This window comes from Paenibacillus sp. FSL H8-0034, assembly GCF_038000305.1.
Lineage (GTDB): Bacteria > Bacillota > Bacilli > Paenibacillales > NBRC-103111 > Paenibacillus_S.
Genome location: NZ_JBBOBS010000001.1, coordinates 172,844 through 230,514 on the forward strand (window position 1 = coordinate 172,844; position 57,671 = coordinate 230,514).

The following is a 57,671-nucleotide window of genomic DNA, read 5'->3' on the forward strand; positions in this document are numbered from 1 at the left end:
CCATTCCAATTAAAAATACGAGCAGCGTAAGTTCGGAAACAAAATAAGAAATCGTCAGTGCAATTAAGGCCACAGCACCGATCCAGAGCAGCAACTTGGCTCCAGATTGCCAATTGGAATGCACCAATATAAATTTCCCTGCAGGTCCCATTACATAACCAGCTGCCTCGATACGCTTGATAGCTCCATCCGTACCCGTTAAGCTTTCGTATAGGGAATCCAGAGGATTCAGGATTTTACCCTTATCAAGATTTTTAACAGCATGTGCATTCAGAAAAACCATACGAATATTGCGATCCTTGACCGCAAGTACAAATCTGTCAGATACCCCTTGAATTCTATCCGCTAATTCAGCTTCTGTCAGGTTTTCAGTCAGTTTCTCACCGTCCCGTTCAGTAAAGGAGTGAAGACGGACGACATCATATTGAATCATTTTCGCCAATCGATTAAAGCCCTTTTGCTGCGTTTTTTGCAGCTCGATGTTAGCCAGCCCGATTTGATATTTCTTCATAAGCTCAGCCATCGTGTCCAGATTTTTGAGATTAGTGTCACTTATATAACCAGGCACGGTCTCTCCATCAACAATGAAACGTGTCACTCCGTACTTTTGCAAATTAGCTAGCAGTACTTCCATCTGCTCCGCATTGAAAGGTCGGCGATTGGACATGCGAACAACGATATGGAAGCCTTGTTCCTTAAGTGTTTGCAATGCAATCGGATCAGGGTCCATCGTGACCAGTCCGGCTTCATCACGACTCATTTCTATAATAAGCCCATTTTGATTTTTGAAGGTCCACGGACGTACTTTGGCATTCAGACTCGTAAATGCTTTGGTAATCAACGCTTCCAGCTTGTCCTGCGATTCTTTTTCAGCAAATAAGATATAGGTGAAATTCTCGTTAGGCGATATCGGACTTTGTGTAAGTGCTGTCGCTTCGTGTGATGAAAACATTTCGATCCGACGACTCAAACGCAATTCATTTAATGTCGCTTCATAAAGTGCCATTGAATGCACACCGCTTTTTTTCAATTCCTTCAGCTGTGTGTTCACAAATTGCCGCGGGTCTGTCTGCAGGTCTGCTATCTCCAGCAAATCCCGATAATCGAATACAAACTCCACCTTACGACCCGAGCCTTCCTCTGTTTGCGACCTTTCAAAAGCAACAGGAATGGAGGCCAGCATCCCGAGGATAACCAGCCACCATAGCCATTTGATGCTTTTCTTATTCCATTGTAAGTAACGCCCGATCAATACATTCACTCCTGCCGTATTATTGGTCAACTCTGCTCATCACGGAGCTAACTAATCCCTGGATGGCTTCAGCGGCTGCTTCTGCGCTTGTACCGCGGACAGCAAAATACACTTTTATTTTCGGTTCTGTTCCTGATGGCCGCAAGCAAAACCACGAATCATCAGCCAATGTATATTTCAGCACATTTTCAACTGGCAATCCATATAGCCCTTGTGAAAAGTCCTCGATTTTAGTGACGGTTTGCCTATTCACTTCCGTAGGCGGTTGATTACGCCAGTTGTTCATAATGCCTTGAATTTGCTCAACGCCATCTTTGCCTTTCAAGGTGCGAGACTCCAGCTTTTCAAGGAAATAGCCATGTCGAACATAAAGCTCCTGAAGAACGTCATACAACGTTTTCCCCTTGCTTTTGTAGTAGGCAGCCGCTTCACAGATCAGCATCGAGGCAATGACTGCATCCTTGTCTCGGGCATAATCACCAGCGAGGTATCCATAGCTTTCTTCATATCCAAACAAAAAGGTCGATTCGCCCGATGCTTCGAACTGTGACATTTTTTCACCAATATATTTAAATCCGGTTAACGTGTTAATGGTTTCGACACCGTAATGCTTAGCTACTGCCGCACCCATTTCACTCGTTACAATCGTCTTGATAACAACACCATTATCGGGAAGCTGTCCACGCTTTTTCAGGCTGCTAAGTAGGTAATCAACCATAATGGCTCCGGATTGATTGCCGGTCAGGACAAAATATTGGCCCTTCTCATCTTTGACAACCGCACCCATCCGATCACAGTCAGGATCCGTACCGATAATAATATCTGCATCTATTTCCTTGGCCTTGCGAATAGCGAGAGTGAATGCTTCTTTTTCCTCTGGATTTGGAGATTTCACTGTGGAAAATTTGGCATCAGGAAGCTCCTGCTCCGCTACAACCACGACTTGACTAAAACCTATGGTTTTTAGGGCTGCTCGAACAGCCAAATTCCCTGCACCGTGCAGCGGCGTAAATACGATTTTAAACTGATTGCTGCTCCGCTTCACGATATCTGAATTAAGACTCACGGCGGTTACAGCCTTGATATATTGCTCATCGATATCTTGACCAATCCACTCCAATAGACCCTTGGCTTCAGCTGTCGTCCGTTTCTCACGTTTCACATCTGCGAAGGATTGTACCTGTTGGATAGCGGCAATGACCTGCTCCGCCTGATCGGGAACGAGCTGACCGCCATCAGAGCCATAAACCTTGTATCCATTATATTCAGGTGGATTATGGCTTGCTGTGATCACAATACCAGCAGAAGCCTGCAAAGCCCTTACAGAGAAGGAGAGCTCCGGAGTGGACCGCAGCGATTCAAATACATAAGCTTTAATCCCGTTACCGGCCAACACTTTGGCAGCCTCCAGTGCGAATTCAGGGGATTGATTGCGGGAGTCGTAGGCGATGACCACGGATGGATTCTCTGCTCCCAAAGCGTTGACAAAGGCCGCCAATCCTTGTGTGGCCCGACCGACTGTATAACGATTTATCCGGTTGGTTCCTGCCCCGATAACACCGCGTAGCCCCCCCGTACCGAATTCAAGATCACGATAGAAGCGGTCCTCGATTTCCTTCGGCTGCTCTTTAATTTGGTTAAGCTCTGCCTTTGTACTCTCATCAATTGCCGGATCTGTTATCCATTGCTCATATAATTCTTGAACTCGATTATGTACCGTCATAAATTCATCTCCTATTCTTTAGCTGCATCCGATAACGCAAACATTAATCCACCTTCAGCTACGATCTTATCGCCTACTTTGGCAACTGCCTTGCCTTTGCCGATAGAGCCTTTTAATCGTGTAATGGTAACCTCAAGCGTCAAAGTATCTCCAGGTACGACCTGTCCGCGAAAGCGAAACTCATCAATTCCCGCAAAAAAACCAAGCTTTCCTTTGTTGGCTTCCAAAGACAGCATGGCAACCGTTCCGACCTGAGCGAGCGCCTCGACGATCAACACGCCCGGCATTACCGGATATGATGGAAAATGCCCCGCAAAAAACGGTTCATTGATCGTTACATTTTTGATCCCCTTGGCACTGACGCCCGCTTCTACCTCTAAAATTCGGTCTACTAGCAAAAACGGATATCGATGGGGGATAATCGCTTGAATTTGTACGGCATCTAACACAGTTTCATTGCTCCTCTCCAAGGTGTGGTATAAAATGTACCGATTTAACTTACACTAACAGCATTCCTTCATGATCTGCAGTATTGAAGGTTGATATAAGGGAGCTTATGTATCGGTTTGCATGCTTTCGAACTTTGCTTACCCTTACATAAGCTCTTTTTAAACGACCCCATCATCATTTACGTTCAAATTCCCGTTTATTCAGTTTGTAAAACTGGAAAATATAAATGATCGATGTCAAAAAGGATACAGCGATGACTAACCATAAATAAAGCTCTGCCAAGGGTAACTCAAAAATAATGAGCATAATAGCGACATAGTATAAAACCGTTGTTAATTTGCCCATAGCGTTAGCCGGAACGGTCTGCTTGCCACGAAAATGGAAAATGGCCGAGCCGATAATCATTCCCGCCTCACGTACAAACATGGCAATAGCTGCTTCTAACGAAATCATTCCAGAGTAAACCAATGACAAAAGTACGGTAATCATCATCGATTTATCCGCGAGCGGATCCAACATGCTGCCCAGTGGTGTGACCAGATTGCGACTGCGTGCTATGTAGCCATCCAACACATCCGTCAAGCCTGCGACCAGCAAGACAAGAAAAGCTGTACGCATATAACCAGCTTCAAAAACCAGTATGTACAGGGGGATTAATAAAAAACGGCATAGTGTTAACAGGTTCGGTAAGTTCCGCACGTATATGATGCCTCCCCCCGCAAGACGTTGATCCTTTCCATTTATTATACCGTTGTTGTAACAAAAATAAAACTCCCTGGCTAGGGAGTCAGAAGTCAAGCTATTCATGTCTCGGCAAATACCAAATCGTACAGGTGGCGCCAAGTATCAAACTCGTATACCTCGTCCATCGGTTGTTTACCAATATATACGTAACCGATGACCAAACCAATGCCAAGAGCGACTATACACAATAAAGGAATGCCGATCCATTGCAAGGCAAGAACAACCCAGCGTCTTCGTTTCTTGCGCACTTTCGCTTTCTTTTTGGGAGCTGGCGCTGGTGCTGGAGCCTTTTCATCATTTGCTTCCGCCATATTTACCAACCTCACTTCAAGGGTTCCTGCTAGCCGTTGCGCAAGTTATTCGCAATGCCCATCATCGTATCCGAAGAAGTAACGGCTCGGGAATTTAATTGGAACGCGCGTTGTACTTGAATCAAGTCTGTCATCTCTTCAGATAGAACCACATTGGATTGTTCCAAAAAGCCCTGTTTGATTGTAATAGGATCAACCATATTATTAGCAGCATCAACAGTTTGAAGCACATCCTGCTGGTTGGCCAGTCCTGTTGGCAACGTAAACAAATTATCTCCTAATTGCTGGAGCAGTTGTGGACGAATGACACGTACAAGCTTAATTTGAGCTACTTCAATAGGTGGCGCTGTTTTATCAGCATCATCGTATGCCATAATTTTGCCGTCCGGTTGAATATTCACACGATGATTGCTCGGAACCTGAACCGGTTGGTCATCTGCGCCCATTACATAATGTCCATCCTTGGTCGTTAACAGCAAAGTGTTAGGGTCCGTACCAGAGGGGGTAAGCTCAAACGAGCCGTCACGGGTCCATGCTGTCTGGGGAATCAAAGTATTGTTGGCGTCCCTCACAAAAGTATTAATTTCATACATACCATTGCCTTCAATCGCTGTGTCCAAAGGGTTTTCCGTAGCCTTCAGGGAGCCCTGCAGCATCGTCATTTGAGCTTGTACGAGTCGAGAGCCCCAGCCTTGGTTATAACCCAAGGGGGAAAGTCTGCCTTCTTTCTCAAAGCCCTTTGGCTGCTGTTTCAAACTGGTAAGAACATCTTGAAAGGAAGCTTCCTTACGTTTGTAGCCAGTCGTATTAACATTGGCAATATTATTAGCCAGCATGTCCAGCTTTTGCTGAAGCCCATGCATGGACACGGATGAATTAATCATGGAGTTGTTCATCTTATTTCCTCCTACCGGCACCGCGTTTCGAACCTGATTGCAGGATTCGATACCGAATATGCTTTCTGTGAAGCCTCGTGATAAAGGGTTGTTGTCACATCCTCATAAGGATGGATTATACGCGGCCTACATCATTCACTGCCTTATCCATACTTCGATCATAAAATTGAACAACCTTCTGATTCGCTTCATACGCACGTGATGCCGCCATCATGTCCACCATGGATTGACTTGCATCCACATTGGAGCGCTCTACAAACCCTTGACGCACTTCTACCTGATCATCCGGATTAATGGCTCTGGCCAAGCCTTCGCTGCCTGCATTAAGTCGGTACATGCCATTTCCTTCACGTACCAGTTGGTTAGGGTCCTCAACGCGGCTGATTAGTAAATTCAATGGTTCATTATTTGCATTTTGCAATAACAAACCATCGGAATTTGTGAACTGTCCCAGCTTCGTAATACGAAAATTGGATACAGGCGTTTGTGTTGCAGGATCCAGCAGCAGGATCGGCTGCCCATCTCCTCCCAATACCCGATAACCATCCGGGGTAATGAGTTGACCTGTCCCATCAACAGACAGCTTTCCATTCAGTGAAAAGCGCTGCTCACCGTTATCATTAAGGATGGTAAAGAAGGCTTGCGGCTGAATCGTCCGCTGTCCGTTCGCATCCACGTATTTACCCGACGCATCAAACGTCGCTCCTGGCAATTGAATGTTCGAAACCAACGCAAAGTCGAATGGGTTATTCGTCTCCTGCATATCCCCCTGTGTGTGCAAGGCGATATTCTCCTCCGCCATCACACCTGTATTCAAACGACCAACAGGTACAGCGCCCGGCTCACCCAGGCCATTATTGACTCGCGAAATCAGCATCTCGGGAAATGAACGATTAATTCCGTACCCTTGCTTAAATCCCGGTGTATTGATGTTTGCAATATTATTAGTCACAATATCATGCTTCCGCTGCTGTGAGATCATGGCAGATGCTGCAGTGTATAGTCCTCTTAACATCGAGGCTCCCCCTTATAGGCTGGCGATTTGGTGTGATGGCAATCCCGATCAAAATTTGCGCTTGACTACTTTATCCAGGTTGTCCAGCATAATGCCCGTCCCTTTGACGACACAATGCATAGGATCCTCGGCTATCAACACAGGAACTTTAAGCTCGTCCGCCAGCAATTGATCAATCCCATGCAGCAGTGCTCCACCCCCAGTAAGGATGACACCACGATCAATAATATCGGCCGACAACTCAGGAGGTGTACGTTCTAACACGCTTTTTGCTGATGCGACAATCGAAGAAACAGGATCCCACAGCGCCTCGTAAATCTCTTCCGAGTTAATGGTAATGGTTAACGGCAGGCCGCTGACCATATCTCTGCCACGTATATCCATCGATTCACGGCGACCGCTTGGATATACAGTTCCGATTCTGATTTTAATATCCTCTGAAGTACGTTCCCCTATAAGGAGTTTGTACTTGGTCTTCACATACTTCATAATCGTCGAGTCAAACATGTCGCCTGCTACTTTCACCGAAGAAGAGGTAACGATATCGCCCATCGATAATACGGCTACATCTGTAGTTCCCCCGCCAATATCCACAACCATGTTGCCGCTGGGTTGAAAAATATCCATGCCTGCTCCAATAGCTGCTGCCTTCGGCTCTTCTTCCAAAAACACCTCGCGAGCTCCACTTCGTTCTGCGGCTTCACGAATCGCCTTTTGCTCTACAGATGTAATATTGGTAGGGGCACAAATGAGGATTCTGGGATGACTGAACCAATTTTTGCCCCCTACTTTATTAATAAAATGCTTCAACATGGTTTCTGTAATTTCAAAATCGGCAATAACGCCGTCCCTAAGCGGGCGAATGGCGATAATATTCCCTGGTGTACGTCCCACCATGCGGAATGCTTCTTCACCGACAGCCAACACCCGCTTTGTATCGCTTTCTATTGCGACGACAGACGGCTCATCCAGCACAACTCCGCGTCCCTTCACATGAATAAGGACGTTCGCTGTCCCTAGATCGATGCCAATATCCTTGCTTAACATTGAAAAGTTCCTCCCTAAACAAAACCGTCCATCCTCGAAAAGAAGCGGTATTCCTATTATAACCGTTATCTCAACTAATTTCGCTATTAAATTGCAAATTCCTCTTTTTTTATATCATTTTTATCGACAAAACCTGCTTCTTTTATTAGACGTGTTTTCGGGAGGTTTTTCGTGGCTTTCAGTTCCCTGATTATTTGGCTGTTACAAGCTTGTCATGCGATTTCGGATTACGGGTTTTGCGATATTTAATCTTGGTGGCTTCTCCTCCCCGCAGGTGACGAATCGATTTGTGATACTCCAGAATGTGTTTTACCTGATTAGCCAGATCGGGATTAATCTCTGGTAAACGCTCTGTCAGGTCTTTATGCACCGTGCTTTTTGAAACACCAAATTCCTTTGCAATGGTGCGAACCGTGTGCTTCGTTTCCACTAGGCAACGTCCGATTTTAATGGTTCGCTCTTTGATGTAATCGTGCACTCCCCTCGCCTCCCTACTCGAGTCAGTTTGGTACATTATATGAGGGGAGCTAGCTTATATTCTCTGTTTCCAAGCGTGACAAGCTTTATATGACCATTATTTTCAAAAAAAGCGCTAAAAATAAAAAAAGAGCGCAATTGCGCTCCAAGAAACACTCATTTATCTGGGATTAATGCTCGCTGAAGAACGGATCGGGATTAACAGCAGGGCCACCCTGGCCTTGACGAACTTCAAAGTGAAGATGCACACCTTGATCTTTTTCCAATTCATTGCGGCCAGCCTTGGCGATGACATCGCCCTTTTTGACTTCAGCATCTTTGGCAACTTTCAACTCGCTCAAGCTTTGGTATACGGTCACAAGACCATTGCTATGCGTAATTTCCACCAGGTTGCCGACGATTGGATTTTTCTCTACTGCCGTTACCTTGCCGCTCATAGCTGCGACTACATCAAACGGCTGATTGTCGGGCTGGGCATAATCGATACCCATGTGTGGAGTGAAGGTATCCCCATACTCGACCATAGCAGCCTGGCGCACTTCGTTAGAAGCTTTGCTGTCAAAGAAAGGAAGTGTCACTTCCAACTCGCCCGCTTCTTTAAAAGGCCTCTGCATCGTTTCTGTGGCTACGTTGACTGGCAGCGTTTCAGGCTTCATGACGTTTTCGGTTACTGTCGATTTGGCTATATCCTGCCCGACCCCGAATTCGTCCTTGAGTACCGATTTGCCGGCGTCTTGATAAACCCACATTAACGTTAAGATAATTGCCGCCGCTGCCATGTAGGTTGCTGGAAATACCCATTTTTTGGACAACAATCTTTTCCACGAAAATGCTGCATTGCCTTGCGCTCCCGTGTTTGATTTAGGAGCTTCTTGCTTGGTCTGTAAATCTCTTTTTTGATCACTCATAGACTATCACCTCGCTAACCATTGTTGCCACGGTTGCGAGTTTTATACGCGAGACTACTATTTTTTTTGCAAATTATTTCCTATTGAGAAGTTTGCAGCTTCGCCCAGTTCGATTCCGGTATAAAAGTATTTGACGATCTCCTCGGCCTTACGTCCCTCAAGGGCCATTCCCTGTGCCCCCCATTGACTCATACCCACTCCATGGCCGTAACCAAAAGTCGTGATCTGCAAGCGGTCTCCTTGCCAGCTCCACTGGAATTGGGATGAATTCAACCCAAGCTTTTCACGTACTTCACGCCCGCTGAAGGCTTTACCTGCAATCCGCAGCTTTTTGATGCGATGTCCTTGAGACAACTCTATAATCTGCAAGCCGCTGCCATTACCTGCAGAAACAGAGAGAGTGCTGCTAATGCCAAGCTTATTTCTTAAAGCAGCAGCTGACAGCTCAATGGTCTCCTTGAAGCGTGGTGAAAGCGTGCGGTCCCACGGGCTTGGCACACTGCGTAAATAGGGAATATACGTATTCCAGTAATCTTCCGAATTTTCCGTATACCCGTTGCTGGTAGAGAAAAAATTGGCTTCGATCGGCTTCCCATCGTAGGTTAAAACAATTCCTTCTGTTTCCCGTATAGCCTGGTCCAGCTTGTCCGAATTGCCTTCATACAAGGATCCCCACCGTGCTTTAAGCTCAAGGTCACTCACATAAACCTGATGATTGATCGTATCGGTTACCAGAGCTTCACCGGGCGGCAGGTTGCCCATGCCCATTTCCTGCTCAACCTGCTTACGAATAATATAGGTGCGAGCAGCCATCGCCTGCGCTTTTAACGCCTCCAGCTCGAATTCTATGGGCATTTCCGCTGCCAATACTCCTCGCACATATGTTTCTAGCGGCAGTGACTCTACCTTTTTCTCCTTTGTGAGATAGACTGGGATATACAGCGACGGCAAACCCTGTCGATAGACGGATGATAGGGATGGGTCCGTCGCGCCAGTCGGAATAGCTGATATGACTGGTGGCAGCGGCACCGACGCACTATTTTTCCAGATGATAGAAGGCGCCGCTACGACTACTGCAACAAAGCTGGACAAACACAGGAGCGCTAGGCGAATTGCTTTCTTTGGGTCCAAGGCTTGTCCCTCCATCTTTTGTCAACTCCAAGATCACTTAGCCTAAAAACTATGCTTAGTCACCTCATTGTATGAATCAAAAAGATAGAATAGAACAGCCTCACACAAAGAGAAGACCCTTTCCACAAACGGGAGAGAGTCTTCTTATCGTAACTGCCTTTCGCTATTAAGCCAAAATCGGACTGACTGAGAAGAGCTGCATCTCTTCTTCTTCCTCTACAGGTACTACTTTATGGGATAAACACTGGATATCGGCTCCCAGCTGCTGCAGCTTGTAGGCGATATTCACGTAGCCCCGGTCAATATGATGGACTCCTGTAACTTCCGTCTCTCCATCTGCGGCAAGCGCAGCAAGAATTAGAGCAGCTCCGGCACGCAGGTCGGTCGCACAAACCTTGGCTCCCTGAAGTCTACTGCCTCCGCTAATCACAGCGGTTCGTCCATCGACCTTGATTTGAGCGTTCATGTTGACCAACTGCTCGACATGCATGAAACGATTTTCAAACACGGTTTCTGTCACAATGGCCGTACCATCAGCCGTTAGCAGCAGAGCCATCATCTGGGACTGCATATCGGTAGGAAATCCAGGATACGGCAATGTTTTCACGTCTACGGCTCGGAGCGGCTTATCGGTGAAGACACGCAATCCATTCTCGTCCTCCTCGATCTGAACTCCCATTTCTTGCAGCTTGGAGATGATCGGACGTAAATGATCGGCAATAGCTCCTTCAATAAACAAATCGCTTCGTGTAATTGCCGCAGCGACCATATATGTACCTGCTTCGATCCGGTCTGGAATTACCGTATGTACAGCGCCTCTAAGCTTATCCACGCCATCAATCCGGATCAATCCGGTACCTGCACCACGTATCGTTGCACCCATCGCATTCAAATAATTAGCCAAATCAACGATCTCCGGCTCCTTGGCAGCATTCTCAATCGTTGTCGTTCCTTCAGCCAAGGTTGCTGCCATCATAATATTTTCGGTAGCCCCTACGCTCGCTACATCCAGATAAATTTTGGCACCTTTCAGTCTTCCCTGTACTCTGGCTTCGATATAACCCTGACCAAGCTCAATTTCCGCGCCCATCGCTTCAAAGCCTTTCAAATGCTGATCGATCGGACGTGTGCCAATCGCGCAGCCGCCAGGCAAAGAAATTCTCGCCTGTCCCATACGGGTTAATAAAGGACCCATGACTAAAAATGAAGCCCTCATTTTACGTACCAATTCATAGGATGCTTCACAAGTACGAATATTTTGAGCATTAATACGTATCGTTTCGTTATGATATTCGACTTCAATTCCGATGCTTTCCAGGACGCTGTTAATCACAATAACGTCATCTAGAGGAGGTGCATCATGGATAACGCTGTCTCCCTCTATACCCAGAATTGAGGCTGCGATAATCGGCAGGACGGCATTTTTAGCCCCATGTATTTTGACTCTGCCTGACAATCGTCGGCCGCCGCGGACAATAATTCTGTTCATCATGGTCCCCCTCTGCGCTGTTTTCTATGCAAGCTTTGTCTAGTTTAGCATTGAACCTGCAGCGTGTAAATTTGATTTATCTATCTGATCTGTAAGATAGGATTCGAAACCAACTAAAAATTTAAGGTCGCTATACTAACCATTGTTGACAAAATCCACCTTGTTTATGCGGAATTCGACTCAAAACATCCCCGGCAGCCAAGTGGACCAATGGAAATAATCGATGATAAATTTGGCAACCTGATAGCCCAATGCAATAGAAAGCAAAATTTGCAGCAGCTTGGCCTGCATGCCTCTGGGTCTTTTCAATATTCGTTCCAACTGCAGCTCTTGCAGCGCCCACCAGGAGAATCCTATACAGAACAAAGCAATAAAGATGTTTAGTAAGCCATTCATACCAAGTGAGGAATTCATTTGTTCCACATAATCCATGTGAAGACTCCTTTATTACAATCTTGATCCATTCATTCGCTTAAGAGCGGTTACCGAGTATTTGCGTCAGCATGGTAATGAATTCAGCACGTGTAGCTTGTTGGTCAGGACGGAAGGAACCATTAGCGTATCCGCCAATCCAGCCTCCAGCTTTCATTTGCCTTAATATGCCGACACCCCAATACTGGTCATCCACATCAGTAAAAGGTACTGCACCTCGCTGATTGCCCGTTATATTCATGCTCCGCGCCATCATAGAGGTCATTTCCATTCGGCTAATCGGTTGGTCAGGAGCAAACGAGCGGTCCGGATAGCCATCGATAATGCCTCGCCCTGCTGCGCGAGCGATCCAATCATATGCCCAGTGTTTAGTTGTAAGATCCGTATAAGCAATGGCTTTGGACTGCGTTAGCTGAAAGGCACGCCCCAATATGGCCGTCGCTTCGGCCCGTGTAATCGTTTGGTCAGGTCGAAATGTGTAATTATCATAGCCATTGACGATCTGCTTGGCGCTCATAGAAAGAATCGCATCCTGTGCCCAATGTCCGCGAATATCTGAAAATCCGCCTGTTAACGGCTTAGCATTTACAATGAATTGGTACAGACTGCGGTCAAATGGCTGGTTCGCATTCAGCTTCACATAATAAGTTCCCGCTGATAAGCGCTGTGCCGCCCTGATTTCAAGTGCTCCATCCGTATTATACACAGGCTTCAAGGCCCCATCAAATAGGGCTAAAAACATCGTCGAGCCATCCGGTACATCCGTGAGCTCGATCTCGGTCATGCTCTCCTCATCCAGCTTGAATTGAAACCAGTCCATATCATCCACTTTATCAATTAAACCATAATAGGCTGTGCCTAAGGAAACCGTTGTTGCCTGATAAGATCGATTGTTCGGCTCATTCGGATCCATTTGCTTGACATCATAGTTAATTTTCAGCGTGTACTCGCCTGCAATAGGAAATGCGTAGTCCTTCACGTTCGTAATCCGGATATAATAATTTCCCGGAAACACTTGGGGGAGTACCAAGGATTCTGAGCCCCCATCCTCGTTCTCGTCCACCGTATAGGCTTTTTCACCTTGCTTTTGTACGAACAGCACCAGATCCATTCTTGCCGTATCCGCGCTGACTTCAATACTCAAGCTGCCTGATTGCTCAACAGGAAATTCAAACCAGTCCTGGTCTTCGTTTTGATGAAAGGTGCCGGTCAGACTCTGACTTTTGGATGGCAGCACATAAGCTTTGAACTGTCGGTCATTATCTTCAAATTGATCACGATAAATTTGAAAAGCAGTTGTAAGCTTGTAAGGAACCTCCTGCTTCCCATTGCGATTAGCGAGCTGAAGCAGCACATAGCTGCGGCCCTTGTTTACTTTCAAATTGACTGGAGTTCCCGGAATCGCCGTCACACTGGTAAATGCGCCGGTAACATCTGTATGCTGTACGGCAACCTGCTGGTCCGCAGCTAAATCAAACGTCAGTTGAGCAGTTCCATCATAAGGAGCATCAAAGTAATACCAATCCGGATCGGAACCATCCGAGAAGGAAGCCGTCAGCATCTTGCTTATGGATATCGATTTAGCCTGATCCTTGCGGTTGTTGGGCTCATACATATCCAGCAGCGGCGCTTCATTGACAGCACGATCCGCACGCAGCAAGCCATAACCTGTGGAAGCGTTCCAGCCAGATGATCCCAGATTATCTGCCGTCTGTCTGAGCAGCTGACGAATTTGGTAAGCTTTCAGCTCAGGGTGCCGACTCCACGCCAGAGCTGCAACAGCTGCTGCCTGGGGCGCAGCCATGGAGGTACCATCCTTATACTCATAAGAACCCCCAAGAGCTGTTGTAAACACATCCCAAGGGGCTACCAGATCAATCTCCATTCCTTTGTTGGAACGGGCATCTGCTACACGGTCTGCTGTCATCCCGCCAACAGCCAATACGGTAGAGTAGGCAGCGGGATACTTGACACTGTTACCTTCATTGCCCGTTGCTGCTACCAGCAGTACATCATGTTCCTCCGCATATTTGACAGTCTCGCTCATGAGGGTGGAATACTTATTTAATCCGAGAGATAACACGACAATCTTGGCGCCATGATCAACTGCGTATCGAATCCCTTCAGCAAGCTTAGCCTCGCCGCCAGAACCATCTGCCTCCAACGCTTTAATCGGCATGATTTGGGTTTTCCACAAAATACCAGTAATTCCCATGTCATTATTTCCTGCTGCAGCAACTACCCCTGCAACATTCGTGCCATGACCATTATCATCCTGCGGTGTTCGTTTACTATTGATCAGATTTACTCCAGGAACAAGGTTAGACACGAGATCAGGATGCTTTAAGTCAACACCTGTATCGACAATAGCAATTGTAATGGTATTGTTTTCCTTAACTGTGTCCCAAGCTTCCTCAGCGTGGATTTGTTTTAAATAGGACTGCTTTACCGCTAATGGATCATCACCGCTAGCAGCAATGGTGACAGCTTGCTCTTCTCCATGAATAATACCCGAGAATGAGGTGAACAGAGCAACTCCGATAATACAATGTAGCAGCTTCACGATGACTTGTTTAAGAAGCATATCCTTGATTCCTTTTCCTTCATTATGGTGTAGCCTTCTTGTATTCGATAGTGAGCTATGATTTACCTGCCTTGATTGAAGAAAAAGGGATAGTAAATAGTGGAGGTTTTATGAACATTACATGCTGGTAATTACCCAAGAGACTCATTCAGCAAACAGGTGGACTCGAATTATCTTTACAGCCGTTAATGCTCTTTCCAAGTGGTGACTAATGTCGCTGCTTTTATGGAGATGAAGGCTCTGAAATGAACAGCCGATTGGTCCATATACAAGCAGTAAGAAAACCCTCTCTCAAGGCCTTTCAAAGATGAGCGACCGCAGTTCAGAGGTACGTTTTCTTGAAACATAAGAATCCCTCAGCTCCGCTGAAAACGGATCAATTTTTATGTAATAAAAATAGCCCGGCAAGCGCGCAAATTGCGCAGCTATCGGGCTTGTATTCCTAACCAGACAGGATCAGCCAATGAACAGCAAATCCTGAGTTAGCGTAAATATTTGTTCAATCCAGTTCAGCACCCATTGCGGCACAGCACCCATGACAATACTTGCTGCTACGCACAACCACAGCGTAATACCGAGCGGCCATGTAATGAATACCTCACGTGATTCCATATCACTACGCATGAACATTTGACGGATCAATCCAAAGTAATAGTAATAAGAGACGACACTCGTCCCGATCATCACCGCGGCCAGCCAATAATTGTGTGTTTGCAGGGTTCCAAGTAAAATGTACAGCTTACCGAAGAACCCACCCGATATCGGCAGTCCCGCCAAGCTAAGCACGAGAAACACAGTACCCACTGCAGTTGCTGGTGCCCGATAGTACAACCCGGCAAGACCACTCGTTGTCTCATCACCTGTAGAATGCTCGATAATCATCACAACAGCAAAGATTCCGATGTTCATAAAGAGGTAGGCAATCAAGTAAAAGGCGAACTCCGAAAAGTTGGAGAAATGGACATCAGAGAAATAGATTGCCAGCGGTACCAACAGGTAACCGGAATTGGCAATACCTGAATATGCCAGTAGTCGCTTCATATTGGTTTGACGAAGCGCTGTAAAATTACCCATGACCATCGCAAGCGCAGCAACCACCATCAACGATAGCAGCACATCTCCATGAATCGGCAGTTGACTCAAAGGCCCTACTGCAAATACCACATACAAGATGCGGAAGGTGATGGCAAAAGCTGCAGCCTTCGACACGACAGCCAGAAAAGCCGTAACTGGCGTAGCTGCCCCTTGATACACATCAGGAGCCCACATATGAAAAGGTGCCGCGGCGATTTTGAATCCAAAACCTGCCAGCAGCAGGAAAAATGAAACATAGATCAAGGGCAGCATATCCGTCGCATTTTGACCGATTGCACTGCTAATTTCGGCAATATTGGTCGATCCCGACATTCCATATAAAAAGGACATGCCGTATAAAATAATAGCCGAGGAAATTCCGCCAAGCACCATATATTTAAAAGCGCCCTCATTGGCTCGTAGATCTTTTTTGCGCATCGCAACCAAGATGTAAGAAGTAATGCTCAACAGCTCAAGACCTACGAATAGTGTAATCAAGTCCCCTGAGGAGGCCATGATCATACCACCTAATGTTGCCGGAAGCAGCAAATAGAAAAACTCGCCGATATGCGGGATTTCGCGTTCTTTGATCAGGCCGATACTCATAAAGGTAACAAAGCCCGCTCCTGTAAGCAGAATCAGCTTGATGATATTGGCAAAATCATCAATTCTATAGCTAAGACCAAGCAGTTGCTTCGGTTCCGCAGGCTGAAGGAAGCTAATAACAAAGCCTATAGAAATGAGAATACTCGCTAAGGATAACCAGCCAAGCATGGTTCGATTAATTCGCTTAGGCAGCACCAGATCCAGCAACGATAATACCACCGCAGCAATAACCAGAGTCAACTCCGGTGTCATATATCCAAGATCGCTCCATTGGAGATGTAGTTGTTCCACCGGTCTAGCCCCCTGTCTTTGCTATTGTATGGATAAATTGATCGAAGCCATTAACGGTTTGATGCAGAGGTTCACTGAGCACGGCTGGATAAATGCCCAGTACGACGATAAAAGCAACCAGTGTGATCATCGGGATTGCCTCCACTAACCGCGCATCGCGAATACCTTCGGGCAATACCTTGGTTGGGCCGTAGGTAATACCCAGAACCCCTCGTAAGATGTAAACAGCCGTAAAAATAACACCCAGCGTTCCAACCACGGTAAGGATCTTCGCAGTTTGAAATAAACCGACAAACACAAGAAATTCACTAATAAAACCAGATAATCCAGGCAGACCGAGTGAAGCCATACCGGACACTAACAGAATCCCCGATATAAAAGGCACCGTTCTTGCCAAGCCGCCAAGCTCATCCAGCATCGTTGTTTTCGTTCGCTCATAGATAGCTCCCACAAGCAGAAACATAAGCGCCGAGATCAAGCCATGGGACACCAGTTGAAAAACTGCGCCTTCCATCCCAATCGTATTAAACGCAGCGATACCGAGCAGCACAATACCCATATGGCTTATACTCGAGTAGGCCAGCACCAGCTTGAAATCCTTTTGTACAAAAGCCAGAATAGCCCCATACAAAATGTTAACGACGCCGAGCACAGCCAACACTGTCGCCCATGCCGTCGCCTGCTCTGGAAAGAGCAGAATCCCGAAACGGATTAGACCAAACGCCCCCATCTTCAGCAAAATACCGGAGTGGATCATGACAATCGATGGCGGTGCCTCTGTATGTACCTTGAGCATCCAGGTATGAAAAGGGAAAATCGGCAGCTTAATGCCGAACGCAACCAACAGCATAATGAACAAGGTCCATTTCATGCCAGCGCCCATATAGAATGGATTACCCTCCATACCCGCCTGGTTTACAAAAGAGTCTGCGGACTCAAACAGATGATTCGTGATGACGCTAATATCCCCGCTGTAATATAAGGAAGTTCCTGTCTCATTCGAGATCTGTCCAAAGCCCGCCGTGCTGACAAGAATCAGGAAAGCAATCAGCATGATGGCTGAGCCAACCCCATTGTAGATCAGAAATTTATTAGCCGCTCTTTCGCGATCCATGTATCCCCATATCCCAATAAGAAAGAACATCGGAATAATCGTAATTTCAAAAAACACGAAGAACAAGAACAAATCCTGAGCCATAAACACACCGAACATTCCGGTCTCCAGCAGCAAAAATAAAATATAATACGACTTCCAGCGTTTTTTGATATACACCGAAGCAAGTGCCGCCATCGAGGCGACCAGTGCCGTCAAAAAGACAAGTGGCAAGGAAAAACCATCAACCGCCATCACATATTTAAATTCAAAGAAAAATGAAGTGATCCCGTTTAATACCTCGTGATTTAGCGGTATTTGAATCCAGCTTAATTCCTCTTTGAATTGCATACCCGCCACTTGTTGATTAAAAGCCGCGTACAACCACGCGGACAACCCCAGTGGGATAAGTGTCGTGATGATCGCAATGGTTTTGATCCAAAACCCTTGATTTTTGGGCACAAATAGAAGTATTAGAACACCAATCAGTGGTGAAAAAGCAATGAGCGATAAGAGGTGCAAGCTATCCGGCATTGATAAACCTCCTTCCGGCTATAGCCAGGATCAAAATAAGCAGACCCAACAGCGTTGCAAGCCCGTAGGTTTGTACATGTCCGTTTTGTAGACGCGAGCCTACCCTGCCTACGCCGACCACCGAGAAGCTTACCAATCGAACAATACCATCTACCACATACACATCAAATAGGTGGAGCAGACTGCCAAGGCTTTTGAGCGGCTCTACGAATACAGCATGGTAAATTTCGTCGATATAATACTTACGCTGCAGTAAACGAACGAGCCACGGCGCGCGGCTGGATATGGCATCGCTTGGAATCGAACGCTTGATATAGACCAAATAACCAAGTCCGATACCGAGTAAACCGACCAGCGTGGACAGCACCATCACGACGATATTGGCGTGTTCCGCCTCTGCATGTCCGCTTAGCCAGGTACCCAGCCATGGACTGAACGGTGTAAACACAAATCCGGCAACTACAGCCAGTACGGCCAAAACAATCAATGGCAGCGTCATACTCGTTGGAGACTCATGCAGCTTGACTTGATGCCGCGGCTTGCCCATGAATACAAGGAAAAACAATCTTGACATATAGAATGCGGTGAAAAACGCAGCGATAAGCCCTACCCAAAATAACGGCATATTGTGCGAGTACGCTTCGGACAAGATAGCATCCTTCGACCAGAATCCAGACAAAGGAGGAATACCGGATAGCGCAAGCGTTCCGATCCCAAACGTCCATGCGGTAACCTTCATTTTACTGCCGACTCCGCCCATTTCATGAATGTCCTGTGTATGGACAGCATGAATGACACTACCAGCCCCAAGAAACAATAGGGCTTTAAAGAAGGCATGCGTCAGTAAATGAAAAATACCGGCCGTATAAGCCACTGACGTTCCGATTCCAAGTGCCATCATCATATATCCGAGCTGGCTGACTGTGGAATAAGCAAGAATACGCTTAATGTCATTTTGCGCCGTACCGATCGTTGCGGCAAAAATAGCTGTAAAGCCACCGACACATGCCACGACCAGAAGCGCTGTAGGCGATGCCTGGAAAATATCAAACGTTCTGGCAACCAGATATACACCAGCTGCAACCATTGTTGCCGCGTGAATCAAGGCGCTGATTGGCGTTGGCCCTTCCATCGCATCGGGAAGCCAGGTATGAAATGGAAATTGACCCGATTTTCCGGCAGCGCCCACAAAGATCAGAATCGCAATCAGTGTAGCTGTGCCTCCGGAAATTTTACCAGTAGTAAATGCATTATGAATCGAGGTGAAATCCATTGCATGATTCGGCATTGCCCAAAACAGCAGCAATATCGCGATCAGCAGCCCGACATCACCGATCCGTGTAACGATAAAAGCTTTTTTCGCAGCAGCACGCGCCTCTGGTTTGAAGTACCAGAAACCGACCAGCAGGAACGAACATACCCCAACAAGCTCCCAAAATATGTACAGTTCGATCAGATTTTCCGAAATGACCAGACCCAGCATAGAGAAGGTGAACAGCGCTATGTAAGCAAAAAATACATTTATTCGCTCGTCACCGTGCATGTATCCCTTAGAATACAGGTTCACAAGCAAGCTAACCAAGGTCACAATAACCAGCATTAGCGCATTTAAATTTGTGATTTCGAATCCCATAGTGAGGGAACCCGTTCCGAGCTTAATCCACTGCAGCTTGTTCCACGTATAATCTTCGATATTGCCACCCAAACGCTCGATAAAAATCATCAGGGAAACTACAAAGGAAGCGAAAATGGCAACAATACTGATGTAGGCTCCTGCATCTTTCAATTGACGACCAACAGCAGTCATAATCAAAAAAGAAAGCAGCGGAAACAACGGGATAAGCCAGGCGTACTGTGAGTAGGCCGATACCATGAATTTAAGTCCTCCTTAAAAGCTTGCTTTAGCAAGCTCACGTCGAAAGCGTTACTAAAGCTTGCATAGCAAGCTACATCGAAAGCGTTATGAACCCGATTAACAACGTCTTATCGTTTTAACGAATTCATTTCATTAACATCCGTTGTGCCTTTGTTACGATAGTACGTGATCAAAATCGCAATACCAACCGCAACCTCTGCTGCCGCGACAGATATGCTGAACAAAGAAAAAATCTGTCCCGTTAAGTTAGGGTGTATCCCAAGCTTGGAGAACGCAACCAGATTTAAATTGACTGCGTTGAGCATCAGTTCAATTGACAGCAGCACGATCAACGCATTCTTTTTGGACAAAGCGCCATAGAGCCCTATACAGAACAAGATAGCCGCCAGTGTCAGATAAGGTATCGCTAATCCACTCAGTCCACTCACGATTAATCCTCCTCCCTTTTGGCCACAACAATAGCTCCGATAAAAGACACCGTCAGCAGCACAGACATAATTTCGAACGGAATGACGTGTTGCATGAATAACAGCTTCCCGATTTCCAGCGTGTTGTCTGTGACGTCCTTGAATTCACCTGTGGGCATCATTGTATTTTGGATGGCGTAGAACAGGACCCCGAACAAACCGGCTGCCCCGATGAAGAGCAGTGTATTGTACACAGGCCGTTTCGGTTCGATCTCTTCACCTTGATGCTTGGTCATCATAATTCCGAATATCATCAGGATCGAAATGGCGCCTGCATAAATCAGCACCTGCACGAAAGCGACAAACTCAGCATTCAGAATGACATACAAGCCAGCCATACTAATAAACGTCATTGCAATAGCTACGACCATATGCACAACCTTTGTGAAGCTCAGCATAAAGATCGCACCGCCGATAGCCATTAAAGCAAAGATGAAAAAGGCAATGTTCTCGCCGCTGGACAAAAAAGTCCCCATATTGCTCAACATGCTACTTAGCCCCGCCTTTCGGAAGCGCTGAATTGTTTTCCTTCCGCACATTCACATTGTTTTCGTTTAACCATGCCATATTTTTAAAGAGATCGTCACGGCTGTAAGCACTAAGCTCAAAGTTATTGGTCATGACAATAGCCTCTGTCGGGCATACCTCTGTACACAAATCGCACAAAATACAAAGCTCGAAATTAATATCGTACGTATCGATGACCTTGCCCTTTTTCTCCGGATCTGGATTGGCTTTACCTGTTAGCGTTATACATTCAGTTGGACAAATACGGGCACATTGATTGCACACAATACATTTTTCCGGATCAAAATGTTGAATTCCCCGAAATCGGTCCGGCATCTTTATCGGTACTTCAGGGTACGCATAGGTTACTTTTTTTTGTGTCATGCTTTTGAGGGTAACTCCAAGCCCTTTAATTATTCCTTTCATCAATTCTCACCCTTCCTATTTGAAGAAATACACTGACTGCAAGGGCCTATGACCAGCTAATGCTCATATAAACTGCAGTAACGAGCACATTGATTAACGCTAACGGAAGAAGGACCTTCCAGCCCAATCCCATCAATTGATCGACGCGAATCCGCGGCAGTGTAGCCCGAATCCAGAACAAGAAGAAAACGATGGTTGAGAATTTCAATAAGAACCAGACTAAGCCTGGAATAAAATCAAGAAAAGCAAAAGGTGCATGCCATCCCCCAAGAAACAGCGTGGTTGCAAGTCCGGCAATGGCGAATACATAAACATATTCTGCAAGCATAAAGAACGCAAACCGGAAACCGCTGTACTCTACGTGATAGCCCGCCACCAGCTCTGACTCCGCCTCTGGAAGGTCAAATGGAGTTCGGTTCAGCTCTGACACTCCGGCGATTACAAACACCGCAAAACCAATAATTTGGGGCAGGAAATTCCAATGCCAGAATCCCCCCGCCTGCGCCTGTGCAATTACATTCAGGTTCAAGCTGCTTGACATCATGATAACACCGATAACGGAAATGACCAACGGAATTTCGTAGCTGATCATCTGCGCCGCGGAACGCATACCGCCGATTAATGCATACTTATTATTGGAAGCCCAGCCTCCAAGCACAATGCCAATCGTTGATATTCCCGATAGTGCCACGTAGAACAACAGCCCGATATTGAGGTTCGTACTAAACAGCCTATCGCTGAACGGAATGACTGCGATAACGACAAATGCCGGTATAAACGTGATGACCGGAGCCAAAATAAACAATTCCCGCTCCGCCTTATGAGGAATTGTATCCTCCTTGATCAACAGCTTCAGTACATCGGCTACCGATTGCAGGAGCCCGAGCGGACCTACCCGATTGGGGCCGATACGCATCTGCATCCAGCCGATAACCTTACGCTCAAAATAAATCGCATACGTAACGAAGCCTAATACAACCATCAGCAGGACGACGCCCCATGCGAAAAAAATTGCAAAGTTGATCCACGTTAACTGCTCATTTAACAGTTGGGCCATTAGCAGTCCACCTCCCCGACGACAATATCAATGCCTCCGAGTATCGTGATAAGGTTGGTCATAGTTTCCCCAACCAATAATTTGGGCAATATTTGCAGGTTTACAAAGGAAGGTCTGCGAAACTTCAACCGATAGGGCTTATCCTTGCCCCTGGACACGATATAACATCCGATTTCCCCGCGAGGCGACTCAATTCGGGCATATACCTCTCCTTCAGGAGCACGAAGCACACGTGGCACCTTGCCCATAATCTCACCCTCTGCAGGAAACTGCTCGACGGCCTGCTCCAATATCCGCAGCGACTGTCTCATCTCTTCAAAACGCAGCAAATAGCGGTCATAACAGTCCCCTTTGGTACCTACAGGCACATCAAATTCGAACCGGTCATACAAGCAGTAAGGCTGATCCTTGCGGATGTCCCAATTGATTCCCGTACAGCGCAAATTAGCCCCGCTCAACCCATAAGCAATCGCTGTTTCTGCATCATACTTACCAACACCCTTGATCCGTGCCAGAAAAATCTCATTGCCGCTGACTAAATTACCATACTCAATCAATTTCTCTCTCATATAGGGTATGAATTTGCGTACTTTTTCGATCCAGCCCTCGGGAGCGTCCCACTTCACGCCGCCAACCCTCATATAATTATAGGTTAAACGGGCACCACACAATTCATTAAACAGATCAATAATAATTTCCCGGTCGCGAAATGCAAACAAAAACGGGCTCATCGCTCCAATATCCAGCAAATAAGTTCCCCACCATACCAAATGACTGGCAACCCGCTGCAGTTCCATCACAATAAGTCGCAAAAAATCAGCTTTTTCCGGTATTTCCAATCCCATCAGCTTTTCTACTGCGTGTACAAGCACATAGTTATTGGTCATCGCCGAAACATAGTCCATACGATCCGTATAAGGAATGATTTGGGTATACGATAAATTTTCTGCGAGCTTCTCCGTCCCTCTATGGAGATAGCCCATAACAGGATCAGCATGGGTGATGATTTCACCATCCAGCTTGACCACAATCCGAAACACCCCGTGCGTACTAGGATGCTGAGGTCCAACATTCAACAGCAATTCTTCCGTTCTAATCAAAAGCTTCTACACCTCCGGATCAAGCGCTTCATAATCTTTACGCAGCGGATGGCCGACCCAATCGTCGGACATCATTATTCTTCTTAAGTCCGGATGTCCGGGAAAATCTATACCGAGCAGATCAAAGATCTCACGCTCATTCCAATTGGCGGTTGGCCATATCGGTGTGACGGAGTCTATGGATGGTGCTTCACGAGACGTTTTCACTTTCACGCACATTTCCGCCTTCGTGTCCAGACTGAGCAAGTGGTAAGCAACCTCCATGTGAGTTTCCTGATCAATACCTGAAACATTTCGCAAATAGTTCAGTTTTAGCTCACAATGCTGCTTCAACAATAGTGCAACTCCAGCCCAGTGTTCGTTCTTAATGATCACATAAGGCAGATGTGCATCCCTCTCATTAATAAAGGCTTCTTCGATCGCGGCTTCGCCCACCTGCTCCTTGATCAGCTTCACCCAATGATCCAGCCGCGGTTGTAATGGTGAAGGAACCTTCGGCCCTGCGTCCTCTTCACCCTCTGTTTTCTTGCCTCTGGCAGCGGCACGAGCAGCACGTGCTTCTGCGGCAGCCTTCGCCTTCGCTTCCTTCTCATCATCCGCTGCCGCTGGGTCACCGGCAGGAGCTTCTGTCGAAGCTGTGCCTGAGGCAGCAGCAGGAGACGCTCCTGCTGCTGCCTCAGCCCTTTTGGCTCGCGCGATAGCCCTGGCAGCACGCGCTTCCGCGTCAGCCTTAGCCTTTGCCTCCTGCTCTGCATCTACTGTAGATGCAGCAGTCCCAGGTGCTGCGCCTGATGCATCATTCGCTTCGGCTGAGGGTTTCTCAGTGCTTGGGTTACCCGTCTTATCAGAAGCTGCTGATTGCGATTCCCCTGACGTTGGTAAACTGACAGCTGAATCCGGTTCCTTGGTGACAGCGGATGGATCTGCCGCTGCATCGGCAGCAGCTTTTGGCGCTTCTTCGTTCGGTTGTGGTTCCTTCAGAGGTTTATCTGTATTCAGCTTATCCGTATTCCGTTTATCTGTATCCAATTCATCTTTCTTTTGCTCATCACTCATCGATTGATCACCTGCTTGCCGGTTTTCGCCTCATAACGAATTTTTTCCTGCAGCTTGTTAATTCCATAAATCAGAGCAGCAGGATTCGGCGGACAGCCTGGAATGTAGACATCAACCGGTACGACCTGATCCACGCCTTTAACAACGGCATAAGATTTGACGTAAGGTCCACCGGCGGTGGCACAGGAGCCCATCGCAATTACCCATTTGGGCTCTGGCATTTGGTCGTACAGGCGGCGCAGCAGTGGAGCCATCTTCTTGGTTACGGTGCCTGCTACGATCATAACGTCGGATTGCCTTGGTGAAGTCCGAAAAATAACGCCAAAACGGTCCAAATCGTAGTGGGAAGCTCCCGCACCCATCATTTCAATTGCACAGCATGCCAATCCAAAGGTTAAAGGCCACAACGAATTACTTCTTGCCCAAGCTTTTACCTGCTCAAGCGTTGTCATAAACACATTGCGCTCCAGCTCTTCTCTTTCTTCCGGACTAATTGACTCTAGATTGAAGTCCATTGCAGCACCTTCTTCTTCCAAGCATAAATTAATCCAACCACAAGCAGGCCAACGAAAATCGCCATTTCAACAACAGCAAACAAGCCGAGTTGCTTAAAAGCAACGGCCCATGGGTACAAAAACACAGTTTCCACATCAAAAATGACAAACATCAGCGCAAATAAGTAATACCGGATGTTAAAGCGCACATGGCTCTCACCGACCGGTTCGTTACCACTCTCATAAGTAGTATACTTCTCATCCAGCGGCTTGTAAGGACGCAAGAAACGGCCTGCTGTAAGTGCTACAACAGGAAGCAATACACCAAGAATGAGAAAAATGGCTACGACAACGTAATTGTTCATATACATCGTGAACGACTCGCCTCCCCATACTATAAATAGTTAAGCTTTATGGAAATGTGCTGTCAGATTTATAAGAAAAGTCCAGTTCATGTAAGCTTGTAAGCGCACCCAAGTTGCAATCGCGAAGCCTTCCCTCATTTGCAAATCAGAACATGCACATAACTTCTGTTCGTATATGCCCCACAATTATATCAAATGGGTGTTTAGGTGTCTAATCAATATTCCATATCACATTTTTTATAAAATACAAAAAACGAAGGAACATGTGTCCCTCCGTTTATGTTCGTTTCCCTAAGATTTACTGGAAACGTTGATCCGATTAACCGCTCTTTGCAAAGCGAGTTCAGCGCGTTTGAAATCGACTTGATCCTGTTTGGAAGACATACGCTGTTCAGCACGCGTCTTGGCTTCTTTAGCACGATCGACATCAATTTGTTCCGGCAGCTCGGCGCTTTCCGCCAATATGACCACCTTATCCTTACGTACCTCCATAAAGCCACCATTCACGGCGATATAATGCTGCTTACCGCCCTGTTTCACGATAACCGGCGCCACTTTTAATGGAGTCACCAAAGGGATGTGATTTGGCAGAATACCAAGCTCTCCTTCTGCACCCTTCACGCTAATCATGTCCACCTGATCGGCGTACACTTTACGCTCGGGGGTAACAATTTCCAGCAAGAAAGTACTCACTTGGACTCCTCCTAAGAGCTTTCCGTAAGGAAAGCTTTACTTCGTAAGCATCATCTAAGCTTTCCAAATGGAAAGCCCTGCTTCATATGGTTTGCGTAAGCAAACTCAATTTACATTCAATTCGCTAATGCGAACTTACATGGTTTTTGCTTTTTCGATAACTTGCTCAATCGCACCCACGTTATGGAATGCCGGTTCCGGAAGATGATCATGCTTGCCTTCAAGAATTTCCTTAAAGCTGCGCACAGTATCTTTAATCGGAACGAAAAGCCCTGGAATCCCGTTAAACGCCTCAGCAACGTGAAGCGGTTGAGCGAAGAACAATTGAATCCGTCTTGCACGGTATACGGTAAGCTTGTCTTCTTCAGACAACTCATCCATACCCAGAATTGCGATAATATCCAGCAATTCCTTGTAGCGTTGCAAGGTTTTCTTAACGCCTTGTGCTACATTATAGTGCTCTTCACCAACAATTTCAGGAGTCAAAATACGGGAAGAGGAGGCGAGTGGATCAACAGCCGGGAAAATACCCATTGCAGCAATATTACGCTCAAGGTTTGTAGTTGCATCCAAGTGGGCAAATGCTGTAGCAGGGGCCGGATCGGTATAGTCATCGGCAGGAACATAGATCGCTTGGATCGAAGTTACGGAGCCTTGTTTAGTTGAAGTAATACGTTCTTGCAATTGACCCATTTCAGTTGCCAGCGTTGGCTGGTAACCTACTGCGGATGGCATACGTCCAAGTAGGGCTGATACTTCGGAACCCGCTTGAGTAAACCGGAAAATGTTATCGATAAACAGAAGCACGTCACGGCCTTCTTGATCACGGAAATATTCAGCCATTGTCAAACCGGACAGGGCTACACGCAGACGCGCACCTGGAGGCTCATTCATTTGACCAAAAACCATTGCGGTTTTGTCAATAACGCCGGACTCTTTCATTTCATGATACAAGTCATTACCTTCACGCGTTCTCTCACCAACACCGGCAAATACGGAAATACCGCCATGCTCGGATGCGATGTTGTGAATCAATTCCTGCATCGTTACGGTTTTACCTACGCCGGCACCACCGAACAAGCCGATTTTACCACCCTTAACGTAAGGAGCCATCAAGTCGATAACCTTGATACCTGTTTCCAAAATTTCCGCTTGCGTTGACAAGTTCTCAAATGCAGGCGCGCTTTTGTGAATCGGGCTCGTTAATGTACGGTCTACTTCTTCGTTACCGTCAATCGGGTTACCCAATACGTTAAATACACGTCCAAGTGTTGCTGCACCTACCGGTACTGAAATCGCTGCACCTGTATCAACTGCTTCTGTACCACGAACAAGACCATCCGTAGTTGACATCGCAACACAACGAACCAGATTATCGCCCAAATGCACAGCTGCTTCAACAGTTAACTTGATATCCTGTTCGCCAGCTTTTTCGGCTTTTTTCTCAATTGTGATTGCATTCAAAATCTCAGGGAGCTGTCCACGTTCGAACTCAATGTCGACAACCGGCCCCGTTATATTCACAACGCGTCCTTTGCTCAATGTTTTCTCCTCCTTCGAGTTTTGCTTAAGCAAAACTTATTTCGTAAGCAAATCCTAAAGCTTTATTTTTGAATAAAGCTGATTCGTAAGCATGTGCTGAGTTTTGCTGTAGCAAAACGTTCTTTACTAGCAAGTTTTAAGCTTGTGCGTTTGCACCGGCAACAATCTCCGAAATTTCCTGTGTAATCGAAGCCTGACGAGCACGGTTATACACCAGTGTCAAGGATCCGATCATCTTGGTTGCATTCTTCGTCGCATTGTTCATAGCGGTCATTCTGGCCCCAAACTCACTTGCTTTACCTTCCAATACCGCACTATAAATTAAGGTTTCCGCATATTTAGGCAGCAACACTTCAAGTACACCCTCAGGTGACGGCTCATACTCATAGTTAGCAACGGAGGCAACACCACCCATGTTTTCCATAGGCAAAAGCTGCTTGATCATCGGTTCCTGCGTGATAGCATTTACGAATTTGTTATAAACCAGATACAGCTTGTCAAAAGAACCGTTCTCGAAGTTTTTCACTGCCGATGCCGCAATCGATTTAATATCCGCGAAGCTCGGAGAATCAGGAATTCCCGTTACTTCTTCAGCAATCGCGATATTGCGTTGACGGAAAAAATCTCTGCCCTTACGGCCGATTACAAAAATCACATATTCACTAGGTGATTTGTGATTTTCCTTGATCTCCTGCATCACTCTGCGCAGTACGTTAGCATTATAGCCACCAGCGAGACCGCGGTCTGACGTAACAACAAGATATCCGGTCTTCTTGATTTCACGATTTTGCAGCATCGGATGCTTCAAACCTTTGCTGCCTGCAGCGATACTGCCGACAACTTCCTTAAGCTTATCCGTGTAAGGCCGTGATGCCTCAGCAGCTGCCTGAGCTTTTCTTAATCTCGACGCAGCTACCATTTCCATCGCCTTGGTGATTTGCTTTGTGTTTTGTACGGACTTGATCTGGCGCTTAATTTCGCGCATTCCTTTTGCCAACTGACTCACCTCTCTCTCGAAGCTTCTCTGTATAAGAAAAGCCTTCACTCGAAAAGCCTGTTAAAAGACTTAAAATGGAACACCGAGCTTCCCTGTAAAGAGAAGCCCTTGTTCATTGTGTATTATACAGTCGAAGTAGCGAAGCCCTTTTGGAATTGCTTGATCGCTTCTTTCAAAGCATTTTCGTTATCCGTAGTCAAATCTTTCGTATCACGGATACTTTGGAAAATTTCAGGATGCTTCGTATCCACGAAAGCCAAGAATTCAGCTTCAAAACGGCGAATATCTTGTACAGGCAATTCATCCAAATGTCCTCTAACAACCGTATAGATCGAAACGACTTGTTTTTCAACGGACAGCGGTTGATGAACGCCTTGTTTCAAAATTTCCAATGTACGCAATCCACGGTTCAAACGAGTTTGCGTAGCTTTATCCAAATCGGATCCGAACGCTGCGAAAGCGGCTAACTCGCGGTATTGGGCGAGGTCAGTCTTCAGCGTACCGGCAACTTTTTTCATTGCTTTAATTTGTGCGGAGCTACCTACCCGGGATACGGAGATACCAACGTTAACAGCTGGACGTTGACCGGAGTAGAACAAATCGGACTCCAAGAAAATCTGACCATCTGTAATCGAGATAACGTTCGTCGGGATATAAGCGGATACGTCACCAGCTTGTGTTTCGATAAACGGAAGAGCTGTGATCGATCCGCCGCCAAGTGCATCACTCAGCTTGGCTGAACGCTCAAGCAAACGGGAATGCAGGTAGAAAACGTCCCCTGGGTAAGCTTCACGACCCGGTGGGCGACGAAGCAAGAGCGACAACTCACGGTATGCAGCTGCTTGCTTGGACAAGTCATCATAAACGATCAGAACGTGCTCGCCTTTGTACATGAAATATTCGCCCATTGCGCAGCCTGCATAAGGAGCCAGCCACAGCATTGGAGCAGGCTCGGAAGCACTTGCTGTTACAACGATAGTGTATTCCATGGCGCCAGCACGACGTAAGGTTTCAACTACGTTAACAACAGTGGATTGTTTTTGTCCAATAGCAACATAAATACATTTCACGCCGTTGCCTTTTTGGTTAATAATCGTATCGATCGCGATAGCTGTTTTACCTGTTTGACGGTCACCGATGATCAACTCACGTTGACCACGGCCTACTGGAATCATCGCGTCAATCGCTTTAATTCCGGTTTGCATCGGTTCGAATACGGACTTACGAGCCATAACACCTGGAGCCGGTGATTCAACCGGACGTGTGTTTGTTGTATTTAGAGGACCATTGCCATCAACGGGTTGACCTAACGCGTTAACAACGCGGCCGATCAATTCCTCACCGACAGGAACCTCCATGATACGACCAGTACGTTTTACTTGGTCGCCTTCACGAATATCCGTGAAAGGTCCCAAAATAACGATACCTACGTTGCTTTCCTCCAAGTTAAAGGCATAGCCAAGAACACCGTTAGGGAACTCAAGCAATTCGCCTGCCATAACATTCTCAAGACCGTGCGCACGAGCAACACCATCACCGACAGTGATAACTGTACCTACGTCAACGACTTGAATGTCAGATTTATATTGTTCAATTTGCTGTTTAATCAGCGTACTGATTTCTTCAGGTTTGATACTCATATTTCCTCACCCCTATCTACAGTGCTTGAGTTGAATTCAAGGATTTTTGCAGTCGATCCAGCTTGCCGGATAAACTGCCGTCATACAGACGATCACCGATGCGCACTTTAATTCCGCCTAACAAGCTTGTATCAATAGCCGTTTCAACACGAATTTGTTTGCCAACCAATTGGCTGAATGTCGCAGCAATATGATCAAGCTCAGCTTGTTGAAGAACAACCGGCGTATAAACAGTGGCTTTTGCCTGACCAAGGGCCTCACTGGCAATCGTTACAAAGTAACCCACTAGCGATTCCAGCAATTCTTCCCTGCCTTTATCGATGAGCAACAGCAAAGTGCTAAAGGTAATTTCCGAAAGCTGACTTTCAAAAATGTTTTTCAGCAGCGCTGTTTTGGATACAGTCCCGATACCTGGATGCTTGATCAGCTTGTGCAAGTCACTGTTTTCCTTTAAAACCGCTACGATAAACTTCAGTTCTTCTTCTACCTGAGCAATCTTGTTCTGTTCTTTGGCTAGCTCAAAAAGCGCTTTTGCGTATCTTTTGGCTACGATGGTATCCTGGCTCATTGGTTGCCTCCTACCTCTTTCAGGTAATGCTCTACCAATTGCTCTTGAGATTTCTCATCAATTTGTTTTTCGATAATTTTGGAAGCAATGAGAACAGACATCGCGCCAACCTGGCTGCGAAGGGCGGCAACCGCCTTATGTTTCTCATTCTCAATATCACGAATCGCTTCGTCTTTCACGCGAGTCGCTTCCGCACGTGCAGCAGCTGTAATTTCGTCTGCTTGTTTGGAACTGATTTGTTTAGCTTGTTCAATAATGTCTTGTGCTTCTTTGCGAGTCTGTTGTAGAGCCAGCTTTTGCTCCTCTAACAGTTGCTCAGCCTGCTTCCGGTTATTTTCAGCCGTTTGAATTTGATCCTTAACAAGCTGTCTGCGTTTTTCCATCATGCCAAACAAAGGACCGAACGCCAGCTTTTGCAGCAGTAAATATAGAAGCAAGAAGGCTACGATTTGAATAAAAAACGTGGACCATTCAATATGCAAGTAACGTCACTCCCTTCTCATAGCGTAGGCAAAACGAAGGCGTGGAGGCTTTTGCAACCATCCCCGCCAAACGATTTCTTAAGCACGACCCATCAAGATGAATGCAAGAACCAATGCAACAACCGGCATTGCTTCTACCAGACCTACCCCGATAAACATCGTTGTTTGCAAAGTACCACGAAGTTCAGGTTGACGAGAAATACCTTCCAATGCGCGACCTACGATCAAACCATTACCAATACCTGCACCAAGTGCCCCTAAACCAAATACGATTGCTGCTGCTACTAATGCTAAAGCTCCCATTAAGAAAATCCTCCCTTAAATTGTAAAGTTTTTTTATAAATAACTCGAGACTTTCCCGAGGTAAGTCTTGTACCTTAGTGAGATTCTTCGTGAATCAACGTTTGTGAGATATAAACCATAGTCAGCATTGTAAATACGAATGCCTGAATGGCGCCAACGAACACACTAAAACCTTGCCATATGGCTAGAGGGAATATTCCAAACCAACCCGCTCCCAAAATGACACCAATCATAATTTCACCTGCATAAATATTTCCGTATAGACGGAAAGCAAGCGTCAGCGGCTTGGATACCACCTCAATCAAATGCAGCGGAAGCATAACCCCTTTATACTCAAAGTAATGAGCAAAATAGTGCTTCGTATTGCGTGTGATACCCAGGAAGTGGCTAAGCGCAATGACGATAACCGTAAGTGCAGCTGTGACAGCAATATCTGCCGTCGGAGATTTCCACCATGACACGTGATCTGAGGTTACGACCGAGAACGGCAGCCCCAGCATGTTTCCAATGAAAATGTACATAATTAGGGTTAAACCAAGTGCAATAAACGGCTTCCCATGTTTAGAACCAATAGTACTGCCGATGATTCCTTCAACAAACTCTACAACCCATTCCATAAAGTTTTGCAGCTTCGAAGGATTCGTTACCGAAATTTTACTCGTTCCGGCAATCGCGAGTATTAATACCAGAACACTGGTCACTCCAATCATGAGAAGCGCTGACAGATCAAAGTGAAATCCAAACCATTCTACTCCCGGTACTTGATGCTCCATGTTTTCCAATTTCACCCCTTTCCACAGATGGATTTACTTCTTGGATCTTTTGACAGAAATAATACCCAATACAAGTGTTGCCAATTGAGCGATAAGGTATCCAGCAACGGTTGTGCTTAACGCGAATTGCTCCGGAAACCGGACTGCGATAAGACCCGCCAAACCTCCTACGGCCGCTCTAGTCAGAAAGCCTATGTTAGCCTTGCTCGGAATCCCTTGCCCCGGTGGAGCGGTGATAACCTTATCCGATAGCTTGCGAATTTTCCAGGCCAGATACCTTGCGTTAATCATACTAACAGCAGAACCCAGCATCAAACCTGCTGAATAGGGTCGGTATTCCACGAAAAGCGCCCAAGCAACCAGACAAAAGGATAAGAAAAATAGAAAGACGTTTTGAAACGTTTTCAGATGGGCCGTAAACTCGTTCATTTAAAGCCCTCCGTACTGCTTAATCATGAAATAAATGCTAATGATTCCAGCCGTAAGCCCCAGCAAAAAACCACCCAGTAACCACAACTGCCCGCCAAGCATTTGGCTTAACCAATCTCCAAACCAATACCCTGCCAGTAAACAGACAACAAGATCAATTCCGATAGCTGTCGTTAAAGCAGCTGCACGCCATGGATTATCATTACGGTTTGGCTGTTTCATATACACCCTCCTGAGAATCCTCACTTATTGTAACGAAGCAACGTCGGGTTTGTCAATTGTCTTTCTCTCTAAATAACTGTGGATGAAATTCTTAAAAATGCTGTTATATCAACGTTTTTTACAATTCCAAACCAAACAGTACTACTGCACGCTCTGACGTTTGTCATAGGATTGTCACGGTTGGAATGACTCCGGTCTTGCTGCAGCATGTCCAAAATGGTAAAGGATGGCTTGAACGATCCGTTCCGACGCTTTTCCATCGCCGTAAGGGTTGGCAGCCTGACTCATTTTTTCATACAATGCCGGATCTGTCAGCAGTGCACGGGTTCGATTGTACACATGCTCTTCATCGGTTCCGACAAGCTCCAGCGTTCCTGCATCAATACCTTCGGGCCGCTCCGTTGTTTCACGTAGAACTAAAACAGGCACTCCATACGAAGGTGCTTCCTCCTGCAAACCGCCGGAATCAGTCAAAATCATGTGGGTATGCGGATATAAATTGTGCAGCTCCAGTACATCTAGCGGATCTACGAGCTTAATGCGCGGATGATTACCCAGCATTTCATAGGCAGGCTCTCTCACTGCTGGACTTGGATGAACCGGGTACACGATGGCAATATCGTCGAACTCATCAGCAATCCGACGCACAGCACGGAAAATTTGCCGATGCGGCTCACCTTGTGCTTCGCGGCGATGCGCGGTCATCAGGATCAGACGCTTACCTGCTGCCCAATCCAGAACACTGTGGGTAAAGTCGTTCTGCACCGTATACTGGAACACATCCGTCACTGTATTTCCTGTTACGAAGATGGTTGCCTCTGACTTATTCTCTTTGCGCAGGTTGTCAGCAGACAATTGAGTAGGCGCAAAATGCAGATCAGATAACACGCCGGTCAGCTGGCGATTCATTTCCTCCGGATATGGAGACATTTTGTTCCAGGTACGCAAACCTGCTTCCACATGACCCACCTGGATCTGCTGTAAAAACGCCGCATAGCTTGCTAGAAATGTTGTTAACGTGTCTCCGTGTACGAGCACCAGATCCGGCTTTTCTTCGCGGAATACCGGGTCCAGCCCTTGAAGCACCCGAACGGTCACTTCGTTCAAGGTTTGACGATCCTTCATGACATCCAGATCGTGATCAGGTGTAATATGGAAGGTTTCCAGCACCTGATCCAGCAATTCTCTATGCTGTGCGGTAACGCATACGCGTGAATCGATAAATTCAGAATGCTTTTGAAGCTCCAGTACCAGCGGCGCCATCTTGATAGCTTCCGGCCGGGTTCCGAAAATCGTAATTACTTTGGTTTTACCCATGGACGGTTGTCCCCCTATGTACATTTTCTGTGGTATAGTTTCATCGGCTTGTTGATTTTTATTTTGTGCCGAACAGGCGGTCTCCCGCATCCCCTAGTCCAGGAACGATGTAACCGTGGTCATTCAAATAATCGTCAATAGCTGCCACATAGATATCCACGTCAGGATGCGCCTGCTGTACAGCGTGAATGCCTTCGGGTGCAGCAATCAGGCACATCAGCTTGATCTGCGTGCAGCCTCTGCTCTTTAGCGCCGTTATTGCCGCATTGGCAGAACCTCCGGTTGCCAGCATCGGGTCTATCACGATCAATTCCCGCTCCTGTACATCGGTAGGCAGCTTTACATAATACTCAACAGGCTCAAGCGTCTCCGGATCCCGGTACAAACCGACATGTCCTACCTTGGCTGCGGGTACTAATCTCAGAATACCGTCTACCATGCCAAGTCCTGCACGCAAAATCGGGATAAGTCCCAGCATTCTGCCCGAAATCACTTTGCAATCCGTCGTAGTCACTGGCGTTTTGACCTGCACGGTTTCAAGCGGTATGTCTCTCGTAATTTCATACGCCATTAGTGTCGATACTTCATCAACCAATTCGCGAAAATCTTTGGTAAGTGTGGATTCATCCCGTATGTACGTAAGCTTATGCTGGATCAACGGATGGTCACACACAAATAATTTTCCCATAAACAATTCCCCTTTACGCCAAATCTCGTCTATTATACCACACCTGTGAGATGTTATCCCAACAAGTTTCGCGCATGGACGACATGCTCAGCGGCTGTCAGGTTGCAGCGTACAAATGCTGGCTTCACGTTATGAATGTACCGTTTCTATACATGCACAGGATCATAGAAGCTAAGGAGAGGAGCGTTCATAGCTGACCCTACGCTGCACAGTTACGGAGTGATCTCGGGGTGCTTCCTGAAATCATGAAGAGGCCGGAGATCTCTGCATATCTCCAGCCTCTTGCTATTGTCTATATATCGCACTCATGAATTGACGATGCGAGCCTTATAATTAGGAATTAGTAGAACAAGCCCGGATACAAAGGGAACTGGGCTGTCAAATCTTTTACCATACCGCGGACTTTGTCATGAACAGCAGCATCCGTTGGGTTTTTCAAAGTCAAGGCAATGATCTTGGCAATAGTTTTCATAGCTTCTTCATCCATACCGCGGGAAGTTGCAGCAGGAGTACCTACACGAACACCACTGGTTACCATCGGCTTCGCCGGGTCAAAAGGAATTGCGTTTTTATTAACCGTTACGCCAACTTCATCCAGCAAGTGCTCAGCTTCTTTACCACTGATGCCCGTGTTGCGCAGGTCGATCAGCATCAAATGGTTATCGGTACCACCGGATACAAGATCGATACCTTCGGAAATCAAAGCTTCCGATAATGCTTTGGCATTGTTGACAACCTTTTGTGCGTAAGTTTTGAATTCCGGCTGCAAAGCTTCTCCGAAGGATACGGCTTTAGCTGCAATAATATGCATCAATGGACCACCTTGGGTACCCGGGAATACAGCTTTATCGATTGCAGCAGCCCATGGCTTACGGCACAAAATCATACCGCCGCGAGGACCACGAAGTGTTTTATGTGTAGTCGTCGTTACAAAATGTGCATGTGGAACCGGGTTTGGATGCAGACCAGCCGCTACCAGACCAGCGATATGTGCCATATCAACAAAGAGCAATGCGCCTACATCATTAGCGATTGACGCCAGAGCTTCAAAATCAATCGTACGCGGATATGCGCTGGCACCAGCTACGATCATACGAGGCTTATGTTTGAATGCTGCCTTGCGCACATCATTATAATCGATACGGGAGTCGCTTTCGCTTACACCGTAGGAAACGAAGTTGTATAGAATACCGGATGCATTAACCGGGCTGCCGTGGGTCAAGTGGCCGCCATGAGCCAAGCTCATGCCCAATACCGTATCTCCAGGCTGCAGAGCTGCCAAGTAAACAGCCATGTTAGCTTGAGCACCAGAATGCGGTTGTACGTTAGCATGCTCAGCTCCAAACAATTCCTTGGCACGGTCACGAGCGATGTCTTCTACAATGTCTACATACTCACAACCGCCATAATAACGTCTGCCAGGGTAGCCTTCAGCATATTTATTAGTCAGAACGGTACCCATTGCTTGCAGCACTGCCTCGCTGACGAAATTTTCCGATGCGATCAATTCGATTTTGTCGCGTTGACGGCCGATTTCAAGATTCATAGCCTCCACGATTTTGGGGTCCTGCTTACGTAATTGCTCCATAATAAAATCCTCCTTTTAGTTTTTTGCAGATAACTTACTTCTTACTTCGTAAGCCTCCACATGATAGTTAGTTGGGTTTATTCACAAAATCCGTTGTCAGCAGAATTCTCTTCTACCACATATACAGCCCGAGCGCCACCAATGAGCTTCGGACGGGTGTAGGCCATCTGAACCGAGGCATGGCCAATGATCCGGATTGAGGGACGCAGCGGAATTGCGACAGGTTTCAAATGCATCCCGATCAGCGTTCCCCCGATATCTATGCCCGCATGGGCCGACACGGCTTCAACGAGACAGGCCTGCTTCAAATGTTTATAGGCATACGAAGCCATAGAACCGCCTGCACGCGGAACGGGAATCGCCGACACCGGCTCCAGCCGGTAAGCCAGCATCGCTGCACGCTCCATAACCAACGCCCGATTCAAATGCTCACAGCATTGAAATACCGGGTAAAAGCCAGCCTCGGCGCGAACGGCCTCAATCGCAGCGAAGATAGGCTGGGCAGCCGTTTCTGTGCCTGAAGTGCCAATGTGGTGACCCAGCACCTCGCTCGTACTCGTCCCGATGACAAGCAGCTGTCCCGCCTGGATATTACCTGCCTGTACCAGCTCACGCAGCACTTGTTCTACCTGTGACTGAATGTCCATACCCCGTTGCCTCCTTCGTCAAGCTGTACGAATGATTACGATTGAGGAGTGACTTTGTCTTCCAATTCCATGACTTTATGAATGCGGTTCACGTGACGTTCACCGTTGGAAAACTCGGTTTCCAACCAAACCTTCACAATGGACTCAGCCAGTCCCGGTCCGACAATACGTTCTCCCATTGCCAGTACGTTGGAATCATTGTGCTGACGGGTCATTTGGGCCGAAAACAGATCGTGTACAAGCGCACAGCGAATGCCGGCGATTTTGTTAGCAGCAATCGTCATTCCAATTCCCGTCCCACAAAGCAAGATCCCTCTGTCGGCCGTTCCTGCGGCGACCTTATTGCAAACCTCGATCGCATAATCCGAATAATCCACGGAATCCGTGCTATGACAGCCTACGTCTGTCACATCATGGCCTAAAGACTGCACAAGTTTAATAATTCCATCCTTCAACTGAACGCCTGCATGATCAGAGCCTATTACTATCTTCATTTGATGCGCCTCCTGACAAGTTTTCTGGACACTATCGTATGATGAGTTGATTGTCATCCAATTTGTCCATTATACCGTAATGCATACAGAAAAATGAAATCAAATATGGTGAATCCTAAACGAAAAAAGAGCATACTGCATGCCACTATCAGCACTGCAATGCTCTTTGCCCAGGCGACCGGCCGTATGCCCCGATGCTCCATTGTGGTTAGCCCCACTCGTCGCCAGTTACATCAGGTCCTGCTTCTTATTCTTATCATAACGGAAATGATCAAGGCTGTAAAGCCGTAAAACAACCTATTTCCTTGAACTTTTTTTCAAAAAAGTCTCACGCTTTAAGACGTCGTACCAACCGATGCAGGCATTCCTCGATTTCCGCTGCGCACTGTCTGTATAGCGATAAAGATCCGCCGAACGGGTCAGCAATATCGTAGTCAGGCAAAGACTGCTCCAGTTGTCTCACTCGCGCGCGTTCCTCCATTGTCACCTGCTGGGATAAAGACTGCTTGAACTGAAGCTCAGCAATCAACGCAGCCAGCTCGTCCATACGCGCTTTAGCGGACGGATCATCACTCACAAATTCTTTGAGTGTGTGCATCTTGTCTACGAATGCAGGGAAACGCTGGATCGCTTGCTGCTTGTGACTCGTGGTCATGGTGAGCACCACATCTGCCCAGTCCAGCAAAGAGCCTGTTAATGAGGAAGAGCTAATCGCCTGCAAAGCATCTTTTTCCCGCAATATAATTGCCGCATTGGTGGAAACAGGATAGCCATCACCCGCTGAGGTCCCGGCCGAACGGACTTCTATGTGATTCATCCCCTGCTCTTTCAGCATCGCGCGAAGCATACCTTCTGCCATCGGACTGCGGCACGTATTCCCGGTACACACAAACAATATTCGGTTCATTAGAAATCCCCGCCTTTCTCCTCTATGATGATTGGCTGTTGAGCCCTATTCCTATTGTACCTCAAAAGACGTAAAAATGGATATGTAGCTGTAGCCCTGAATCCGATTCATAATAAAAAGCGTGCACCGAATGCCAGCAAAATGACTCCACCTACGGCTTCTCCGTACTCTCCGACCCAATGTCCCGCTTTACGGCCGAGCATCAATCCGGTAATGGACATGATTCCTCCTACCGTACCGAACATCAGTACCGTCAGCGCACGGTCACCGGCAAACATGCCCAGCGATACGCCGACGGAGAATGAATCGATGCTGACACTAATCGCAAACAGCAGCATGCCCAGAAGGGTTTTATGATCAACGGATTTCGCCGCCTCCCCTTTCAAGGAATTGTAGATCATATGTATACCAAGAATCACAAGCAGGATGCCTCCCGCTATCGTTGCTACTCCACCTAATAACGAGCCCATGTAGCTGCCCATAAACATACCCACAAGCGGCATGACCATATGGAATACCGCAATCATCAGGCTCAGCTTGAGAATATCCCACTTTCGTATGCCCTTCATCCCGATTCCGATACCCAGCGATAATGCATCCAAACCTAAGGCTACTGCCATGACCAGTATGGTTATGAATTGCCCCACCATCAGTGGTGACGCCCAGTCCATCTCCTGTCGACCTCCTGTCCTGTTCTTCATCAACATATGCGGACAAGTAGAGAATCATGACTGAGTATGGACTTGTAGCTGTGCTACACGTGGATAATACGGCTGGCTGCCGCTTTGCGCAGCCGATTCATAATAGCGGCCCCGATACCCGCTTCGGGGCAGGCCTCGGCTACGATGAAGTCCGCGCCGGCTTCATCGAACTGGCGCAGCGCGGCGTACAGCCCGTGCGCAACGGTTTCAAGGTCGCCCAGGCTTCCGCAGGCGACAACGGTATCCGCGCGCAGCGCATCGGCGTGCTCACGATAAGTGAGTACGCCTGTGCGCTCTCCGCGTGCGTGGGCTTGGTCGAGCTCGCGCTGGAGGCGAGCGAGCACCTGTTCAGGAGCAGAGCCCTGAACGAGGGTCATCGCACCGCGAGGCGCGTAGTGCGCGTACTTCATCCCAGGCGCACGCGGCGCTAAGGATGAATCTGGATGTACAGAGGCTTCGCGCACCTCGATGCCAGGCAGCGCAAGGATCAATTGCTCAGCCGATACACCACCTGGACGCAAAATATGAAGCACACCACCTTCATCCCCGTTCGGTGCTGTGTATTCGACGACTGTGGATTCCAGACCAACACCTGTAGCCCCCCCATCCACAATACCGTCAATACGACCGGCCAGATCATCGTATACATGTGCGGCTGTTGTAGGGCTTGGCCGACCTGAGCTGTTCGCACTGGGGGCCGCTACCGGACAGCCGGCAGCCCTAAGCAGCTGCAAGGCGACCGGATGGTCCGGCATACGCAGCCCAACCGTAGACAGGCCTGCTGTGACCAAAGGGGAGAGAACGCCTGGTTTGATAGGAAGAACGACCGTCAGAGGCCCCGGCCAAAAAAGATCCAGCAAACGCGAAACAGTCTCATCCGGAGGAGCCGCCAGCTCTGCCATTTGAGACCGATTTGCAATATGTACAATAAGTGGATTATCTGAGGGCCGTCCTTTTGCCATGAAAATCTTATTGACCGCATCTGTCTGCCGGGCATCGGCACCAAGGCCATAAACCGTTTCCGTAGGAAACGCGATCAACCCACCTTCGCGAAGAATTCGCGCGGGCTCTGTCAGCTCCTGTAGCTCCAGATCGTCGCCAGCAGCTTTCCATAATTTTGTCATTCGCTTAGGTCTCCCATCTGTGCAGGGTCCATCTTTGATGGTTCATGGTTCAAGATTCCTGCATGTGTTCATCATGATATGTATTGGGTTTCAGGGACTTTCCCTGTAGTTGATCTAGTTGATCATTTAAGCAAATATCTTCTTCAGTAAATCCCACAGAAAGAAATGAATTTCCGGCTGCACTGCTTCAGTCTGAGCCTGAACAAGCTTGTCCGATGGTGTGCTTTTTCCTTCTGATTTCAAGTCTGTCGATATCTTTTGTCCCGCCTTGGCAGCAGGTGATCCCACGTCTGCAGCGAGCTCCTTGGATGGTTTGGCAATAACCTCGGAATCTACAAAGCATAACGGTGGGAACAGCACGCACCACCAATTTTGACCCTCTGCCGCTCCAATCGATACACGAAGCGCTTCATAATCGCCAGCAGGGTAAATTTGACTCCCGTACATTTTGGCCGGGAAAGGTACAACACCCAACTCCACCTGATAGGGAGTAGTGAATCCATATTGGCCCAGTGTCTTGCCAACGATTCGATCCAGCTCTGGTAAATGGGCACGAACGGCAGCACGAGCTGCTTCCATGGCCTGCGGCTCAGTAACCCACTGCTGCATTTCCTCGATAATGGCATCACGTACCTCGCGTTTGATCCATTGGTCAGCCGGTGAATCGGAATTGGCCAAAATCCGCAGACGGATCGATTCCTGAGGAATACTACCCGCTCCATTCGTCCGTTCTGCCTCAGAACCTATTCCCGATGCAAAAATGATAGAGGACTGAAGATTGGCTTCCCAGCTGCAAATCAGGATGATGAGTGCAAATATAACATAGATATGATGGCGGTAACCGTTGGTTTTTCTCATGAATGATACCTTCCCTCTCGCGTTTCGCTGCGTCTTGTTTTCTAGTAACAGTATGCACCGATTCGAGAGAGGTTAAACCTATCATTCTATGATTCTAGTAATCTATCTCTCATAGATAGATTCACTCTTTTGTTAATGTCGACCAAGCAACAATCAAGGTGATCATCGCTCGGGATAGCGGATCGCAATCACATGACGTGCAATTCCTGCCAAGTCCGGGATGATCCGCATTTCATCCCATTCTCCCGCCTGGCTCAGTAATTTCGCCACCTCGTCTGCCTGGCCCATACCCACCTCAAGACCAACCAGTGCAGGCAGCCGTTCCAGCTCAGCCAGCTGTGCCGTCAGCCGGCGGTACAGCTCAAGCCCATCTGCGCCTCCGTACAGCGCAGATCGCGGCTCATGCAGCCTTACCTCCGGCTGCAGCCCAACCTCATCCGCCTCCGGTATATACGGCGGATTGGATACGACCACATCGAGCTGCAGTCCGCGCTCGATGTAAGGCACGAGCAAATCACCTTCAAGGAAGGTGACTTGCTCGCCAACCCCATGGCGCTCCGCATTCGCCTGAGCCACTGCCAGCGCAGCTGGCGATATGTCTGAGCTCACGACGCGCCACTGCGGGCACTGCACAGCGAGGCTCACCGCGATCGCCCCACTCCCTGCACCTATGTCGGCGATAAGCGGCCGACCGGCAGCTGCACCTTCGGTATCCGCCCTATGCTTCGCCTCCAGGCCTTCACCAGCAGCCTCGCCTTGAGCAGGCTGCTCATCCAAGGAGGCCGGATCTCGATCAGCTCTGGATTTCACGCGGCTTCCTTCCACTCCAACAGCCATCTCCGGCCACAGCTGCTTGCCGATCAGCACGATCTGCTCAACCAGCAGCTCCGTCTCCGGCCGCGGGATCAGCACCGCCGGTGTCACGGTGAAGGGGAGCCCGTAAAACTCCTGCTCCCCAAGAATATACTGCACCGGTTCGCCAGACGCCCTGCGAGCCAGAAGCTCTCTCCATCGAGCTTCAAGCTCCTGCGGGAACGGCTCCTGCCAGCTAAGCAGCATCTCACTGCGCGTTAACCCGAGCAGATCCTGCAGCAGCAGCTCTGCACTGCTGGCAGCTTCACTTGCCCCATGCTGCAACAAAAAAGAAGAAGCCTCCACATAGGCTTCACGAATAGTCAACTTATGTTCGAAGGACATCTGTTTACGCTTGCTCTCCCCGATCCATCAATTCCGATTGCGCAGCAATCGTCAGCGTGGAAATCAGCTCATCCATGTCTCCATTCAAAACCGCATCCAGACGATGCAGCGTCAGACCGATACGATGATCAGTCACACGGCTTTGCGGATAATTGTAAGTCCGAATTCGCTCGCTGCGGTCACCAGTGCCAACCTTGCTTTTCCGGTCGCCCGCATACTTGTTCATTTCTTCCTGCTGAAACTTATCAAAAATCCGCGCACGCAGCACCTGAAGCGCCTTTTCCTTATTGGAGTTTTGCGATTTGCCATCCTGGCAAGTAGCCATAATCCCTGTTGGAACGTGAAGCACACGAACTGCTGATTTGGTTGTATTAACCGACTGTCCGCCCGCGCCGCTGGAGCAGAACGTATCGACACGGATGTCACTGTCATGAATTTCAATATCGAATTCTTCCATCTCCGGCATAACCGCTACAGTAGAAGTCGATGTATGAATCCGTCCGCCCGATTCCGTGGTCGGAATCCGCTGCACACGGTGCGCTCCGCTCTCATACTTCAGCTTGCTGTAGGCACCCTTGCCATTAATGGAAAAAATAATTTCCTTAAAGCCACCCAAATCGTTCATGCTGACATCCATAACCTCAGTCCGCCAGCCTTGAACATCGGCAAACTTCGTATACATCCGATACAGATCGGAGGCAAACAATGCCGCCTCATCTCCGCCAGCCGCGCCGCGGATTTCCACAATGACGTTCTTGTCATCATTCGGATCCTTGGGCATCATCAGGATATTAATCCGCTCTTCAAGCTCTGTCTTACGCTCCGACAGCTCATCCAGCTCCATTTTTACAAGCTCGCGCATGTCCTCATCCAGCTTCTCGTTCTGCATGGCCCGTGCAGCATCATACTGCTCGACAACGCCTTTATATTCGATATAAGCGTCATAAGCTTCCTGCAGGTCCGACTGCTCCTTGGAATACTCGCGCAGCTTCTTTGTGTCGCTCGTTACGTCAGGATCACACAGCAGCTCGCTCAGCTTCTCATAGCGACCTGCCAACGACTGTAACTTGTCAATCATACCAATCACTCCTTATCCGTTAGTTAAGACCACATCATCCGTATAGGTTCAAATGACCAACCACTATGCTTACATCGTTCCCGCGTCCGATGCTTCGCTATACGTTGAAGCGGAAATGCATCACATCTCCGTCCTTCACGACGTATTCTTTTCCTTCCAGACGTACTTGGCCCTTTTCCTTGGCGCCATTCATCGAACCGGCATTGACCAGATCCTGATAAGCAACAACCTCAGCTCGAATAAAGCCACGTTCAAAATCGGTATGAATCACACCCGCCGCTTGCGGTGCTTTCGTTCCCTCGACAATCGTCCAAGCACGAACCTCTTGTACGCCAGCTGTAAAATACGTGTATAAACCGAGCAGGCGATAAGCAGCCTTAATTAAACGGTTCAAGCCCGATTCCTGCAAGCCGAGCTCTTCGAGGAACATCGCTTTATCCTCGCCTTCAAGTTCGGCAATTTCCGATTCTACCTTGGCACTGATCGGCACCACTTCCGCACCTTCAGCCGCGGCGAACTCGCGAACCTTTTGCACATAAGGGTTATCATCAGCAGTAGCCACTTCATCCTCACTTACATTGGCTGCATACAGCATCGGCTTCATTGTCAATAAATGCAGATCACGAATCAGCAGCTTCTCATCAGCGCTTAATTCCACACTGCGCGCAGGCTGGTCGTTATACAAGGCTTCCTTCACACGCTCCAGGCATTCGACCTCAGCCGCATACTTTTTGTCGCCGCCCTTAATATTTTTACGCGAACGCTCGATCCGTTTTTCAACCGATTCAATATCCGCCAATACAAGCTCCAAATTAATCGTCTCAATATCGCTAACCGGATTGATGCCGCCGGATACGTGTGTAATGTTCTCATCCTCGAAGCAGCGCACTACGTGAACAATCGCATCCACCTCACGGATATGAGCCAGAAACTTGTTGCCAAGTCCCTCTCCCTTGCTCGCGCCCTTAACCAGACCGGCAATATCGACAAATTCAAAAGCTGTAGGCACTACGCTCTTAGGTATGACAATTTCAGTCAGCTTAACCAGACGCTCATCAGGAACCTCTACCACACCGACATTGGGGTCAATTGTACAAAAAGGGTAGTTCGCCATTTCGGCGCCTGCCTGTGTTATCGCATTAAATAAAGTGGATTTTCCTACGTTCGGCAGACCCACGATTCCAGCTTTTAAAGCCATGTATAGGACAACTCCTTAATTAAATGTTTTCCGTATCCCTAAATAGTTATTATATCGCATTTCAAGAACTATTGTCACTATGCAAAAAAATCCGCCTGAGGGGCGGAAGCAAACAAGCGTATGCCGTTATTGATTTACTTGAATGTACGCTTTATCATTTCCAAATTCTTTTTGCTAAAGTGCGCTTCCACTTGTTTTTTTAATACATAAGCCCGTAATGAATTGGCTTTGTCTGAAGCCAGCTGCACGTATTGGGCCCCGTAATAATAACCGCCTTCGATCTTTTCACGTCTGATAACCTCGCATACGCAGGGAAACGAAAAGCCCAGATCCAATTCGGCATCTACGACTGAATCGTGCCCAAGATCGAACTCATCCCGGACGGTAAATCCAAGTCCACTCACACTTATATTTTGAACGGTCAGCCCTACAGCCTTGCTTAACGTTTGCTTTTCATTCGTATCCTGACGGATCAGCTTATGGATTGTGCCCTTTTCACTGACTTCAATCCGGGGATTGCTGCGCTTTTCTATAAACCGCTGCCGATTTTGCGGAGGGTTAATCACGATTAGCGAGCCTTCATCCTTGGCCACCACAGTCGATTGGAATGTAAAAATACCTCCCGCTGAATATACGGTCAGTTTCACCGAATCCCCCAGCTCAAACACCTTGTATTCAGGAATTTCAATTTCCAAAATGTCACCTTCTGCATACGATAACAGACCTGTGGACACAAAATCGTTTTTCTCCACAACAGTACGGCTATGAATCAAGACAGTGGACGGGTTTTTGAATATCTCATCCGTGTATTCGTAACTTATGCCTGAGGTTACAGATCTGGATAGCATCGTCATCCCACTCCTCACATTGATATCTCTGTAATTCAATCCTGATTCATGCCGATATAATTATAAAGGCCGTTCTCCGACATCAAGTCTGGAAAACAGCCGTTGCACACCGCTAGTGAAGCTTCATCGGCGGCTAGGCTGTCATAGTCTCTTCATGTAAGAAACCTTAGACCCTGAGCTTTGCGTCCTTGCTTTTCAGCAAGTTTGCCTATAGGTATCATTTGGTGATGAAAATCACAGCATTTTAGGACATAATACCTATATGAGGTGATGTTGTTATTATACGTTCTCGATTTTATCTCTGCAAGCTTTTTTCATGGAATTTACAATAAATTCATTTGTATTTGATGAAAATGTGATATAATGCTCCAAATTAAGAGAAAGGTGATGCCATGACAGCTCAAAATGATCCAAAACCCGAACAATCCCTGGAAACGCATTCAATTGTATTGTTTGACGGCGTTTGCCGATTTTGTAATGGATGGGTACAATTCATTCTACGTCATGACCAGCACGATACGTTCCGATTTGCTCCACTTCAATCCGATTACGCCATACAATTGCTAGCCTCCGGAATATTAAAGAATGAGAACGATTCACTGGATTCGGTTATACTCTGTGAAGGACGTTCTGTCTACACTCATTCTTCGGCAGTTTTGCAAATTTGCAAACGTTTAGGAGGTGCCTGGCGTCTGCTCACCGTGTTCAAAGTCATACCTAAACCGATTAGATACGCTGTTTACCGGTTCATTGCCAAACGCAGGTATCGCTGGTTCGGTAAGTACGACAGCTGCATGATTCCCAGTGCAGAGATTCGCAGCAAATTTATCGGATAACGGCATTTCCCACATTTTCCACAGCGATTCCAAGCAATTTGTGCATAACCACCGGGTTATCCACAGCTTTATCCACAGCATGTTCACAACCGAATATTTGTTCCCTATTTATTCACATCCCAACTGCTAGAAGAGGTGTTTCCTGTGCAAGAGCACATTGACTATATGCAGGCCGCAATTGAAGAAGCACGCAAGGCGGAAGAACTGCTTGAGGTGCCTATCGGGGCTGTTGTCGTATGGCACAATCAGATTATTGGCCGCGGCTATAATCTGCGAGAATCCACGCTGGACCCGCTCGCGCACGCAGAACTAATTGCGATCAAGCAGGCCAGTGAGTATTTGCAAGCTTGGCGCTTGCTCGATTGCAAGCTCTACGTCACCCTGGAGCCTTGCCCCATGTGTGCCGGGGCGATTGTCCAGGCACGTATTCCACAGGTCATCTACGGTACGGTGGACCCCAAAGCCGGCTGCGCCGGAACCTTGATGAATTTGCTTCAGGAGGATCGCTTCAACCATCAGGTTGATGTGATTAGTGGCGTCTTGCAGGAAGAATGCAGTCTGCTGCTGACGCAATTTTTCCGCAAGCTGCGGGCAAAACGTGGTTAACGTTTCTTGGGATCCATCGGCCTGCGGCTACCCCCAGCGAGCAGCCGCAGGCCACCGCCAATAAGCAGGATCGAGACAACTACAGTTTGAAAATAACGGTGGAACAATATCGAAATCTGCTCTTTAGGAAACCAGCGATCCAATGCAGTGAGCAGCATCTCATCGGTCAGGTAGTAGAGCCCGAGACCGAGCAGCACGACACCTACCCATTTTTGATGATTGACGAGCCAATCGACGATCGGAACATCCTTTAACGGCTCCTGCCCCTGCTTCGAGATGTGCTGAAGCGCATCGAAAAAGCTATAAAACCAAAGAATCGGAATCAGAAATAAAAAGATGGAAAGCCTCAGCACATCGAGAATATATATGCTCAAAAAGAAAGCGATCATCAGCTGCAATCCGCGTTTTTGCAAGCCGAGATACAGATGTCCCACTCCGGGTACAATCGATAAGAAGGTTGCAAGTACTTTACTCCTCTTCCCATCCTCACGACTCGCTTGAAAATCCTCAAGGAATGTCCGGTCCAGCAGCATCTCACCCTGCCTCTTGCGCTGCAGTTGTTGGACGCAATCAAACAGACTGTATAGCCAGATAATGGGCAAAACCCCTAAAAACACAATAAAACGGTCACTGTTGGTGACAGACGCAACGAATACGATCATCGTCAAGGCACCAAAAAATGCGATCAAAAAAGCCAGCCCGCGCTGCATCATCCCCAACTGCAAATGACCAAGCCCCGGAATAAACGACAGTAGTATAGTATTTACACGTTCATTATCACCATGAGACGCCTGCGTGGTATCTGAATAATAAGATTCCTGCGCATCGTCCCCATACGAGTTCGGTCTCACCCTCGCTTCGAACGGCCCTCTGCCCCCCACAACCGTGATGAACATATCCAGCAGGTTGATTGCCCCTGCCAGAAGAGCGAAGCCGATCAGAATGATCAACGGCCCTTCATAACGATGCAATCCTTTTGCGAGCACTATCAGAAACGCTAACAGCAGCGGCCCAAAAAAACTGGCTGCATAGAAAAATGCCCTGATAATCCTGTTGATGTATAGATGCCCAAGACCGGGAATTAAAGATAACAGCAGTGCGGTTATCGGATGTTTGGACGGCATTAACGATTTCCCCCTTTTTCTTGTTTAGGCTGGATGGAGTCCAGCACGACGATGGTTTTGTCCATCAGTTTTTTAGAAACCGATGTAGGCTCCTGCGCTGCTTCCGACTGTGCATCCCCATTGGATGTTCGATCTATCCCAACCGGGTGATCCACTATGGATTGAAATATACCTGAGCTCATCAGGACAAGCGTAATTCCCGCAGCAACAGCATAGTGGAACAGCGGCGCTTTCATCCACATGAGTGGGTTTCTTAACTTCTGGCTCCCGAATCCAGCTTCTTCCAATGGAGCTAGTCTTGAATCCGTAGAGCTTGGACTTATGGAATCCGCTGCTTCAATAGCCACCATGACCCGGTCTGCCAAAGCCGCTTCATCAGGCAGCGAAGGATACGAGCCAACCACCCGTTCAAGGCTTTGCATATACCGCTCCATACACGAATCGCAGGTAACCAGATGCAGTTCCATCTGTTGATTATCCTCTTCATTGAATCCCTGCTCTACGTAAGTCATCCACTGTTCCCCGGTATAATGCTTCATATCAGCTCATCCTCCTTCCAATGCTTGCGAATCCATTGCTTGGCCCGATACAGCTTGGATTCTACGGTTTTCAATGCAATGCCTTGCTCTGCGGCAATTTCCTGATAGCTTTTATCCTCAATATAGAAGGCAACCACCACTTGGCGGTAATTATCCGGCATCTCGTGCAAATAGTCCCGTACCCGCTGCTGAAGCTGTGTATGCAGCACTTCATCCTCAACTGTCGTTTCATTAGCCTCGTTGGGTATCAGTTCTTCCATCTGATCCGTCAGCTGCTCGCGCTTCCGTTCCAGCGCCCGTTTGTAATCAATCGCTTTGTTCACAGCGATCCGGGTCATCCACGTTTTCAAACCTTTATGCTCGTATCGAGGGAGAGAAGCATAAATTTTGAACAGCACTTCCTGGGTTACATCTTCAGCGTCCGCAGTCGATCGCAGCACCGAATAAACAACGTGAAACAAATACGTATTATATTTATCCATCAATAAGCGAAAGGCTTCGTGGTCGCCAGCCACAATCCGTTCGATCCATCGGGTTTCTTCTGTGATCGTTCTCCCCCTCCTCTCCATAACGATAGACGCATATTTACGCAATTACACTGCACTACGTGCCTAATTATTTTTTTCCATAACAAAAAGCCCGCTCCAGCAATGGCTGAAACAAGGCTCTAAATGAACGCACAACATAGGCTTCTGGACGCTTAAGAAACCTTGAACTGGGACAGCAAAAGATGCAGCTCTTCCGTCATTTCGGATAAAGATTGAGCTGACGATTTTACACCGTCCGTAGCTTGCAGCTGCTGTTCCGCCGAAGAGGCCACTCCTTCTGAAGCTGAAGCCGATCTCCGTGCAATTTCCGCAACCTGAAAGACGGAAGCGGTAATTTGCTGGGCTCCTGCGGACATTTGCTCCGAGGTCGCTGCCATTTCCTGAACCTGCGAGGCAATATGGGTGGTCGATTGCAAAATATGATCAAAATTAATTTCCGTCTCCCGCACCCGCTCAATTCCTGTTAAAACTTCTTCCTTCACCTTGGTCATGGCATTGGCGGAATCCCCGATTCCGTATTGAATTTCACCTAACAGCGCTGCAATTTCACCAGATGACTGGCTCGATTGCTCAGCCAGCTTGCGAACCTCGGTCGCGACCACGGCAAAACCTAAACCATGATCACCCGCTCGCGCTGCCTCAATAGCCGCATTGAGCGCCAACAGATTGGTTTGCTGGGCAATGTCCTGAATGGCATGAAGAATTTCCCCAATTTGCTGCGATTTATCTCCCAACAGTTGAATAATATGGTCAGTTTGAACGACCGATTCATTGATCGAGCCCATCTGTTCCACGGCATTTTGAATGGAAGCACCGCCATGCTCAGCCTGCTGTCTGGATGATTCGACTGTCTCCGCAATCGAGGATGCATTTTCCGCCAGACGTCCGATTCCTGCGCCCACCTCTTCCATGGAGCGTGAGGTTTCCTCCATGCTCAGTGTTTGTTCCCCTGCACCTGTAGCCACTTCTTTAACGGTTTGGGCGATGTGACGGGATGCTGTTTGCATTTCTCCCGAGCTTGATTTGAGCTGTTCAGCAGAAACGGTTACCAGATCGGCATGCTCATTTATTTTCAATATCATGGTGCGTGTGTGTTGTGTCATTTGTTCAAATGCCGCACTCAGCTCACCAATCTCATCCTGACGAATTAATGTGAGATGTGTGACAGATAAATCCCCTTCCGATACCTTTTTGGCAATCGAGCTCATTGCTCTTATCGGTACGGAAACGTGCCTTGCAATTAAAAAGGATACAGTCAAGCCCACCAAAATGGCAAGTATACTTAGTGCGATAACCCAGATGACACCCGAATAATAGGAGGTGTTCATTTCTTCGCCCCATTCATTCGCATACTTCTGGTTATTTTTGGTAAGCTCATTGATAACTACTGTACATATCGATACCTGCTGATTCGTTTGTTGAATTAAATCCAGACCTTGCTGACCGTGTTTCTGTACCTCAGTTAAGAGCGAGGGGAACGCAGCCGCATATTTGGCCCAATTGTCATTGAAATATTGTATAAGGCCCTTATCCGCTGTTTCGGAGCCGATGTGCTCGAGGGCGTTGACTTTCCCCTGAATCTCTTCAAACTTCGCTTTTGCCTTATCCGGCTGGGATAGCGCCATATCCTTGGAATTAATGCTCTCCATCTCCCCAGCGCTTCGATCTTCAATATTCAATTGAATACGCAGAATGAGATCGTCAAGCTCCATCAGATCGTGATTCAGATTGCTGAGCAGAATAACATTAGGCAGTCCCACCTGAGTTGTCTTTTTTGAGGTGGTTCCCATGCTGCCCATGTTGGTAATCGCTGTTATGCTGATGGTCGACAGAAGCAACAGCACAAGCAGAAAACTAAATAACAATTTCTTAAACAGTGTAAGTTTCATCCCGCATCCTCCGATTTTCTCTCTTCCTTGTAAGGTCCGATCTGTGATCGATTTCCCTATATGAAACAGATTCTTTTTTTCACTGGGTATTTTACCTTCTTTTCTACTTCGACAAACGCCATACAATCCTTTATAGTTCTAAAGACCCATAGATATATATACTTACAAAATTTACTGTTTATTGTTAATAGATCCTGCTCTACCAAGGTCATTCGACAAGAAAACCAAATGTTTGCAAAACTATACAAAGATATTTGCATCTTTAGGCCCAAGACAAAACACAAAAAAAGACTGCATAATAGGGAAGTCCCAATATACAATCTCTTATTGTTTTGGTAAAATCAAGAAATATATTATTGCCATATATCTTCTCTATCTGTTTTACGTCTGTAACTTTTTGTTGTTTCTGAAAATAAATTGAAAACAGTCTGTGCTTCTTTCGCGGAGATCGACCACATTTCGAACCAATTTACCTTTTTAAACATTTTGTTCAATTGCTCACTGTCCAATTCTTTTAATGAGCGTACAACATGATGTAGGTTTGATGAATAAGAAATAGTTGACATAGAAATCACCTCCATTTCTACAAATATTTACATGTTTTTCATTTTTATTATAACAGAAATTTCAAAAAAGCAAGGAGGTTACTTAGGTGAAAAAGAAATATTTTTTCTATATTAGTGGATTAATATTGATATGTCTGCAATTATGGTTTTCTTTTGTCACTTTTAGTTCTCCGTTCATAGGAATAGAATTGGTTCAAGATCAAAATAAACATTGGATAATCAATAAATTAGACTCTGAAAGCAATAGCTTACAATTGAATGTACAACGAGGAGACACTATATTAAAAATTAATGACGATCTTCCCCATCTACATAAAACCGTTCAAAAATGGCATTCCATTGAACAAGCTCAAAATATAACAATACTAAGGGATGGCAACGAATTTAACGTCAACCTGGAGGATGACAATGCTTCTACTAGTACAAGTATTTTGCCTTTTTGTGGTGAAGTTTTAGCTATCCTTTTTTCTGTTCTTATTTTCAAAAAAGCTGGACATACCAACTCAGCACGACTTTTGGCTCTAGTATTTCTCAATATCGGACTCACGTTCTCCAGTGTTGGCGCCTCCATACGAGGTGATTCATTAGGTAAATTTTTTATTATAATGTTCATGATGCTGCTACCTATTGTATTTCTTCATTTCTTGTTCGCTTTTTTAAAAGAACGAACTCAAATCCAGCTTTCCAATCACTATGTCAAATATCTGTATATTATTTTCGGTTGCATATCTTTACTGGCATTACCTTATTTCACTCCAAAATACTCATATTATTTTTACCAGTTTAGCAATCAGGTTGTCGCCACATCCTTCTCAATCGGCTTATTAATAAGTTTCTTTTTTTTAATATTTGCTTTCTTTAAGTACCGAAAAGAGAAACCATATCTTTCTATTATTATAAAAACGGTCTGGTCGGCATTAACAATTTCATTTTTTCCATTTATCTGTCTGTCTATCGTACCTCAAACATTTTTTGGAGGACATTGGGTTAACTCCTTATATACATCATGGCTTGTCCTGTTCTTCCCTTTATCATTCGCCTATCTCATACTGGCCAAGAAGCTGTACGATATCGATCTCGTCTTGCGTCGCATTTTATTGAATGTTGCTCTATCCATTATTCCAAGTACCATCCTTGTTGTAGGACATACACTGATCCTTCAACATCATGTTACTCTGCAGCATGTATTATTCAGCTTTATTTTTACAGTAATAACCATTACCTTCATTTTGTATTCGTTTGAATACTTTACGACGAAGCTTGAGTTTATTATATTTCCCCGCAAGTATTACTTGAATCGTGCCATGAAAAAGATCGCCAACAACCTATGTTCGATCTCCAGCTTTCGGGAGCTTAAAGATATGGTGCTGGTTGATATCGTCAATACGCTGCAAGTATTTGGGGCCGCCATCGTCTACAAGTATCAAGACAGGATCGAAACGGTTACTGAAGGCCAAATCTCCTTGCCTGTTATCGAAGGCTCGGCCGATGTGGAAGCGTGGAATTATCCCGCTTTGCTGCGTTTTGAAATTAATCGTCACGAGGAATACACCAGTTATCTGATAATGACCGATAAAAAAACGAATACAGCTCTAAGCAAGGAAGACATGCAGTGGTTGAATTTTATTATTTCTTATCTTGCCGTCAGTCTGGAAAATATGCATTTGATTCATAAGCTAAATATGAGATTGCAGCAATTGGCTTCACAAATGCCCAGTGAACAGAGCGCACAGGAGTTGGTTTGGTTCCGTAAGCTAATGTTTGAGCTTCAAGAGGACGAGCGCAGGCGGATTGCAACTGATCTTCACGATACGACCATGCAGGATTTGTTTTTTCTCAAAAAGCGATTTGCTTCCTTAATCGAAAAACCCGAATTCCCTCAACAAGACATCGAGCACATGAAGGGCATTCTCGATTACGTGGAAATTATTAATACGAATTTGCGTCAAAACTGCTTCGAGCTGCATCCGCATTTGCTTCATGAAATCGGACTGATTAATACGCTGCGCAAGCTGGTAGAGCATGAGACTCCCATATGTCCATTCCAGCTTGAATTCATGGCCCAAGGAGCCGAAAGGATTGAAGATCGGGATCTTGATGCCAAGAGACACGTATTCCGGATTGTTCAGGAGCTATTGAATAATGCCAAAAAACACTCACTTGCTTCTATAGTCAGCATTACCTTAACAGCTGAAGGAAATAATTTCCTGCTTGTCTATAAGGATGATGGCATTGGGCTGCAGGCCCAGTCAGAAACCAGCAGAGAAATTGGATCCTCCGGAACAGGTCTTGAACAAATGAGAAGCCGGATTCTTTCTTTAAACGGACACTTGAACATTAGAAAGGATATGGAAAGCGGAGTCTACCTATCTGTGACCATACCGATGAGAAAGGTAGCCTAAAGATGCAAAGAAGTATACTCATTGTCGATGACCATCCCGTTATGGCCAAGGCAACGCAAACGATATTGGAGCAAATTGAACATATTCGGGTAATAGGCATCGCAGCGAGCGGCAAGTCATGTCTGGAGATGACTACGCTTCACAAGCCAGACATGATTATGCTTGATTACAACCTTCCCGATCAATTCGGCAGCAGTGTAGCCAAACAAATTAAGGAGCTTTCTCCAAACACGCACATTGTTATTTTTACGGGTATCGATGTGTCTGACCTTTATAATCATTTGATTGAGCTTGGTGTTAGCGGTATCATTTCCAAGGAATCGAGCGAACGTGTGATCCAAAATATGATTCGGTGTATTATGGACGACTTTACAATGATCCCCTTGTCCCTGTACCGCGGCATGCGGCTGATGAAAAGTCTGCCTACTCAAGAAGTACTGCTAACCAAAGATGAAATCCAAATTATGACTTTGGTCGTCAAAGGGGCGACCCAAGAGCAGGTTGCTAATGAAATTTTCGTAAGCAAGCGGTCTGTCGATAATTACTTAAAAAAAATCTATGCAAAATTAGGAGTTAAATCGCGGGTTCAGGCAATGGAAAAATTTATTCAAAGCAGCTACTATACCGACTCGGACAAAAATGGATAATCGGATTTTCACCCTTACTTACGTGCGCTTATCATCATGTTGGATCGGTTTCCTTGTGAGTAGGTAACCTCGATACTATTAAACCCAGCAGCCTTCAGCATTAGCTCAAATTCCAATTGATAAAACCAACGCAGTTGAATCGTGTCCTCATGCACTTGGACGAGCGTATGTTCGATGAACACTTCATATTTATTGTAATTCGTTTTGAGCTGTTCCCAATAGTCTAACATAACCCGTTCGCTCAACCTGATTGTGGCCCCATCTTCACGTTGAGCCTCAGCAATACGTTTCCATATGTGGGGCTGTTCGTTCAATATATGCTCTCTCGGCACGGTTAGCGTCAAAATTAGCTGACCCCCATCTACTAAATGTGTATACAGACGCCGCAACGCCTCTAAGGCATCTTCATGGTTCGTCAGTAGATTGAACGTATTCCCAGGTATGAAGATGGTGTGATACTGCCGTGGCAAATCTAGATTCTGCATGGGCTGATGATACAAGGTGGGCACGATTCCAAGCTGATCTGCTTTACTTCTACACACCTTCAACATATCTTCCGAGTAATCGACGCCCTCTACATCCAGACCTTCCTGCACAAAGGGCAGCAGCATCCGACCGGTACCGCAGCCTACTTCCAAAGCTGGTCCTTGATTGTCGATCACATATCCTTTATAAAAAAGATAATCCATTACATTGTATGTATCTTTAAACCATACATCATAATGACGCGCTACAAATCCCTGAAAATCCCCATTTGTTTGACCTTTTTCCATATCTCGGACTCCTTCGAAATACCTTATTGATGATGTGAATGGTATAAAATCCCAGCTTTATCTGTTAATATATTACCTTACGCGAAGCATGGGTGACAAGATCGGTTAGATATCGATTCAGCACAAAAAAGACGCGTAGCTACGGATTTAAAACCGTAGCTACGCGTCTTTCCTGTTGATTAAATGCTTGGTTCTCCTGATGCCAATCAATAAAAGTTCTAATTTTAATTGATGTAATAGGAGCCTTTCGGTAAGGCCGTTCCTTTATTTACAACCACCACACCGATGCCTCCATAAATGAAAGCCACTCTCGAGTCTTTATTAATCGCATAATATCCCGGAACATAGACACCGTTTACATTCGTTTCACCTGTTATAGGGGGAATCTTGGATGGGGTTTTGCTTACATTAGGGGTATTAAGCGGATCGGCTGCCGTCGCAGCACCCACTACATTCGGAAGCATCACCGCTGCGCATATCGCGAGCACAGCCACTTTCGTTTTAAGCAGTTTCATCCATTACCACTCCCATTCATTAAATGATTACATACGTTCCCCTATGGGTATAGGTGATCTCCGGCTCAACATAGATGCCATTACCAGTATATATGAATGGGATTTGAAACTTATTCCTGCTACACCCTCCGACCCGTTATTCATCTTGGATATTGCGCGGGAAATAAATTATGCTTGTAATATTAACTGCGAATATAATCCGGATAATCTGATATAAGTCCGTCAACTCCCAGCTCTAACAGGGGTTTAACTACACCTGGTGAACGGACCGTCCATAAGCATACCTTCATCCCTTGGCTGTGGATGTTCTCAACGATTTCTTTGGTTGCCAGAATCATGTAAGGATTGATATAGTCGGCAAAAGCTGCCAGCTCCGCAAGTTTATTTGTGACCAAATCCGTCTGATTTTCAACAAGCACTCCGATGGGAACGTTCGGAAGAATCGCATGAAACCGTTTCAGTGATTCCTGATCAAAGGATTGAACGATAATCCCGCTCGCATTCGGCTTATCCATACCATTCGCGATTAGTTCATCCGCGAGCTTGTGCTCAATACCCGGGTACATCGAAGCCCACTTGATTTCGATCAGCAGACCTGCTTTGCCACGGCTTAAGTGCAGCACCTCAGCCAGCGTTGGAATACGCTCACCCGTGAACTTCTTATTAAACCAACTGCCGGCATCCACTCCACGGAGCTGCTCCAAGGTCAAGTCAGCTACACGGCCGGTTCCGTCACTTGTACGATCAACGGTTTGGTCATGAATAACAACGAGTCGGCCATCCCAACTAAGCTGCACATCCAGCTCCAAATAATCAGCATTCATCGCAATGGCACGTGCAAAGGCTGCCAGCGTATTCTCGGGCGCATAACCTGAAGCCCCCCGATGTGCAATGTTCAGAACACGATTTGTTTTCATCCTATTGGATGATACCATTATTTAAGCGCTCCTTCCGTAAGTCCACCAATAATATATTTTTGCGTAAACCCATATAAAATTATAATAGGGAGCATGGAAATAAAGAACCCGGCGAATGCCAAATTGAAATTGGACGAATATTCACTTTTGAAATTATAAATAAAGAGCGGCAGCGTCCAAAAATCGGGATGGCGGTTCAAAATAATTAAAGGCAGCTGAAAATCGTTCCAGATCCACAGGCTGTTCAAAATAATGACCGTAGCTATAATCGGCAGCATCAGTGGATAAATAATACGTGTGAACGTCGTCCAAACACCACTTCCATCTATTTTCGACGCTTCATCCAGCTCCATCGGAATGTTTTTCAAAAACCCGACACACAAGAAAAGTCCCTGCGCAAAGGCCAACGTCACATACATCACGATCAGACCATTCTGATCCAGCATCTTCAGGTTGCTCATATGTCTATAAATTGGCAGCATGACCGCTTGAAAGGGGACGAATATACCGGACATCACAAGCAGATACAGGAGCTTATAATACCGCTTGGAAAAATTACGCGATATCGCATATGAGACCATGGGGATCAGCAGCAGCATAAGCAGAATAG

Annotated in this window: 61 protein-coding genes and 2 riboswitches (2 of these 63 running past the window's edge); of the genes, 4 read left to right on the forward strand and 57 right to left on the reverse strand. The window is 46.7% G+C overall.

Going from position 1 to position 57,671, the window contains the following annotated elements; genetic code table 11:
- From NST47_RS00730 to NST47_RS00965, 48 genes are all read right to left on the reverse strand, one after another.
- Positions 1-1,282: the 5' portion of a DUF5693 family protein gene (locus tag NST47_RS00730; RefSeq protein ID WP_341153527.1), read on the reverse strand. It extends 812 nt beyond the left edge of the window; only the first 1,282 of its 2,094 coding nucleotides appear in the window; it begins with the start codon at positions 1,280-1,282; the stop codon falls past the left edge of the window.
- Positions 1,272-2,975: a phospho-sugar mutase gene (locus NST47_RS00735; RefSeq protein ID WP_341153528.1), complete on the reverse strand. Its 1,704-nt coding sequence runs from the start codon at positions 2,973-2,975 to the stop codon at positions 1,272-1,274. The genes NST47_RS00730 and NST47_RS00735 overlap by 11 nt, the downstream gene beginning before the upstream one ends.
- Positions 2,976-2,986: 11 nt before the next feature.
- Positions 2,987-3,424, reverse strand: a complete 438-nt coding sequence (gene fabZ / locus NST47_RS00740) for a 3-hydroxyacyl-ACP dehydratase FabZ (protein ID WP_262684306.1) — start codon at positions 3,422-3,424, stop codon at positions 2,987-2,989.
- 175 nt (positions 3,425-3,599) lie between these two features.
- The gene (locus NST47_RS00745; RefSeq protein WP_076233521.1) at positions 3,600-4,124 is read right to left on the reverse strand and encodes a CDP-alcohol phosphatidyltransferase family protein; all 525 of its coding nucleotides are present in this window, start codon (positions 4,122-4,124) and stop codon (positions 3,600-3,602) included.
- Between the two features lie 104 nt (positions 4,125-4,228).
- Complete coding sequence (locus tag NST47_RS00750; protein WP_341153529.1) at positions 4,229-4,480, reverse strand: DNA-directed RNA polymerase subunit beta; 252 nt, start codon at positions 4,478-4,480, stop codon at positions 4,229-4,231.
- Positions 4,481-4,509: 29 nt separating this feature from the next.
- Positions 4,510-5,376, reverse strand: coding sequence for a flagellar hook-basal body protein (locus NST47_RS00755; RefSeq protein ID WP_341153530.1), 867 nt, complete (start codon positions 5,374-5,376; stop codon positions 4,510-4,512).
- Between the two features lie 115 nt (positions 5,377-5,491).
- A complete protein-coding gene (locus tag NST47_RS00760; RefSeq protein WP_341153531.1) occupies positions 5,492-6,391 on the reverse strand; it encodes a flagellar hook-basal body protein in 900 nt (299 codons plus the stop codon).
- Positions 6,392-6,439: 48 nt separating this feature from the next.
- Positions 6,440-7,438 (reverse strand): rod shape-determining protein, encoded by a 999-nt coding sequence (locus NST47_RS00765; protein ID WP_341153532.1) that lies wholly within the window; start codon positions 7,436-7,438, stop codon positions 6,440-6,442.
- A gap of 190 nt (positions 7,439-7,628) precedes the next feature.
- A complete protein-coding gene (spoIIID, locus tag NST47_RS00770; RefSeq protein ID WP_076233526.1) occupies positions 7,629-7,916 on the reverse strand; it encodes a sporulation transcriptional regulator SpoIIID in 288 nt (95 codons plus the stop codon).
- Between the two features lie 169 nt (positions 7,917-8,085).
- Positions 8,086-8,823 (reverse strand): M23 family metallopeptidase, encoded by a 738-nt coding sequence (locus NST47_RS00775; protein ID WP_341153533.1) that lies wholly within the window; start codon positions 8,821-8,823, stop codon positions 8,086-8,088.
- A gap of 57 nt (positions 8,824-8,880) precedes the next feature.
- Positions 8,881-9,954, reverse strand: a complete 1,074-nt coding sequence (gene spoIID / locus NST47_RS00780; protein WP_341153534.1) for a stage II sporulation protein D — start codon at positions 9,952-9,954, stop codon at positions 8,881-8,883.
- Between the two features lie 166 nt (positions 9,955-10,120).
- On the reverse strand, positions 10,121-11,443 hold the full coding sequence (gene murA, locus NST47_RS00785) for a UDP-N-acetylglucosamine 1-carboxyvinyltransferase (RefSeq protein ID WP_341153535.1): 1,323 nt from the start codon (positions 11,441-11,443) through the stop codon (positions 10,121-10,123).
- Between the two features lie 180 nt (positions 11,444-11,623).
- Positions 11,624-11,875, reverse strand: coding sequence for a DUF1146 family protein (locus NST47_RS00790; protein WP_076233530.1), 252 nt, complete (start codon positions 11,873-11,875; stop codon positions 11,624-11,626).
- Between the two features lie 40 nt (positions 11,876-11,915).
- Positions 11,916-14,459: a S8 family serine peptidase gene (locus NST47_RS00795; protein WP_341153536.1), complete on the reverse strand. Its 2,544-nt coding sequence runs from the start codon at positions 14,457-14,459 to the stop codon at positions 11,916-11,918.
- A gap of 456 nt (positions 14,460-14,915) precedes the next feature.
- Positions 14,916-16,391, reverse strand: a complete 1,476-nt coding sequence (locus tag NST47_RS00800) for an NADH-quinone oxidoreductase subunit N (RefSeq protein ID WP_341159576.1) — start codon at positions 16,389-16,391, stop codon at positions 14,916-14,918.
- 43 nt (positions 16,392-16,434) lie between these two features.
- Positions 16,435-18,057 (reverse strand): complex I subunit 4 family protein, encoded by a 1,623-nt coding sequence (locus tag NST47_RS00805; RefSeq protein WP_341153537.1) that lies wholly within the window; start codon positions 18,055-18,057, stop codon positions 16,435-16,437.
- On the reverse strand, positions 18,047-19,930 hold the full coding sequence (gene nuoL, locus NST47_RS00810) for an NADH-quinone oxidoreductase subunit L (protein ID WP_341153538.1): 1,884 nt from the start codon (positions 19,928-19,930) through the stop codon (positions 18,047-18,049). Before nuoL ends, NST47_RS00805 begins: the two co-directional genes overlap by 11 nt.
- Positions 19,931-20,040: 110 nt before the next feature.
- Positions 20,041-20,352: an NADH-quinone oxidoreductase subunit NuoK gene (nuoK, locus tag NST47_RS00815; protein ID WP_341159577.1), complete on the reverse strand. Its 312-nt coding sequence runs from the start codon at positions 20,350-20,352 to the stop codon at positions 20,041-20,043.
- Between the two features lie 11 nt (positions 20,353-20,363).
- A complete protein-coding gene (locus NST47_RS00820) occupies positions 20,364-20,888 on the reverse strand; it encodes an NADH-quinone oxidoreductase subunit J (protein ID WP_341153539.1) in 525 nt (174 codons plus the stop codon).
- Position 20,889: 1 nt separating this feature from the next.
- On the reverse strand, positions 20,890-21,333 hold the full coding sequence (gene nuoI / locus NST47_RS00825; protein ID WP_076233536.1) for an NADH-quinone oxidoreductase subunit NuoI: 444 nt from the start codon (positions 21,331-21,333) through the stop codon (positions 20,890-20,892).
- Between the two features lie 46 nt (positions 21,334-21,379).
- Positions 21,380-22,390: an NADH-quinone oxidoreductase subunit NuoH gene (nuoH, locus tag NST47_RS00830; RefSeq protein ID WP_341153540.1), complete on the reverse strand. Its 1,011-nt coding sequence runs from the start codon at positions 22,388-22,390 to the stop codon at positions 21,380-21,382.
- Positions 22,390-23,490 carry an NADH-quinone oxidoreductase subunit D gene (locus NST47_RS00835; protein ID WP_076233538.1) on the reverse strand — a complete coding sequence of 367 codons (1,101 nt, stop codon included), beginning with the start codon at positions 23,488-23,490 and terminating at the stop codon, positions 22,390-22,392. The genes nuoH and NST47_RS00835 overlap by 1 nt, the downstream gene beginning before the upstream one ends.
- 6 nt (positions 23,491-23,496) lie before the next feature.
- The gene (locus tag NST47_RS00840; RefSeq protein ID WP_341153541.1) at positions 23,497-24,546 is read right to left on the reverse strand and encodes an NADH-quinone oxidoreductase subunit C; all 1,050 of its coding nucleotides are present in this window, start codon (positions 24,544-24,546) and stop codon (positions 23,497-23,499) included.
- Positions 24,543-25,061: a NuoB/complex I 20 kDa subunit family protein gene (locus NST47_RS00845; RefSeq protein ID WP_341153542.1), complete on the reverse strand. Its 519-nt coding sequence runs from the start codon at positions 25,059-25,061 to the stop codon at positions 24,543-24,545. The genes NST47_RS00840 and NST47_RS00845 overlap by 4 nt, the downstream gene beginning before the upstream one ends.
- On the reverse strand, positions 25,046-25,411 hold the full coding sequence (locus NST47_RS00850; RefSeq protein WP_076233541.1) for an NADH-quinone oxidoreductase subunit A: 366 nt from the start codon (positions 25,409-25,411) through the stop codon (positions 25,046-25,048). The genes NST47_RS00845 and NST47_RS00850 overlap by 16 nt, the downstream gene beginning before the upstream one ends.
- Positions 25,412-25,696: 285 nt before the next feature.
- Positions 25,697-26,098, reverse strand: a complete 402-nt coding sequence (locus NST47_RS00855; protein ID WP_240419803.1) for a F0F1 ATP synthase subunit epsilon — start codon at positions 26,096-26,098, stop codon at positions 25,697-25,699.
- 135 nt (positions 26,099-26,233) lie between these two features.
- Complete coding sequence (gene atpD, locus NST47_RS00860; protein ID WP_341153543.1) at positions 26,234-27,640, reverse strand: F0F1 ATP synthase subunit beta; 1,407 nt, start codon at positions 27,638-27,640, stop codon at positions 26,234-26,236.
- A 136-nt stretch (positions 27,641-27,776) separates the two neighbouring features.
- Positions 27,777-28,637, reverse strand: coding sequence for an ATP synthase F1 subunit gamma (gene atpG, locus NST47_RS00865; protein WP_076233544.1), 861 nt, complete (start codon positions 28,635-28,637; stop codon positions 27,777-27,779).
- 122 nt (positions 28,638-28,759) lie between these two features.
- Entirely contained in the window at positions 28,760-30,277 is a 1,518-nt protein-coding gene (gene atpA / locus NST47_RS00870; protein WP_262684318.1) for a F0F1 ATP synthase subunit alpha, read from the reverse strand.
- 16 nt (positions 30,278-30,293) lie between these two features.
- Positions 30,294-30,845, reverse strand: coding sequence for a F0F1 ATP synthase subunit delta (locus NST47_RS00875; protein ID WP_240419800.1), 552 nt, complete (start codon positions 30,843-30,845; stop codon positions 30,294-30,296).
- Positions 30,842-31,327, reverse strand: a complete 486-nt coding sequence (gene atpF / locus NST47_RS00880) for a F0F1 ATP synthase subunit B (protein WP_076233547.1) — start codon at positions 31,325-31,327, stop codon at positions 30,842-30,844. Before atpF ends, NST47_RS00875 begins: the two co-directional genes overlap by 4 nt.
- A 78-nt stretch (positions 31,328-31,405) precedes the next feature.
- Positions 31,406-31,630, reverse strand: a complete 225-nt coding sequence (atpE, locus tag NST47_RS00885) for a F0F1 ATP synthase subunit C (protein ID WP_076233548.1) — start codon at positions 31,628-31,630, stop codon at positions 31,406-31,408.
- A 74-nt stretch (positions 31,631-31,704) separates the two neighbouring features.
- Positions 31,705-32,403 carry a F0F1 ATP synthase subunit A gene (gene atpB / locus NST47_RS00890; RefSeq protein ID WP_076233549.1) on the reverse strand — a complete coding sequence of 233 codons (699 nt, stop codon included), beginning with the start codon at positions 32,401-32,403 and terminating at the stop codon, positions 31,705-31,707.
- 33 nt (positions 32,404-32,436) lie between these two features.
- Positions 32,437-32,832: an ATP synthase subunit I gene (locus tag NST47_RS00895; RefSeq protein WP_341153544.1), complete on the reverse strand. Its 396-nt coding sequence runs from the start codon at positions 32,830-32,832 to the stop codon at positions 32,437-32,439.
- Positions 32,833-33,054: an AtpZ/AtpI family protein gene (locus NST47_RS00900; protein WP_341153545.1), complete on the reverse strand. Its 222-nt coding sequence runs from the start codon at positions 33,052-33,054 to the stop codon at positions 32,833-32,835. It abuts the gene before it with no gap.
- 174 nt (positions 33,055-33,228) lie between these two features.
- Entirely contained in the window at positions 33,229-34,371 is a 1,143-nt protein-coding gene (gene wecB, locus NST47_RS00905) for a non-hydrolyzing UDP-N-acetylglucosamine 2-epimerase (RefSeq protein ID WP_341153546.1), read from the reverse strand.
- 58 nt (positions 34,372-34,429) lie between these two features.
- Complete coding sequence (gene upp / locus NST47_RS00910) at positions 34,430-35,059, reverse strand: uracil phosphoribosyltransferase (protein ID WP_341153547.1); 630 nt, start codon at positions 35,057-35,059, stop codon at positions 34,430-34,432.
- A gap of 340 nt (positions 35,060-35,399) precedes the next feature.
- Positions 35,400-36,647: a serine hydroxymethyltransferase gene (gene glyA / locus NST47_RS00915; RefSeq protein ID WP_341153548.1), complete on the reverse strand. Its 1,248-nt coding sequence runs from the start codon at positions 36,645-36,647 to the stop codon at positions 35,400-35,402.
- Positions 36,648-36,724: 77 nt separating this feature from the next.
- Positions 36,725-37,294, reverse strand: coding sequence for a TIGR01440 family protein (locus NST47_RS00920; RefSeq protein ID WP_341153549.1), 570 nt, complete (start codon positions 37,292-37,294; stop codon positions 36,725-36,727).
- Between the two features lie 35 nt (positions 37,295-37,329).
- Entirely contained in the window at positions 37,330-37,788 is a 459-nt protein-coding gene (gene rpiB, locus NST47_RS00925) for a ribose 5-phosphate isomerase B (protein ID WP_076233556.1), read from the reverse strand.
- A gap of 161 nt (positions 37,789-37,949) precedes the next feature.
- Positions 37,950-38,030: riboswitch (ZMP/ZTP riboswitch) on the reverse strand.
- A gap of 86 nt (positions 38,031-38,116) precedes the next feature.
- Positions 38,117-38,695 (reverse strand): low molecular weight protein arginine phosphatase, encoded by a 579-nt coding sequence (locus tag NST47_RS00930; protein ID WP_341153550.1) that lies wholly within the window; start codon positions 38,693-38,695, stop codon positions 38,117-38,119.
- A gap of 107 nt (positions 38,696-38,802) precedes the next feature.
- Entirely contained in the window at positions 38,803-39,366 is a 564-nt protein-coding gene (locus tag NST47_RS00935; protein WP_341153551.1) for a manganese efflux pump MntP, read from the reverse strand.
- 83 nt (positions 39,367-39,449) lie between these two features.
- On the reverse strand, positions 39,450-40,520 hold the full coding sequence (locus NST47_RS00940) for an L-threonylcarbamoyladenylate synthase (RefSeq protein WP_341153552.1): 1,071 nt from the start codon (positions 40,518-40,520) through the stop codon (positions 39,450-39,452).
- 126 nt (positions 40,521-40,646) lie between these two features.
- Complete coding sequence (gene spoIIR / locus NST47_RS00945) at positions 40,647-41,378, reverse strand: stage II sporulation protein R (protein WP_341153553.1); 732 nt, start codon at positions 41,376-41,378, stop codon at positions 40,647-40,649.
- Positions 41,379-41,540: 162 nt separating this feature from the next.
- Complete coding sequence (locus NST47_RS00950; protein ID WP_341153554.1) at positions 41,541-42,575, reverse strand: N5-glutamine methyltransferase family protein; 1,035 nt, start codon at positions 42,573-42,575, stop codon at positions 41,541-41,543.
- A gap of 4 nt (positions 42,576-42,579) precedes the next feature.
- Positions 42,580-43,653: a peptide chain release factor 1 gene (gene prfA / locus NST47_RS00955; protein ID WP_076233562.1), complete on the reverse strand. Its 1,074-nt coding sequence runs from the start codon at positions 43,651-43,653 to the stop codon at positions 42,580-42,582.
- Between the two features lie 97 nt (positions 43,654-43,750).
- Positions 43,751-44,851: a redox-regulated ATPase YchF gene (gene ychF / locus NST47_RS00960; RefSeq protein ID WP_076233563.1), complete on the reverse strand. Its 1,101-nt coding sequence runs from the start codon at positions 44,849-44,851 to the stop codon at positions 43,751-43,753.
- A 134-nt stretch (positions 44,852-44,985) separates the two neighbouring features.
- Positions 44,986-45,699 carry a PilZ domain-containing protein gene (locus tag NST47_RS00965; RefSeq protein ID WP_076233564.1) on the reverse strand — a complete coding sequence of 238 codons (714 nt, stop codon included), beginning with the start codon at positions 45,697-45,699 and terminating at the stop codon, positions 44,986-44,988.
- A 125-nt stretch (positions 45,700-45,824) separates the two neighbouring features.
- Positions 45,825-45,918, reverse strand: a riboswitch (cyclic di-GMP riboswitch).
- Positions 45,919-46,091: 173 nt separating this feature from the next.
- On the opposite strand from NST47_RS00965, the gene NST47_RS00970 reads away from it, so the two are divergent.
- Positions 46,092-46,535, forward strand: a complete 444-nt coding sequence (locus NST47_RS00970; protein ID WP_341153555.1) for a thiol-disulfide oxidoreductase DCC family protein — start codon at positions 46,092-46,094, stop codon at positions 46,533-46,535.
- A gap of 144 nt (positions 46,536-46,679) precedes the next feature.
- Positions 46,680-47,141: a tRNA adenosine(34) deaminase TadA gene (gene tadA, locus NST47_RS00975; protein WP_341153556.1), complete on the forward strand. Its 462-nt coding sequence runs from the start codon at positions 46,680-46,682 to the stop codon at positions 47,139-47,141.
- Here tadA and NST47_RS00980 read toward each other — a convergent pair.
- The 5 genes from NST47_RS00980 to NST47_RS01000 form a co-directional block, all read right to left on the reverse strand.
- Positions 47,138-48,265, reverse strand: coding sequence for a hypothetical protein (locus NST47_RS00980; RefSeq protein WP_341153557.1), 1,128 nt, complete (start codon positions 48,263-48,265; stop codon positions 47,138-47,140). The genes tadA and NST47_RS00980 overlap by 4 nt on opposite strands.
- Positions 48,265-48,804 (reverse strand): anti-sigma factor family protein, encoded by a 540-nt coding sequence (locus tag NST47_RS00985; RefSeq protein WP_341153558.1) that lies wholly within the window; start codon positions 48,802-48,804, stop codon positions 48,265-48,267. Before NST47_RS00985 ends, NST47_RS00980 begins: the two co-directional genes overlap by 1 nt.
- Complete coding sequence (locus NST47_RS00990; protein ID WP_341153559.1) at positions 48,801-49,397, reverse strand: RNA polymerase sigma factor; 597 nt, start codon at positions 49,395-49,397, stop codon at positions 48,801-48,803. The genes NST47_RS00985 and NST47_RS00990 overlap by 4 nt, the downstream gene beginning before the upstream one ends.
- Positions 49,398-49,504: 107 nt before the next feature.
- A complete protein-coding gene (locus NST47_RS00995) occupies positions 49,505-51,241 on the reverse strand; it encodes a methyl-accepting chemotaxis protein (protein ID WP_341153560.1) in 1,737 nt (578 codons plus the stop codon).
- A 353-nt stretch (positions 51,242-51,594) separates the two neighbouring features.
- Positions 51,595-51,807, reverse strand: a complete 213-nt coding sequence (locus tag NST47_RS01000) for a hypothetical protein (protein ID WP_341153561.1) — start codon at positions 51,805-51,807, stop codon at positions 51,595-51,597.
- 1,082 nt (positions 51,808-52,889) lie between these two features.
- On the opposite strand from NST47_RS01000, the gene NST47_RS01005 reads away from it, so the two are divergent.
- Positions 52,890-54,209, forward strand: a complete 1,320-nt coding sequence (locus NST47_RS01005; protein ID WP_341153562.1) for a sensor histidine kinase — start codon at positions 52,890-52,892, stop codon at positions 54,207-54,209.
- Between the two features lie 2 nt (positions 54,210-54,211).
- Positions 54,212-54,856 (forward strand): response regulator transcription factor, encoded by a 645-nt coding sequence (locus tag NST47_RS01010; RefSeq protein ID WP_341153563.1) that lies wholly within the window; start codon positions 54,212-54,214, stop codon positions 54,854-54,856.
- A 14-nt stretch (positions 54,857-54,870) separates the two neighbouring features.
- On the opposite strand, the gene NST47_RS01015 is transcribed toward NST47_RS01010, so the two are convergent.
- The 4 genes from NST47_RS01015 to NST47_RS01030 form a co-directional block, all read right to left on the reverse strand.
- A complete protein-coding gene (locus NST47_RS01015) occupies positions 54,871-55,629 on the reverse strand; it encodes a class I SAM-dependent methyltransferase (RefSeq protein WP_341153564.1) in 759 nt (252 codons plus the stop codon).
- Positions 55,630-55,853: 224 nt separating this feature from the next.
- Complete coding sequence (locus tag NST47_RS01020; protein ID WP_341153565.1) at positions 55,854-56,144, reverse strand: hypothetical protein; 291 nt, start codon at positions 56,142-56,144, stop codon at positions 55,854-55,856.
- A gap of 182 nt (positions 56,145-56,326) precedes the next feature.
- On the reverse strand, positions 56,327-57,061 hold the full coding sequence (locus tag NST47_RS01025; RefSeq protein WP_341153566.1) for a glycerophosphodiester phosphodiesterase: 735 nt from the start codon (positions 57,059-57,061) through the stop codon (positions 56,327-56,329).
- Between the two features lie 17 nt (positions 57,062-57,078).
- Positions 57,079-57,671 carry the 3' portion of a carbohydrate ABC transporter permease gene (locus NST47_RS01030; RefSeq protein ID WP_341153567.1) on the reverse strand. It continues 235 nt past the right edge of the window, so 593 of the gene's 828 nt are visible here — the last part of the coding sequence; its start codon lies beyond the right edge, outside the window; it ends in the stop codon at positions 57,079-57,081.

Coding starts and splice junctions, on each gene's coding strand:
- NST47_RS00775 (WP_341153533.1), bottom strand. CDS start 8,823: ATGAGTGATCAAAAAAGAGATTTACAGACCAAGCAAGAAGCTCCTAAA.
- prfA (WP_076233562.1), bottom strand. CDS start 43,653: ATGATTGACAAGTTACAGTCGTTGGCAGGTCGCTATGAGAAGCTGAGC.
- NST47_RS00820 (WP_341153539.1), bottom strand. CDS start 20,888: ATGTTGAGCAATATGGGGACTTTTTTGTCCAGCGGCGAGAACATTGCC.
- NST47_RS00920 (WP_341153549.1), bottom strand. CDS start 37,294: ATGGACATTCAGTCACAGGTAGAACAAGTGCTGCGTGAGCTGGTACAG.
- NST47_RS01020 (WP_341153565.1), bottom strand. CDS start 56,144: ATGAAACTGCTTAAAACGAAAGTGGCTGTGCTCGCGATATGCGCAGCG.
- NST47_RS01010 (WP_341153563.1), top strand. CDS start 54,212: ATGCAAAGAAGTATACTCATTGTCGATGACCATCCCGTTATGGCCAAG.
- NST47_RS00800 (WP_341159576.1), bottom strand. CDS start 16,391: ATGACACCGGAGTTGACTCTGGTTATTGCTGCGGTGGTATTATCGTTG.
- NST47_RS00790 (WP_076233530.1), bottom strand. CDS start 11,875: ATGGATTATGTGGAACAAATGAATTCCTCACTTGGTATGAATGGCTTA.
- NST47_RS00750 (WP_341153529.1), bottom strand. CDS start 4,480: ATGGCGGAAGCAAATGATGAAAAGGCTCCAGCACCAGCGCCAGCTCCC.
- upp (WP_341153547.1), bottom strand. CDS start 35,059: ATGGGAAAATTATTTGTGTGTGACCATCCGTTGATCCAGCATAAGCTT.
- NST47_RS00795 (WP_341153536.1), bottom strand. CDS start 14,459: ATGCTTCTTAAACAAGTCATCGTGAAGCTGCTACATTGTATTATCGGA.
- NST47_RS00985 (WP_341153558.1), bottom strand. CDS start 48,804: ATGAAGCATTATACCGGGGAACAGTGGATGACTTACGTAGAGCAGGGA.
- NST47_RS00965 (WP_076233564.1), bottom strand. CDS start 45,699: ATGCTATCCAGATCTGTAACCTCAGGCATAAGTTACGAATACACGGAT.
- NST47_RS00845 (WP_341153542.1), bottom strand. CDS start 25,061: ATGGACTTCAATCTAGAGTCAATTAGTCCGGAAGAAAGAGAAGAGCTG.
- glyA (WP_341153548.1), bottom strand. CDS start 36,647: ATGGAGCAATTACGTAAGCAGGACCCCAAAATCGTGGAGGCTATGAAT.
- NST47_RS00935 (WP_341153551.1), bottom strand. CDS start 39,366: ATGGACTGGGCGTCACCACTGATGGTGGGGCAATTCATAACCATACTG.
- NST47_RS00875 (WP_240419800.1), bottom strand. CDS start 30,845: ATGAGCCAGGATACCATCGTAGCCAAAAGATACGCAAAAGCGCTTTTT.
- NST47_RS00950 (WP_341153554.1), bottom strand. CDS start 42,575: ATGTCCTTCGAACATAAGTTGACTATTCGTGAAGCCTATGTGGAGGCT.
- NST47_RS00980 (WP_341153557.1), bottom strand. CDS start 48,265: ATGCCGTCCAAACATCCGATAACCGCACTGCTGTTATCTTTAATTCCC.
- murA (WP_341153535.1), bottom strand. CDS start 11,443: ATGAACAGAATTATTGTCCGCGGCGGCCGACGATTGTCAGGCAGAGTC.
- nuoL (WP_341153538.1), bottom strand. CDS start 19,930: ATGGTATCGGCCTACTCACAGTACGCCTGGCTTATCCCGTTGTTTCCG.
- NST47_RS01025 (WP_341153566.1), bottom strand. CDS start 57,061: ATGAAAACAAATCGTGTTCTGAACATTGCACATCGGGGGGCTTCAGGT.
- ychF (WP_076233563.1), bottom strand. CDS start 44,851: ATGGCTTTAAAAGCTGGAATCGTGGGTCTGCCGAACGTAGGAAAATCC.
- atpA (WP_262684318.1), bottom strand. CDS start 30,277: ATGAGTATCAAACCTGAAGAAATCAGTACGCTGATTAAACAGCAAATT.
- NST47_RS00805 (WP_341153537.1), bottom strand. CDS start 18,057: ATGCCGGATAGCTTGCACCTCTTATCGCTCATTGCTTTTTCACCACTG.
- spoIIR (WP_341153553.1), bottom strand. CDS start 41,378: ATGAGAAAAACCAACGGTTACCGCCATCATATCTATGTTATATTTGCA.
- NST47_RS00930 (WP_341153550.1), bottom strand. CDS start 38,695: ATGAACCGAATATTGTTTGTGTGTACCGGGAATACGTGCCGCAGTCCG.
- NST47_RS00840 (WP_341153541.1), bottom strand. CDS start 24,546: ATGAGTGATGAGCAAAAGAAAGATGAATTGGATACAGATAAACGGAAT.
- rpiB (WP_076233556.1), bottom strand. CDS start 37,788: ATGAAGATAGTAATAGGCTCTGATCATGCAGGCGTTCAGTTGAAGGAT.
- wecB (WP_341153546.1), bottom strand. CDS start 34,371: ATGGGTAAAACCAAAGTAATTACGATTTTCGGAACCCGGCCGGAAGCT.
- NST47_RS00895 (WP_341153544.1), bottom strand. CDS start 32,832: ATGAACGAGTTTACGGCCCATCTGAAAACGTTTCAAAACGTCTTTCTA.
- NST47_RS01015 (WP_341153564.1), bottom strand. CDS start 55,629: ATGGAAAAAGGTCAAACAAATGGGGATTTTCAGGGATTTGTAGCGCGT.
- NST47_RS00850 (WP_076233541.1), bottom strand. CDS start 25,411: ATGTATATGAACAATTACGTTGTCGTAGCCATTTTTCTCATTCTTGGT.
- atpE (WP_076233548.1), bottom strand. CDS start 31,630: ATGGGAGCTTTAGCATTAGTAGCAGCAGCAATCGTATTTGGTTTAGGG.
- NST47_RS00995 (WP_341153560.1), bottom strand. CDS start 51,241: ATGAAACTTACACTGTTTAAGAAATTGTTATTTAGTTTTCTGCTTGTG.
- NST47_RS01000 (WP_341153561.1), bottom strand. CDS start 51,807: ATGTCAACTATTTCTTATTCATCAAACCTACATCATGTTGTACGCTCA.
- NST47_RS00970 (WP_341153555.1), top strand. CDS start 46,092: ATGACAGCTCAAAATGATCCAAAACCCGAACAATCCCTGGAAACGCAT.
- NST47_RS00760 (WP_341153531.1), bottom strand. CDS start 6,391: ATGTTAAGAGGACTATACACTGCAGCATCTGCCATGATCTCACAGCAG.
- nuoI (WP_076233536.1), bottom strand. CDS start 21,333: ATGAAAGGAATAATTAAAGGGCTTGGAGTTACCCTCAAAAGCATGACA.
- NST47_RS00940 (WP_341153552.1), bottom strand. CDS start 40,520: ATGACAAAATTATGGAAAGCTGCTGGCGACGATCTGGAGCTACAGGAG.
- atpB (WP_076233549.1), bottom strand. CDS start 32,403: ATGGAGCATCAAGTACCGGGAGTAGAATGGTTTGGATTTCACTTTGAT.
- NST47_RS00755 (WP_341153530.1), bottom strand. CDS start 5,376: ATGAACAACTCCATGATTAATTCATCCGTGTCCATGCATGGGCTTCAG.
- nuoH (WP_341153540.1), bottom strand. CDS start 22,390: ATGGCCCAACTGTTAAATGAGCAGTTAACGTGGATCAACTTTGCAATT.
- NST47_RS00735 (WP_341153528.1), bottom strand. CDS start 2,975: ATGACGGTACATAATCGAGTTCAAGAATTATATGAGCAATGGATAACA.
- NST47_RS00765 (WP_341153532.1), bottom strand. CDS start 7,438: ATGTTAAGCAAGGATATTGGCATCGATCTAGGGACAGCGAACGTCCTT.
- NST47_RS00900 (WP_341153545.1), bottom strand. CDS start 33,054: ATGAAACAGCCAAACCGTAATGATAATCCATGGCGTGCAGCTGCTTTA.